This is a genomic window from Streptomyces sp. NPDC001002 (genome assembly GCF_053599215.1).
This window is the reverse complement of record NZ_JBSFLV010000075.1, coordinates 1-47,016: the sequence shown is the minus strand read 5'-3', so window position 1 is coordinate 47,016 and position 47,016 is coordinate 1. Positions and strand designations below refer to the sequence as shown.

The 47,016-nt window shown below is 71.1% G+C and carries 42 protein-coding genes and 1 pseudogene; 23 read left to right on the top strand and 20 right to left on the bottom strand.

All coding sequences use genetic code 11. The features are described from left to right. The 7 genes and pseudogenes from ACWDR3_RS29570 to ACWDR3_RS29540 form a co-directional block, all read right to left on the bottom strand. Nucleotides 1-367, bottom strand: a pseudogene (locus ACWDR3_RS29570) (ATP-binding protein); the annotation flags it as partial. 248 nt (nucleotides 368-615) lie between these two features. After that, complete coding sequence (locus ACWDR3_RS29565) at nucleotides 616-1,518, bottom strand: universal stress protein (protein WP_450355627.1); 903 nt, start codon at nucleotides 1,516-1,518, stop codon at nucleotides 616-618. Between the two features lie 131 nt (nucleotides 1,519-1,649). Further along, the gene (locus tag ACWDR3_RS29560; RefSeq protein WP_401723529.1) at nucleotides 1,650-1,892 is read right to left on the bottom strand and encodes a DUF397 domain-containing protein; all 243 of its coding nucleotides are present in this window, start codon (nucleotides 1,890-1,892) and stop codon (nucleotides 1,650-1,652) included. Between the two features lie 94 nt (nucleotides 1,893-1,986). Continuing rightward, a complete protein-coding gene (locus tag ACWDR3_RS29555) occupies nucleotides 1,987-3,153 on the bottom strand; it encodes a thiolase domain-containing protein (protein ID WP_401723526.1) in 1,167 nt (388 codons plus the stop codon). Then, nucleotides 3,150-4,199 carry a thiolase domain-containing protein gene (locus ACWDR3_RS29550; protein ID WP_450355626.1) on the bottom strand — a complete coding sequence of 350 codons (1,050 nt, stop codon included), beginning with the start codon at nucleotides 4,197-4,199 and terminating at the stop codon, nucleotides 3,150-3,152. Before ACWDR3_RS29550 ends, ACWDR3_RS29555 begins: the two co-directional genes overlap by 4 nt. Then, complete coding sequence (locus ACWDR3_RS29545) at nucleotides 4,196-5,137, bottom strand: Zn-ribbon domain-containing OB-fold protein (RefSeq protein ID WP_450355625.1); 942 nt, start codon at nucleotides 5,135-5,137, stop codon at nucleotides 4,196-4,198. Before ACWDR3_RS29545 ends, ACWDR3_RS29550 begins: the two co-directional genes overlap by 4 nt. Before the next feature lie 112 nt (nucleotides 5,138-5,249). Beyond that, complete coding sequence (locus tag ACWDR3_RS29540; protein WP_450355624.1) at nucleotides 5,250-6,050, bottom strand: crotonase/enoyl-CoA hydratase family protein; 801 nt, start codon at nucleotides 6,048-6,050, stop codon at nucleotides 5,250-5,252. A gap of 176 nt (nucleotides 6,051-6,226) precedes the next feature. Between ACWDR3_RS29540 and ACWDR3_RS29535 the strand changes: the two genes are divergently transcribed. Both ACWDR3_RS29535 and ACWDR3_RS29530 read left to right on the top strand, forming a co-directional pair. After that, nucleotides 6,227-7,840: an acyl-CoA synthetase gene (locus ACWDR3_RS29535; protein WP_450355623.1), complete on the top strand. Its 1,614-nt coding sequence runs from the start codon at nucleotides 6,227-6,229 to the stop codon at nucleotides 7,838-7,840. A gap of 206 nt (nucleotides 7,841-8,046) precedes the next feature. Next, the gene (locus tag ACWDR3_RS29530; RefSeq protein ID WP_450355622.1) at nucleotides 8,047-9,900 is read left to right on the top strand and encodes a sulfatase; all 1,854 of its coding nucleotides are present in this window, start codon (nucleotides 8,047-8,049) and stop codon (nucleotides 9,898-9,900) included. 3 nt (nucleotides 9,901-9,903) lie between these two features. Here the strand turns inward: ACWDR3_RS29530 and ACWDR3_RS29525 are convergent, their stop codons facing one another. Beyond that, nucleotides 9,904-10,740, bottom strand: coding sequence for an alpha/beta fold hydrolase (locus ACWDR3_RS29525; RefSeq protein ID WP_450355621.1), 837 nt, complete (start codon nucleotides 10,738-10,740; stop codon nucleotides 9,904-9,906). 193 nt (nucleotides 10,741-10,933) lie between these two features. Here ACWDR3_RS29525 and paaK point away from each other — a divergent pair, with 193 nt between their 5' ends. After that, a complete protein-coding gene (paaK, locus tag ACWDR3_RS29520) occupies nucleotides 10,934-12,238 on the top strand; it encodes a phenylacetate--CoA ligase PaaK (RefSeq protein ID WP_450355620.1) in 1,305 nt (434 codons plus the stop codon). A 6-nt stretch (nucleotides 12,239-12,244) separates the two neighbouring features. Here the strand turns inward: paaK and ACWDR3_RS29515 are convergent, their stop codons facing one another. Then, nucleotides 12,245-13,651 (bottom strand): metallophosphoesterase, encoded by a 1,407-nt coding sequence (locus ACWDR3_RS29515; protein WP_450355619.1) that lies wholly within the window; start codon nucleotides 13,649-13,651, stop codon nucleotides 12,245-12,247. Between the two features lie 150 nt (nucleotides 13,652-13,801). Beyond that, entirely contained in the window at nucleotides 13,802-15,304 is a 1,503-nt protein-coding gene (locus tag ACWDR3_RS29510) for an acyl-CoA synthetase (RefSeq protein WP_450355618.1), read from the bottom strand. A gap of 114 nt (nucleotides 15,305-15,418) precedes the next feature. Between ACWDR3_RS29510 and ACWDR3_RS29505 the strand changes: the two genes are divergently transcribed. Together ACWDR3_RS29505 and ACWDR3_RS29500 are read left to right on the top strand one after the other, a co-directional pair. Next, the gene (locus ACWDR3_RS29505; protein WP_450355617.1) at nucleotides 15,419-17,830 is read left to right on the top strand and encodes a penicillin acylase family protein; all 2,412 of its coding nucleotides are present in this window, start codon (nucleotides 15,419-15,421) and stop codon (nucleotides 17,828-17,830) included. A 23-nt stretch (nucleotides 17,831-17,853) separates the two neighbouring features. Beyond that, complete coding sequence (locus ACWDR3_RS29500) at nucleotides 17,854-18,390, top strand: DUF2867 domain-containing protein (RefSeq protein ID WP_450355616.1); 537 nt, start codon at nucleotides 17,854-17,856, stop codon at nucleotides 18,388-18,390. A gap of 24 nt (nucleotides 18,391-18,414) precedes the next feature. Here ACWDR3_RS29500 and ACWDR3_RS29495 read toward each other — a convergent pair whose 3' ends face one another. The 3 genes from ACWDR3_RS29495 to ACWDR3_RS29485 form a co-directional block, all read right to left on the bottom strand. Beyond that, nucleotides 18,415-19,965, bottom strand: coding sequence for an acyl-CoA synthetase (locus ACWDR3_RS29495; protein WP_450355615.1), 1,551 nt, complete (start codon nucleotides 19,963-19,965; stop codon nucleotides 18,415-18,417). After that, nucleotides 19,962-21,071: a nitronate monooxygenase gene (locus tag ACWDR3_RS29490; RefSeq protein ID WP_450355614.1), complete on the bottom strand. Its 1,110-nt coding sequence runs from the start codon at nucleotides 21,069-21,071 to the stop codon at nucleotides 19,962-19,964. The genes ACWDR3_RS29495 and ACWDR3_RS29490 overlap by 4 nt, the downstream gene beginning before the upstream one ends. A gap of 86 nt (nucleotides 21,072-21,157) precedes the next feature. Then, nucleotides 21,158-22,012, bottom strand: a complete 855-nt coding sequence (locus ACWDR3_RS29485) for a helix-turn-helix transcriptional regulator (RefSeq protein WP_450355613.1) — start codon at nucleotides 22,010-22,012, stop codon at nucleotides 21,158-21,160. 87 nt (nucleotides 22,013-22,099) lie between these two features. Here ACWDR3_RS29485 and ACWDR3_RS29480 point away from each other — a divergent pair, with 87 nt between their 5' ends. Continuing rightward, nucleotides 22,100-22,894 carry an SDR family NAD(P)-dependent oxidoreductase gene (locus tag ACWDR3_RS29480; protein WP_450355612.1) on the top strand — a complete coding sequence of 265 codons (795 nt, stop codon included), beginning with the start codon at nucleotides 22,100-22,102 and terminating at the stop codon, nucleotides 22,892-22,894. A gap of 163 nt (nucleotides 22,895-23,057) precedes the next feature. On the opposite strand, the gene ACWDR3_RS29475 is transcribed toward ACWDR3_RS29480, so the two are convergent. Next, entirely contained in the window at nucleotides 23,058-24,626 is a 1,569-nt protein-coding gene (locus ACWDR3_RS29475) for a phytoene desaturase family protein (protein ID WP_450355611.1), read from the bottom strand. A 222-nt stretch (nucleotides 24,627-24,848) separates the two neighbouring features. Further along, the gene (locus ACWDR3_RS29470; protein WP_450355610.1) at nucleotides 24,849-27,143 is read right to left on the bottom strand and encodes a tetratricopeptide repeat protein; all 2,295 of its coding nucleotides are present in this window, start codon (nucleotides 27,141-27,143) and stop codon (nucleotides 24,849-24,851) included. A 257-nt stretch (nucleotides 27,144-27,400) separates the two neighbouring features. Here ACWDR3_RS29470 and ACWDR3_RS29465 point away from each other — a divergent pair, with 257 nt between their 5' ends. Both ACWDR3_RS29465 and ACWDR3_RS29460 read left to right on the top strand, forming a co-directional pair. Continuing rightward, a complete protein-coding gene (locus ACWDR3_RS29465; protein WP_450355609.1) occupies nucleotides 27,401-28,555 on the top strand; it encodes a PucR family transcriptional regulator in 1,155 nt (384 codons plus the stop codon). A gap of 131 nt (nucleotides 28,556-28,686) precedes the next feature. Next, complete coding sequence (locus ACWDR3_RS29460; RefSeq protein ID WP_450355608.1) at nucleotides 28,687-29,508, top strand: class I SAM-dependent methyltransferase; 822 nt, start codon at nucleotides 28,687-28,689, stop codon at nucleotides 29,506-29,508. Between the two features lie 28 nt (nucleotides 29,509-29,536). Here the strand turns inward: ACWDR3_RS29460 and ACWDR3_RS29455 are convergent, their stop codons facing one another. Then, nucleotides 29,537-30,715: an acyl-CoA dehydrogenase family protein gene (locus ACWDR3_RS29455; RefSeq protein WP_450355607.1), complete on the bottom strand. Its 1,179-nt coding sequence runs from the start codon at nucleotides 30,713-30,715 to the stop codon at nucleotides 29,537-29,539. Nucleotides 30,716-30,846: 131 nt separating this feature from the next. Next, the gene (locus ACWDR3_RS29450) at nucleotides 30,847-31,221 is read right to left on the bottom strand and encodes a ferredoxin (RefSeq protein ID WP_450355606.1); all 375 of its coding nucleotides are present in this window, start codon (nucleotides 31,219-31,221) and stop codon (nucleotides 30,847-30,849) included. A 76-nt stretch (nucleotides 31,222-31,297) separates the two neighbouring features. On the opposite strand from ACWDR3_RS29450, the gene ACWDR3_RS29445 reads away from it, so the two are divergent. After that, nucleotides 31,298-31,609 carry a DUF6479 family protein gene (locus ACWDR3_RS29445; protein ID WP_450355605.1) on the top strand — a complete coding sequence of 104 codons (312 nt, stop codon included), beginning with the start codon at nucleotides 31,298-31,300 and terminating at the stop codon, nucleotides 31,607-31,609. A 101-nt stretch (nucleotides 31,610-31,710) separates the two neighbouring features. Here ACWDR3_RS29445 and ACWDR3_RS29440 read toward each other — a convergent pair whose 3' ends face one another. Continuing rightward, entirely contained in the window at nucleotides 31,711-32,298 is a 588-nt protein-coding gene (locus tag ACWDR3_RS29440; protein WP_450355604.1) for an Rv1733c family protein, read from the bottom strand. Between the two features lie 136 nt (nucleotides 32,299-32,434). Here ACWDR3_RS29440 and ACWDR3_RS29435 point away from each other — a divergent pair, with 136 nt between their 5' ends. The 11 genes from ACWDR3_RS29435 to ACWDR3_RS29385 all read left to right on the top strand — a co-directional run bounded on the left by ACWDR3_RS29435 (nucleotide 32,435) and on the right by ACWDR3_RS29385 (nucleotide 43,195). Further along, nucleotides 32,435-33,406 (top strand): YihY/virulence factor BrkB family protein, encoded by a 972-nt coding sequence (locus ACWDR3_RS29435; protein ID WP_450355603.1) that lies wholly within the window; start codon nucleotides 32,435-32,437, stop codon nucleotides 33,404-33,406. Between the two features lie 73 nt (nucleotides 33,407-33,479). Then, nucleotides 33,480-33,842, top strand: a complete 363-nt coding sequence (locus ACWDR3_RS29430; RefSeq protein WP_450355602.1) for an STAS domain-containing protein — start codon at nucleotides 33,480-33,482, stop codon at nucleotides 33,840-33,842. Nucleotides 33,843-33,913: 71 nt separating this feature from the next. Further along, nucleotides 33,914-34,765, top strand: coding sequence for an STAS domain-containing protein (locus ACWDR3_RS29425; protein WP_450355601.1), 852 nt, complete (start codon nucleotides 33,914-33,916; stop codon nucleotides 34,763-34,765). Next, nucleotides 34,762-35,133 carry an STAS domain-containing protein gene (locus tag ACWDR3_RS29420; RefSeq protein ID WP_124001251.1) on the top strand — a complete coding sequence of 124 codons (372 nt, stop codon included), beginning with the start codon at nucleotides 34,762-34,764 and terminating at the stop codon, nucleotides 35,131-35,133. Before ACWDR3_RS29425 ends, ACWDR3_RS29420 begins: the two co-directional genes overlap by 4 nt. A 29-nt stretch (nucleotides 35,134-35,162) precedes the next feature. Next, the gene (locus tag ACWDR3_RS29415) at nucleotides 35,163-35,552 is read left to right on the top strand and encodes an ATP-binding protein (RefSeq protein ID WP_450355629.1); all 390 of its coding nucleotides are present in this window, start codon (nucleotides 35,163-35,165) and stop codon (nucleotides 35,550-35,552) included. Continuing rightward, nucleotides 35,540-36,604, top strand: a complete 1,065-nt coding sequence (locus tag ACWDR3_RS29410) for an ATP-binding protein (RefSeq protein ID WP_450355600.1) — start codon at nucleotides 35,540-35,542, stop codon at nucleotides 36,602-36,604. Before ACWDR3_RS29415 ends, ACWDR3_RS29410 begins: the two co-directional genes overlap by 13 nt. A gap of 129 nt (nucleotides 36,605-36,733) precedes the next feature. Beyond that, nucleotides 36,734-38,113 (top strand): sensor histidine kinase, encoded by a 1,380-nt coding sequence (locus tag ACWDR3_RS29405; RefSeq protein ID WP_450355628.1) that lies wholly within the window; start codon nucleotides 36,734-36,736, stop codon nucleotides 38,111-38,113. After that, entirely contained in the window at nucleotides 38,103-39,707 is a 1,605-nt protein-coding gene (locus ACWDR3_RS29400) for a SpoIIE family protein phosphatase (RefSeq protein WP_450355599.1), read from the top strand. Before ACWDR3_RS29405 ends, ACWDR3_RS29400 begins: the two co-directional genes overlap by 11 nt. Before the next feature lie 167 nt (nucleotides 39,708-39,874). Beyond that, the gene (locus tag ACWDR3_RS29395) at nucleotides 39,875-41,095 is read left to right on the top strand and encodes a PP2C family protein-serine/threonine phosphatase (protein ID WP_450355598.1); all 1,221 of its coding nucleotides are present in this window, start codon (nucleotides 39,875-39,877) and stop codon (nucleotides 41,093-41,095) included. 31 nt (nucleotides 41,096-41,126) lie between these two features. Next, nucleotides 41,127-42,749, top strand: a complete 1,623-nt coding sequence (locus ACWDR3_RS29390) for a sensor histidine kinase (RefSeq protein ID WP_450355597.1) — start codon at nucleotides 41,127-41,129, stop codon at nucleotides 42,747-42,749. Continuing rightward, entirely contained in the window at nucleotides 42,746-43,195 is a 450-nt protein-coding gene (locus ACWDR3_RS29385; RefSeq protein ID WP_450355596.1) for a response regulator, read from the top strand. Before ACWDR3_RS29390 ends, ACWDR3_RS29385 begins: the two co-directional genes overlap by 4 nt. Before the next feature lie 71 nt (nucleotides 43,196-43,266). On the opposite strand, the gene ACWDR3_RS29380 is transcribed toward ACWDR3_RS29385, so the two are convergent. Continuing rightward, the gene (locus ACWDR3_RS29380; RefSeq protein ID WP_450355595.1) at nucleotides 43,267-43,659 is read right to left on the bottom strand and encodes a PRC-barrel domain containing protein; all 393 of its coding nucleotides are present in this window, start codon (nucleotides 43,657-43,659) and stop codon (nucleotides 43,267-43,269) included. 79 nt (nucleotides 43,660-43,738) lie between these two features. Further along, nucleotides 43,739-44,722: a proline iminopeptidase-family hydrolase gene (locus ACWDR3_RS29375; protein ID WP_450355594.1), complete on the bottom strand. Its 984-nt coding sequence runs from the start codon at nucleotides 44,720-44,722 to the stop codon at nucleotides 43,739-43,741. A 213-nt stretch (nucleotides 44,723-44,935) separates the two neighbouring features. On the opposite strand from ACWDR3_RS29375, the gene dhaK reads away from it, so the two are divergent. The 3 genes from dhaK to ACWDR3_RS29360 are packed head-to-tail and all read left to right on the top strand — an operon-like array spanning nucleotide 44,936 to nucleotide 46,977. Continuing rightward, nucleotides 44,936-45,928, top strand: a complete 993-nt coding sequence (gene dhaK / locus ACWDR3_RS29370; protein WP_450355593.1) for a dihydroxyacetone kinase subunit DhaK — start codon at nucleotides 44,936-44,938, stop codon at nucleotides 45,926-45,928. A gap of 46 nt (nucleotides 45,929-45,974) precedes the next feature. Beyond that, the gene (gene dhaL, locus ACWDR3_RS29365; protein WP_450355592.1) at nucleotides 45,975-46,574 is read left to right on the top strand and encodes a dihydroxyacetone kinase subunit DhaL; all 600 of its coding nucleotides are present in this window, start codon (nucleotides 45,975-45,977) and stop codon (nucleotides 46,572-46,574) included. Next, a complete protein-coding gene (locus ACWDR3_RS29360) occupies nucleotides 46,567-46,977 on the top strand; it encodes a PTS-dependent dihydroxyacetone kinase phosphotransferase subunit DhaM (RefSeq protein WP_450355591.1) in 411 nt (136 codons plus the stop codon). Before dhaL ends, ACWDR3_RS29360 begins: the two co-directional genes overlap by 8 nt. The last annotated feature ends 39 nt before the right edge of the window (nucleotides 46,978-47,016 follow it).

Here is a 47,016-nt window from a genome sequence, read left to right as displayed (position 1 = left end):
CGGGGCCGACGATGTCGTACCAACTGCCCATCGACGCGCGGAGATCGGCCTCCGCCGAGCCGGCGAACTGGGGTTGCAGCAGCTGGCGGGCGACGTGGAAGGCGACGCGCTGCTCCTGGTCGCCGCCGCGGGCGGACAGGACGGTGCAGCCGCGGGTGGCGGCCCGGCGGCGGACTTCGGCGAGCAGGGTGGTCTTGCCGATACCGGCCCGTCCGGCGACGGCGAGGAGGGCGCCGCGCGACCTGTCAGCGGGCTCGCCCCCGTCGGTGCGCAGGCCGGTGAGAGCTCCCAACGCCTCGTCGACAGCGGCGAGTTCACTCTCGCGCTCGAACAGAGTCCTGCCGCTCCGCGCACCGCGCTGCGCCATGGTCGCACCCCCTGCCACGGCGGTACGCCCACGCGGGGAGCGAGCGCGCACCGTGACCTACAGGCAGCTCAGGGTACGCCTCACGGGGTGTGTGCGGCTGATCTTCACGCAAGACGTTGCGGATGGTTCTCGGGTGCCGTTCGAGGTGACGAGACACGCGCCCGGAAGTGTGCGGGAGAGGGTCAAGTGCGTGTAACTGACAGCGAGTTGACGCAGCCGGCCGACGCCCCCTTCGCCACCCTCCCCCCTCACTCCTCCCCCGCCTCCGGCGGCACCACCGCCACCGGGCTCGCCGCGTGCAGCAGGACCGCCTGCGTGACCGAGCCCAGCATGCGGGCGGGGGCCAAGAGGCGCCGGCGGTGGCGGCCGACGACGACCAGGTCGGCGTCCTTGGAGGCCGCGACGAGGTGACCGGCCGCGTCACCCGGGGCCGCGAGGACGTCGACGCGGACGTCCGGGTGCCGGGTGCGGTGCGGGGCGAGGAAGCCCTCGGCGAGGGTCCGCGTCTCGTTCTCGATGGCGTCCTGGTCCATCGCGGGCGGCACGAGTTCGCCCGCCGTGGCCCAGGTCTGCACCGGCCAGGCGTAGGCGGCGATCACCTGGAGGCGGGCGCCGCGCAGCGCGGCCTCGGCGAAGGCGAAGGCGAGCGTCGCCTCGTCGGGACTGTCCACCTGGAGGCCCACCACCACCCGGGGACCGGGCTCGGTCGGCAGCTCGTCATGGACCTCGCGCCCGGGTCGCGGTACCACGACCACGGGGCAGTCGGCCTCGCGCGCGGCGGCCATGCCGTTGGAGCCGAGCAGCAGGCTGGCGAAGCCGCCACGGCCACGGGAGCCGAGCACCAACAGCTGGGCGGAGGTGCCGAGTTCGGGCAGGACGGCGGCCGAGACGCCCCCCAGTGCCACGTACTCCGTCTTCGGCAGGTCGGCCCGGTCGTCGAGGTGCCCGCGCACCTCGTCGAGCACCGGGTCGTCGTCCGCCTCGGGCAGCCCGGCGACCAGGACGCCGGGCGGGGTCCAGGCGGCGTACTGCCGCACATGCACCACGCGCAGCGCCGCTCCGCGTCCGCGGGCGGCGTCGGCGGCCCAGTCCAGGGCTCGCAGGCTGTCGTCCGAACCGTCGACCGCCGCGATGACCGGCAGTGCGTTCATGGGGTTCCTCACCTCCGGAGTACGACCTTCCGCTCTCGGGGGCCAGCCTCGCGCAGAGGCAGGCCCGGGAGAGCCCGGAAGATCGCGTGTCCGGAAAAACGGGCGGAACACCCCCGGATCGGCCCGTCGGCTCAGGTGAGGTCGAATTCACCTTCCCTCGCGCCCGACACGAAGGCGCCCCATTCCGCGGGGGTGAAGATCAAGGAAGGGCTCTCCGGGCGGCCGCTGTTGCGCATCGCGATGAATCCCTCGACAAAAGCGATCTGGACATCCCCCAGGCCACGGCTGCTCGAGTGCCAATCGGCCTCTGTGAGGTCCAGCTCCGGCTTGTCCCAGCCCACGAGTGGGTGTTGCTGGATGGTGCTCTCGGCCACGTCCGTGCTCCTCCCGATTGCGTCGTCCGCGGCCAGCCTAGCGATCGGTCACGACTGCCGACAGGCCACGTGAGGGGGACCTTTCGGGAGGGCTTCAGGAGGTGGGCGGCTCCGAGCCCACGAGCCACATCGCGAAGAACTGCGATCCGCCCCCGTAGGCGTGCCCCAGCGCCCGCCTGGCCCCCTCCACCTGGTGTTCCCCGGCGAGGCCGCGCACCTGGAGCGCCGCCTCCGCGAAGCGGATCATGCCGGAGGCGCCGATGGGATTGGTCGACAGGACACCGCCCGACATGTTGACGGGCAGATCACCGTCGAGCTCGGTCACCCCGGCCTCGGTGAGCTTCCACCCCTCGCCCTCGTCGGCGAAGCCCAGGTTCTCCAGCCACATCGGCTCGTACCAGGAGAACGGCACGTACATCTCCACGGCGTCGATGTCCCGGCGCGGATCGGAGATCCCGGCCTGCCGGTACACATCCGCCGCACAGTCCTTGCCGGCCTGCGGCGACACGGCGTCCTTGCCCGCGAACAAGGTGGGCTCGCTGCGCATGGCCCCGCCGAGCATCCAGGCGGCCGGCCTCGGCGCCCGAGCCGCCCCCGCCCGGTCGGTGAGGACCATCGCACACGCGCCGTCGGAGGACGGGCAGGTCTCGGAGTACCGGATCGGGTCCCACAGCATCGGGGAGGCCTGGACCTTCTCCAGCGTGATGTCGTGCTCGTGCAGATGCGCGTACGGGTTCTTCAGCGCGTTGCGCCGGTCCTTGTACGCCACCAGCGAGCCGACCGTGTCGGGCGCGCCGGTGCGCCGCATGTACGCGCGCACGTGCGGCGCGAAGAAGCCGCCGGCGCCGGCGAGCAGCGGTTGCTGGAAGGGGATGGGCAGGGACAGGCCCCACATGGCGTTGGACTCGGACTGCTTCTCGAAGGCGAGCGTGAGCACCGTGCCGTGCACGCGAGCCGCGACGAGATTGGCGGCGACCAGGGCCGTAGACCCGCCCACCGATCCGGCGGTGTGCACCCGCAGCATGGGCTTGCCCACCGCACCCAGCGCGTCGGCGAGGTACAGCTCGGGCATCATGACGCCCTCGAAGAAGTCGGGCGCCTTGCCGATGACGACGGCGTCGATGTCGGCCCAGGTCAACTCGGCGTCGTCCAGGGCGCGTCGGGCCGCCTCCCGGACGAGCCCGGCGATCGACACGTCCCGCCGGGCCGCCACGTGCTTGGTCTGGCCGACGCCTACGACGGCCACGGGCTCCTTGCTCATCGGGGATCCCCTTCGAGTACGGCGACCAGGTTCTGTTGCAGACAGGGCCCGGAGGTGGCGTGGGCGAGCGCCCGGTCGGACTCGCCCCGGTGGATACCGGCCGCGGCCTCACCGATGCGCAGCAGACCGGCGGCCATGATCGGGTTGGCGGCGAGCGCCCCGCCGGACGGGTTCACCCGCACGCTGTCGTCGAGGCGCAGCGCCTTGCGCAGGACGACCTCCTGCGAGGTGAACGGCGCGTGCAACTCGGCGGTGTCGACGGGCCGTTCGAAGACCCCGGCGCGCTCGGCGGCCAACCGCGTCGAAGGCGAGTCGGTCAGATCCCGCACGCCCAGCCCATGTGCCTCAATTCGGTGATCGATACCGCGGATCCAGGCGGGCCGCTCGCACAGTTCCCGGGCCCGCTCCCCCGCCGCGAGGATCACGGCGGCGGCCCCGTCCCCGATGGGCGGACAGTCGCCGGTACGGAGCGGACGTACGAGATAGTCGCCCTGCGGGACCGAACCCCGCAGCTGGGCATGGGAGTTGGCGGTGGCGTCCGCGCGGCTGCGGGCGGCGACGGCGGCGAGCGCGGGCTCGTCGGTGTCGCCCGCGTCGATGAGTGCCTGCGCCTGGAGGGCGGCGAGGGCCACGGAGTCGGGCCACAGGGGGGCGACGTAGTACGGGTCCAGCTGCCGGGTCAGGACATCGCGCACCGACCCGGGCGAGGACTTGCCGTAGGAATAGACGAGCGCGGTGTCGGCGTCCCCGGTGAGCAGCTTGGTCCATGCCTCGTACAGGGCCCACGCGCCGTCCATCTCGACGTGCGACTCGGAGATCGGTGGCCAGGCGCCAACGCCGTCGAGGGCGAGGGTGAAGGAGAAGGCGCGGCCGGCCAGGTAGTCGCTGGAGCCGGAGCAGGTGAAGCCGATGTCGGCGGTCTTGAGACCGGTCTGGTCGAGTACGGCGTGCAGCACCGGCATGAGCATCTCCACCTCGGAGAGCTCGTCGCTGGTGCGCCGGTGGTCGGTCTGGGCGAAGGCGACGACCGCGATGTCACGCGTCACAGCAGCTCCTTGTAGGTGTCGTACTCCGCGTCGGTCTCGCCGGTGGGCCGGTAGTGGTCGGGGAAACGGGAGCCGTCGGTCCACACCGGTTCGACGCGAAGTCCCATCCGCACCTGGTCGTACGCGATGCCACCGATCCGCGCGTGCAGCGCGAGGTCGGCGCCGTCGAGGGCGATGTGGGCGTAGACGTAAGGGACTTCGATGTCCAGGTTCTTCGCCTTGATGTTGACGATGCAGAAGGTCGTGACCGTGCCGCGGGGCCCCACCTCCACCTGCTCCGAGGTGGCGACCCCACAGGTGGGACAGGCGCCCCGCGGCGGGATGTACACCTTCCGGCAGGACGGGCACCGCTCCCCGACCATGCGCCGGTCGGACAGCGCGTGGATGTAGGCGGTCTGGGCGCGCCCCGGCGAGTAGGTGTAGTCGAGCCGCGCGGCCGCGATGATCCCGGTGATCGCGTCCGCGAACTCCCCGCTGTGGCCCGCCGGTTGCTCCGCTTCCCCGTCGTACGGCTCGAAGCAGGCGATGTCGGTGATGGCACCGGTGCGCTCCTCGGCCCAACGGACCCGGACCCGCATTCCGGTGCGCACGGCGTCGGCATCGGGTGCGTCGAGGGCGTGCAGCAGGGCGGTATCGGCACCGTCGAGACGGACCAGGACCCAGGCGAAGGGCGTGTCGAGCGGCTGCCCGCGCCGGGGTTCGTGATTCCAGGCCCAGGTGGTGACGGTGCCGGTGGATCCCACTTCGACGAGGTCCCGGATCTCGTCGGCGGTGACGGGGTCGTACTCGACGGGCGGGACGAGCGTGCGCCCGTCGACGGTCTTGACTCCGAAGACGACGCGCTCACGCAGACCGGTGAGGAAGGCGCTCTGGACGGGCCCGACGGAACGGGTGAAGGGAAACTCGACGGCGAGGGGAGCTTTGAGAACTTCGGGCATTGGAACTGCCTCCTAGGAAAGCCGACGTCGATTGGAACGCCCCTAGGGGCGCGGGGAACTGCGCGACCAGCCACGACGGCGCGCAACCATGCAAACGGCGCGTACCGACCACCTACGCACGCTTGTAGACCGGCGGACGCTTCTCCGCGAAAGCCCGCGCCCCCTCCTTCGCATCAGCCGTGTCGAACACCGGCCACCCCCGCTTGAGTTCGTCGGCAAGCCCATCCGTCTCGGTCATCTCAGCCGTCGCATACACCGACGCCTTCACGGCCTCCACAGCAAGCGGCCCGCACGAATTGATCTGCTCGGCAATCTCCAACGCCCGTTCAAGAGCAGTCCCGTCGGCCACGACATGCCCGACCAGCCCCACGGCGGCAGCCTCCCGCGCCGAGTACGCCCGCCCTGTAAGCAACATCTCCAACGCATGCGTACGAGGAATCTGCCGCTGCAGCCGAACAGTCGACCCACCGATCGGAAACAACCCGCGCTTGACCTCGAACAGCCCGAACGTCGCCGACTCCCCCGCGACACGAATGTCCGTGCCCTGAAGAATCTCGGTACCCCCCGCCACGCAGTACCCCTCGACCGCCGCGATCACAGGCTTACGCGGCCGGTGATGCCGCAGCATCGCCTTCCAGTGCAGGTCAGGATCCGCCTTGAGCCGGTCCCGATACTCCTCGCCCGCCATCCCCTTGCCGGCCAGCGCCTTGAGATCCATGCCGGCACAGAACGCACCGCCCGCACCGGTCAGCACGATCGACCGGACGGAGTCATCCGCGTCGGCTTCCAGCCAGCCGTCGTACAGCCCGACGAGCATGGACAGCGAGAGCGCGTTCTTGGCTTCGGGCCTGTTGAGCGTGAGCACCAGTGTGGCGCCTTCGCGCTGCACGGTGAGGTGTTCCGTCCCACCCATTGCCGTCTCCCCTCTCCAGGAACGAGAACAGGTTGCAGTAGGCAGGGAGGCACTTCAAGGGTTTTCTGACAGTCAGTCAGATTTCTTCGCGCGAACTCTTCCCAGTTGCCCTGCCCTTTGCTCTGATGACCGGCGAACCGACAGCTGTCAGGGCACGCCCGTGGTCAGGAGGAGCGGTGGAGTACAACCTTGCGGACCTGTTCGAGTCGGTCGTCGACGCGGTGCCGGACCGCGAGGCCCTCGTCTACATCGACCACCCGGGCACAGGAGCCGAACGCCGTTTGACGTACGCCGAGTTGGACGCGGCGGCCAACCGGATCGGCCACCATCTGATCGACAGCGGACTGCGTCCCGGCGAACACCTCGGGCTGCATCTCTACAACGGCATCGAGTACGTGCAGACCGTGCTGGGCTGCCTCAAGGCACGGGTCGTCCCCGTCAACGTCAACTACCGCTATGTCGAAGAGGAGTTGGTGTACCTCTACCGGGACGCCGACCTGGTGGCCCTGGTCTTCGACGCGGAGTTCACCGACCGGGTGGCCACCGCCCTGCCGCAGTGTCCGAAGCTCCGCCATCTCGTGCGGGTGGGCAGCGAGGGCGACGAGGTGCCCGGGGTGGCGTCCTTCGCCGAGGCCGAGGCAGAGGGGTCGCCCGAGCGGGGCTTCCCCGCACGGTCGGGGGACGACCAGTTCATCATCTACACCGGCGGCACCACCGGGATGCCCAAGGGCGTGATGTGGCGCCAGGAGGACCTGTTCTTCTCCGGGCTCGGCGGGGGCGCGCCAACGGGTGAGCCGGTCAAGACGCCGGAGGAGCTGGCCGAGCGGGTCGCGGCGGGCGGCTCGGGGATCACCTTCTTCCCCGCTCCCCCGCTGATGCACGGCACCTCCACCCTCACCACGTTCATCGGCTTCAACTTCGGCCAACGGGTCGTGATCCACCGCAAGTTCGTGCCCGAGGAGGTGCTGCGGACGATCGAGAAGGAGAAGGTCACCAGCATGTCCCTGGTGGGCGACGCGATGCTGCGGCCGCTGATCGACGCGCTCGCCGGGCCCATGAAGGGCACCGACTGCTCGGCGATGTTCAGCGTTTCCTCGTCCGGCGCGATCATGTCGGAGACCGTGCGCCGGCAGTTCCAGGAACTCCTCCCGAACACCATGCTGTTGAACAACTACGGGTCCTCCGAGTCCGGTTTCAACGGCACAGCGACGGCCGACTCGGGCGCCGGACAGAGCTTCCGCATCAAGGTCAACTCCCGTACGCAGGTGGTCGATCCGGCCACCTACGAACCGGCCGCACCGGGCGAGGTGGGCCGCGTGGCGCAGTGCGGCCATGTACCACTCGGCTACTACAACGACCCGGAGAAAACCGCCCAGACCTTCTTCGAGAAGGACGGTCAGCGTTGGGTGCTGCTCGGCGACATGGCCACCGTCGACGAGGAGGGCGTGGTCACCGTCCTCGGCCGTGGCTCGCAGTGCATCAACACCGGGGGCGAGAAGGTGTACCCGGAGGAGGTCGAACAGGCCCTCAAGTCCCATCCGGACGTGTACGACGCCCTGGTCGCCGGGGTGCCGGACGCGCGGTGGGGCAACCATGTGGCGGCCGTGGTGCAGTTGCGCGAGGGCGCGCCCCGGCCGTCGCTGGAGGACATCCAGTCGTACTGCCGTACCCATCTCGCCGGTTACAAGATCCCGCGCCAGCTGGTGCTCACGGAATCCATCCGGCGGTCGCCGAGCGGCAAGGCGGACTATCGGTGGGCCAAGGAAGTGGCGGTGGCGGCGGTTCCGTAGGGGCGGTGGATCGACCGGGGCGACGGATCGGTGGAGCCACGGTGACGCGAAGGCATCGAGGGCGGGTCGGACGGGCGTACTCTTTTGCGGGCGGTTGACCCGGAAGTGTGAACGTGGGGTTGCCCAGGGCCGTACGCGAAGTAGGCGGCCCTGGTCTGCGGGCCCGGTCGCCGTGCCATCACCGCCCTGCACGGAAGGACCTTCGGGTGTCGCACCTCACGCCCCCCAGCCAACTGCCTGACGCCGACGCGTCGGTGACCGATCCCGAGGGGGAGGAATCGCCCACGCCCGCAGAGGAATCCGGCGTGAGCCCCGCCGCGGAGGAGGAGTCGGCCGGGGGTACGGAGGACGGGACGTCGGCTGCCGAGGCTGTCGCCCCCGACCAGGCGTCCTCCGCCACCCGCCCCGGCTGGTTCGGCTGGCGCCACCGTTTCCCCCGTACCGCTCGTGGCGTACGCATCGGTACGAGCGTGCTGGCCGCCGCGCTGGTGCTCGAAGCGCTCGTGATGCCCAACCGTTTCGACCGGATGCCCCTTGAGGCGTTCTTCCGTCTCCCCGTCGAGCTGATCATCGTGGCGGCCGTGCTGCTCGTCCTGCCGGCGACGGCACGGCGGATCACGGCCGTCGTCCTGGGAGCGTTCCTCGGTCTTTCCACCGTCCTGAAGTGCCTCGACATGGGCTTCTACCAGACCCTGGCCCGGCCGTTCGACCTGGTCTTCGACTGGATTCTGCTGAACGACGCGGCGGATTTCGTCAAGGACTCGTTCGGTCGGTCGGGCGAGGTGCTGGCGGTGATCGGGGTGATCGTCCTGTTCATCGCCGTGCTCACGGTGAGCGCGCTCGCCCTGGCGCGGGTGGCGGACGTACTGGCCCGGCACCGCACCGTGGCCGTCCGCGGCACGCTGGTCCTCGGCGTCGCGTGGATCATCTGCTTCACCACGAGCGTGCAGCTCGGCGGGGTCGTGATGGCCACCCGGGGCTACACCCAGTACCTCGGCAACCGTGTGCAGTACGTCCGCGACGGCCTCGGTGACGCCGATGTCTTCAAGAAGCAGATCCCGGTCGACGCCTTCGCCAAGACCCCGCCCGACCAACTGCTCACCGGACTGCGCGGCAAGGACGTGCTGTTCACGTTCATCGAGAGCTACGGCCGGGTCGCGCTCACCGATCCGACGATGGCGCCGGAGATGGACGCGACGCTGAAGGCGGGCGACGACAGGCTCAAGTCGGCCGGTTTCGCCTCGCGCAGCGCCTGGCTCAGGTCGCCCGTGACGGGCGCCGGCAGCTGGCTCGCCCACTCGACGTTCCTGTCCGGCCTGTGGATCAAGAACCAGCAGCGGTACCGGACCCTGACCACGGGCGACCGCGCGACGCTCACCAGCTACTTCCAGAAGACCGGCGACTGGCGCACGGTCGGCATCGTCCCCGGTGTGCGCAAGGCCTGGCCCGAGGGCAAGTACTTCGGCCTCGACAACATCTACGACTCCACGCACCTCGGCTACAACGGCCCGTACTTCAGCTGGACGCCGGTCCCGGACCAGTTCAGCCTGGAGTCCTTCCAGAAGCTGGAGTACGGCAAGAAGAACCGCGACCCGATCATGGCGGAGATCATCCTGGCCTCCAGCCACAACCCCTGGTCGCCCATCGCCCACACGATCCCCTGGGAGGACCTCGGGGACGGCACGATCTTCAACCAGATCAAGAAGGAGGGCACCAACCCGACGCAGGTCTGGAAGAGCGCGAAGCGCGTGCGGACCGAGTACCGCAAGGCCATCCAGTACTCCGTGGACAGCCTCACCCAGTGGATGCAGCGCTACGGCAACAAGAACACGGTCCTCGTCTTCCTCGGCGACCACCAGCCCGTCCCGACTGTCACCGGCGGCTCCGCCAACAAGGACGTGCCGATCACCATCGTCGCCCACGACCCGAAGGTGCTGGACAAGATCGCCAGTTGGGGCTGGGCGGACGGGCTCAAGCCCGCCGACAACGGCCCGGTGGTGGGCATGGACAAGTTCCGCGACCGCTTCATGACGGCGTTCGGCAGCACCCCCACGAAGTGACACTCACCCCGCCAGAAACGCGGAGATACGGCGCCTGAACCACTCCGGATCGTCCAGCCACGGGTAGTGCCCTGCACCAGGCTGGACGGCGAGTTCCGCGTTCGGGAAGACATCGGCGGTCCTGCGCGCCAGTTCGGGCGTGGGGCCGCCGTCCAGTTCACCGGCGAGGACGAGGACCGGTCCGGTCAGCCGGGCGAGGGCGGCGCGGGTCGCGGGCGGGTCGTAGGCGCCCGCGGAGCCGAAGACCTCCCCCGCGTCGTCGTTGAACTCCTTGTCGGCGCCCGCCTCGTGGAGCTGAGCTGCCTCGTCCCAGCGCCCGTAGAAGAAGCCCGAGAAGGCGGGATCGAAGTCGCCCGTCCCCGCCAGCCAGGCCCGGAACGCGGGGAACGCCTCCGCGAACCACGGCTCACCGCTCCGCAGCCCGGCGGCGGCCAGCCGGTCCTCGGCCGTCGCCGGCATCCCCAGCGCCCACGGCGTCGCGGTCACCAGCACCAGCCGCGCGACCCGCTCCGAGTACCCCTCGGCGTACCGCATCGCCAGGCTGCCGCCCGCCGAGTGCGCGAGCAGGTCCACCCGCTCCAGGCCCAGGTGGCCGCGCAACGCCTCCACATCGGCCACGAGCCGGTCGCAGCGGTACGTCGTCGGATCGACCGGCGTGGCGGAGTCGCCGGTGCCACGCAGGTCAAGGAGCACCAGGCCGCGGTGTGCGTCGAGTCCGCCGAGCCCGCCGAGGTAGGCGGAGGCCCGCATGGGACCGCCCGGCAGGACGAGCAGTGGCTCGCCCTCGCCACGCAGGTGATACGCGAGCTCGGTCCCGTCGGGCGCGGTGAAGGTCGGCATGCCGCCGATCGTGCTGGCCGGTGCCGTCGTACCGCAATGGGTTTCTCCGGCCGGAGACAGCAACGGATTTCTGCCGTTGGACCCCTTGCCCGGACCGGAACGGGCTGGGTTACTGATCCCCGACCGATCGACCGAATGATCGGGTGTCCGTAATGATGTGATTCACCGATGCGACGGACGAGGGAGAAGCCCCATGGCGGATGCGACGGAGCTGCTGGACGCGGGGGAACGGCTCGACCCGGAGGCCCTGCGCGCCCTACAGCTGGAGCGCCTGCGCGCCTCCCTCCGGCACGCCTACGAGAACGTGCCCTTCTACCGGACGTCCTTCGACCAGGCGGGCGTGCGCCCCGACGACTGCCGTACGCTCGCCGATCTCGCCCGCTTCCCGTTCACCGCCAAGGCGGATCTGCGCGCGAACTACCCGTACGGGATGTTCGCCGTGCCCGAGGACCGCATCCGCCGTATCCACGCGTCCAGCGGCACCACCGGCCGTCCCACGGTGGTCGGTTACACCGAGAACGACCTTTCCCTGTGGGCCGACGTGGTGGCCCGCTCGATCCGCGCGGCGGGCGGACGGCCGGGCGACAAGGTCCATGTGGCGTACGGATACGGGCTGTTCACGGGCGGGCTCGGCGCACACTACGGGGCCGAGCGGCTCGGCTGTACGGTCATCCCCGCGTCCGGCGGTATGACGGCCCGTCAAGTCCAGCTGATCCAGGACCTCCGGCCGCAGATCATCATGGTGACACCGTCGTACATGCTGACGCTTCTCGACGAGTTCGAGCGGCAGGGCGTCGATCCGCGGGGCACCTCGCTGCGGGTCGGGATCTTCGGCGCCGAGCCGTGGACCGAGCAGATGCGGCTGGAGATCGAGGAGCGGTTCGCGATCGACGCTGTCGACATCTACGGGTTGTCCGAGGTGATCGGCCCTGGGGTGGCCCAGGAATGTGTGGAGACCAAGGACGGGCTGCACGTCTGGGAGGACCACTTCTATCCGGAGATCGTCGATCCGATCACCGGCGAGGTCCAACCGGACGGTGCGGAGGGAGAGTTGGTCTTCACCTCGCTCACCAAGGAGGCGATGCCGGTGATCCGTTACCGGACCCGGGACCTGACGCGGCTGCTGCCGGGCACGGCCCGGGTGTTCCGCCGGATGGAGAAGGTCACCGGGCGCAGCGACGACATGGTGATCCTGCGCGGGGTGAACCTCTTCCCCACGCAGATCGAGGAGATCGTGCTCCGCACGCCGGGCGTGGCACCGCACTTCCAGCTCCGGCTCACCCGCGAGGGACGGCTCGACGCCCTCACCGTGCGCGCGGAGGCCCGCCCCGGCGCGGGTCCCGAGATCCGGGACGCGGCCGTGCGGGCCATCACGACGGCGGTGAAGGACGGGATCGGGGTGTCGGTCGCGGTGGAGATCGTCGAGCCGGAGTCGCTGGAGCGGTCGGTGGGCAAGATCCGCCGGATCGTGGATCTGCGCCACCAGCCGTCGAGTTAGGTCGAGTCAGCAGGGGACGGGTACGAGGGGGCGGAGGCCGGACAGGTCGTGGGCGGTCACGCTGTTGCGGTCGGCGACCGCGCGGCCCAGCGCGTGGTGCGGCCACAGTCCGCCGGCCAGCCGACGGCTCAACTCGCCCCATTCCAGGGCCTCGGCGGCCCGGGCCTTGTAGAAGTTCAGGGCGTAGCCGCCGGTGTGGATGCGGAGCAGGCAGAACCCGCCCGGGTACTCCTTGACGGCGCTGACCTCCTGCTGGGTCACGTGCGGGGCGGACGTCAGCACGGTCCGCTTGTTGCGGTGGGTGTGGCCCGCGTGGTGGAGGAAGACGCCGGGGGCGGTGGTGTAGGCCTCGACGATCGCGCGGGCCTGCTTGCGGTTCATGCGCTGGCCGCCGGTCACCGGGAAGACGGAGTCCCGTACGGTCAGCGGGTGGTGGCCGAAGACCACGGTGGGCTGGTCCCCGTTCTCCCGCAACCGGCGTCGCAGCCAGGCGAGTTGCTCGGCACCGAGCCCGCCCGAGTCACCGCCGTTGCCCTGCTTCTCGTAGGTGTCGAGGCCGACGATCCGCAGCCCGCCGACCTCGTGGGAGAAGTAGCCGGGCCCCTCCTCCATGCCGACTCCACGCCGGAAGGTGGCTTCCAGGCGGCCGTGCCGGTCGTGGTTGCCCCGTACGACGAAGTAGTCCCGGCCGTGCTCGCCGAAGCGGTCCAGAATCCGGCCGGCCGCCGCGAGGTCGTGCGCCGCGCCGCCGGCCGAGATGTCACCGGCGGCCAGGAGGAGATCGGCGCCGCGTCTGCGGGCCTCGTCGACCAGGGCCGTACTCATGACCTCGGGGTAGGGAGTGCTGCCGAGCGGCTGGGTGATCCCGCGGATCAGGGGCATCCCCGCGACCAGGCCGGCCGTGGTCTCGCCGACGTGCAGGTCGTTGCAGAGGGCGATCGACATGACATGGCGACCGGACGGGGGCTGTGGGGTGGTGAAGGAGTACGGGCCGCCGTGCGAGCCGAGTCCGTGCAGCGAGGTGCCGACCGCGTTGCCGCGCACCAGGTGCAGGGGGGTGGGTGTGGCGGTCACGCCACGGGAGCGGGCCTGGTAGTAATACGTCTGCCCCGGCTCCAGGCCGGTCAGCTCGACGTGGTGGTGGGCCGTGGGCCGGTCCGAGCCGGCGACGCGGGTCAGCCGGCCCGGGTGGGTGCCGTACACGACCTCGCCCTCGGTGACGACGGGGAGCAGCCGGCCACGGCCGTCGGGGACACCCGTGTGCCAGGTGATGACGGCATGGTCCTCGGCCAGCGTGACGAGTTCGAGGTGGATGGCGGCGAGGTGGTGGGAGCGGCGGGGGCGGGGAATGTGCACGGCTGCCGCGATCGCCTTGAGCAGGGCGGGGGCGATCAGGGCGCCGGAGCGGAACACTTCGCAGGGACCGGGGAGAGCGGCGAGGGGGACGGGGAGACAGCAGCGCATACCTCAGTGTGCCCGTATGCGATGAACGAACGCTGTGGTAAGGGCGACGGTGCCAGGTATGACATACGGCACTTTGTGGCGTCAGGGCTGGTTGTGGCCTCACGGCTGGTCGGTGAACCGGTCCCGCAGCTCCCGCTTGAGGATCTTCCCGCTGGCGTTGCGAGGCAGTTCGGTCACGAACACCACCCGCTTCGGCGCCTTGAAGTGCGGAAGCTTCTCGCGCGCGTGCTCGATCAGTTCGGCCTCGGAGACCTCGCCGCGCGGGACGACGACGGCCGTGACGGCCTCGATCCACCGCTCGTCCGGCAGGCCGACGACCGCGACCTCGGCGACGGAGTCGTGCGTGTACAGGGCGTCCTCGACCTGGCGTGAAGCGACCAGCACGCCACCGGAGTTGATCACATCCTTCACGCGGTCGACGATCGTGTAGAAGCCGTGCGCGTCCCGCACCGCCAGGTCGCCGGAGCGGAACCAGCCGTCCCGGAAGGCCGCGGCCGTCTCCTCGGGCTTGTCCCAGTAGCCGTCGCACAACTGCGGGGAGCGGTAGACGATCTCGCCGGAGGTGCCGTCGGGGACGTCCTTGCCGTCCTCGTCGACCACGCGCGCGTCCACGAACAGGACGGGCCGGCCGCAGGAGTCCATGCGGCCCTTGTGCTCGCCGGGTGCCAGGACCATGGACAGCGGGCCGATCTCGCTCTGCCCGAAGCAGTTGTAGAAGCCGAGCTTCGGGAGCCGTTCGCGCAGTCGTTCCAGGACCGGCACCGGCATGATCGAGGCGCCGTAGTAGGCCTTGCGCAGTCCGGACAGGTCGCGGGTCTCGAAGTCGGGGCGGTTGGCCAGACCGATCCAGACGGTCGGCGGGGCGAACAGGCTGTCCACGCGGTCGGCCTCGATCAGGTCGAAGAGCCGGTCGCCGTCGGGGGCGTCAAGGATGACGTTGGTGGCGCCGACGGCCAGGTAGGGCAGCAGGAAGACGTGCATCTGCGCCGAGTGGTAGAGCGGCAGGGAGTGCGCGGGGCGGTCTCCGGCGCTGAGGTCGAGGGCGGTGATCGCGCTGAGGTACTCGTGGACCAGGGAGCGGTGGGTCATCATCGCGCCCTTGGGCAGGGCCGTGGTCCCCGAGGTGTAGAGCAGCTGCACCAGGTCCTCGGTGCGCGGCTCGGGACCGTCGTACGCGGGGGCGTTCGCCAGCCGCGCCAGCAGGGAGTCCTCGGCGTCGCGCAGGGGAAGCGTGCGGACGTCGTCGGGGAGCCGGCCGGTCAGATCGGGGTCGGCGAGGACCAACGAGCTGCCGGACTGGCCGACGAGATACGCGAGGTCGTCGCCGGTGAGGTTCTGGTTGACCGGCACGTGCACGAGGCCCGCGCGGGCGCAGGCCAGGAAGGCGATCACATAGGCGTCCGAGTTGTGGCCGTAGGCGCCGACCCGGTCGCCGGGCGCGAGGCCCTCGCCGAGCAGGAGGCTCGCCGCGCGGGAGACCGCGTCGTCGAGTTCCTCGTACGTCCATGTGCGGTCGCCGTACTCGATCGCGACCCTCGCCGGAGTGCGCCGGGCGCTGCGTCGCAGCACCCCGTCAACCGTGCTGCCCTGTCCCTGCGTCATGACTCATGATCCTCGGTCCGCCGCCGAGGCAGGTCAAGCACCAAGGGGGCCCGGACCATCCACCCGTCGTTACGCTCAACCACTCCTTCCCCCACAGACGTTGGGAGGCACGACTTGCGCACCCGCCTGAGACGACTCGCCGTCGCGGCCGTCGCTCTGCTCACCGCCTCGACCGCGCTGCCGGCCGCCGCGGCCGAGCGGCACAGTCACCAGGAACACCCCGCGAACGGCGGTCTGTCCGCCGTCATCCGCTACACCGAGTACGGCATCCCGCACATCCTCGCCGAGAACTACGCGGACCTCGGCTTCGGCACCGGCTGGGCGCAGGCCACCGACCAGGTCTGCACGCTCGCCGACGGCTTCGTGACCGTGCGCGGCGACCGCTCCCGCTTCTTCGGCGCGGACGCGAAGACCGACGAATCGCTGTCCAGCGCCGGGGACAACCTCTCCAGCGACCTGTACTTCCGGGGCGTCCAACAGGCAGGCACCGTCCGGAAGCTCCTCGCGCAGCCGGCCCCACTGGGCCCGAGCCGCGATGCCAAGGACCTGATGCGGGGCTTCGCCGCCGGGTACAACGCCTGGCTGAAGCAGAACCGGACGACCGACCCGAGCTGCAAGGGCGCCGCCTGGCTGCGGCCCATCACCACCGAGGACGTGGCCACGCGCTTCTACGCGCTCTCCGTGCTCGGCGGCCAGGGCAGCGCCGTGGACGCCATCACGGGCGCCGAGCCGCCCACCTCCGCCGCCAAGGGCACCGCGACCGCTCCGGACGCGCAGGCCCTGATCAAGGCCGTGCGCGAGCGGACCGCGGACGCGGACATGGGCTCGAACGCGGTCGCCTTCAACGGGGACACCACGGCGAACGGCCGCGGTCTGCTGCTGGGCAACCCGCACTACCCCTGGCACGGCGGACGCCGGTTCTGGCAGGTGCAGCAGACCATTCCGGGCGAGCTGGACGTGGCCGGCGGCTCGCTGCTCGGCCTGCCGACCGTCGCCATCGGCTACAACTCCAAGGTGGCGTGGAGCCACACGGTCTCCACCGGTGTCCCCTTCAACCTGACGCAGCTGACCCTCGACCCGGCCGACCCCACCGTGTACCTGGTGGACGGCAAGCCCGAGCGGATGACGAAGCGGACCGTGACCGTCGCGGTCAAGGGCGGTACGCCGGTCACCCGCACCCAGTGGTGGACCCGCTACGGCCCGGTCGTCGACTCCCCCGACGGCGAACTCCCGCTGCCGTGGACCACCACGTCCGCGTTCGCGATGAACGACCCGAACGCCGCCAACCTGCGGTTCGCCGACACCTCACTGGGCTTCGGCAAGGCGCAGGACACGGCGGGCATCCTCAAGTCGCTGGCCGCGCACCAGGGGCTGCCGTGGGTGAACACCATCGCCGCGGACTCCTCGGGCCACTCGCTCTTCAGCCAGTCGCAGGTGCTGCCCCGGATCACGAACGAACTGGCGGCCCGGTGCTCCACACCGTTCGGCAAGGCCGTCTATCCGGCGGCCGGGGTCGCGGTCCTCGACGGCTCGCGCGGCGACTGCGTGCTCGGCAACGACGCCGACGCCGTACAGGCCGGGACCTTCGGGCCCTCCCGCATGCCGACGCTGAAGGACGCCCCGTACGCGGAGAATTCCAACGACAGCGCCTGGCTGACCAACGCCGACCGGCCGATCACCGGTTACGAGCGGATCTTCGGCAGCATCGGCACCACGCGCTCGCCGCGCACCCGGGGCGCGATCGACGCCGTGTCGGCGATGGCCGCGCGCGGTGATCTGACCGTGCGGGATCTTCAGCGGCAGCAGTTCGCGAACCAGGTGACCATCGGCGAGCTGGCGGCCGGTGACACGGCACGCGCGTGTGCCGCACTGCCCGGCGGCGTCGCCGAGGACAAGGACGGCAAGACGGTCGACGTATCGGCGGCCTGCACGGTGCTCAAGGCGTGGGACCGCACCGCGAACACCGACAGCCGAGGTGCCCTGCTCTTCGACCGCTTCTGGCAGCGGCTGCTCGAACTCGTGCCGAAGAACCAGCAGTGGAAGGTGCCGTTCTCCGCGGCCGACCCGGTGCACACGCCGAACACGCTCGACACCGACTCCCCCGCCTTCGCCACGGCCCTCGCGGACGCGGTGACCGAACTGCGGGCGGCCGGCATCCCGCTGGACTCGACGCTCGGGGAGCACCAGTTCGTCGTGCGGAACGGCACACGCATCCCCGTCTCCGGCGCCACCGAGGACCTCGGGGTGTGGAACAAGGTCGAGCCGGTGTGGGACCCGGCGCACGGCGGGTACACGGAGGTGACCACGGGATCCAGCCACATCCAGGCGGTGGGCTGGAACGACAGCGGCTGCCCGGTGGCGCGCACACTGTTGACGTACTCCCAGTCCTCCAATCCGAAGTCACCGCACTACAGCGACCAGACCGGGCTGTTCTCCCAGGAGAAGTGGGTGACCGCCCGCTTCTGTGAGAAGGACATCCGGTCCTCGCCCGCGCTGCGGGTGGTGAAGGCGACCGAACGCCGTTGACGTCAACGGGGAGAGAAGCGGACATGGCTCGCACGCGAGTAGGGCGAGTAGGACGCGTACGACGAGTCCGGCGGCACGCGCCGCCGGTGCTCGACGCCGCGGTGACCGATCTCGGTCGCTACGACCATGTCGACGCCGTGTCCGTGGATCTCCCCGTCGGCATCGACGCCGTCGAGTTCACCCGGCTGGTCCTCACCGGCACCCCGAAGTGGGCGAACCGGCTGATGGGCGTCCGGGACAGGGTCGTGGCGCCCTTCGGCCTCAAGACCCGCGAGCGCGTCCGCGCGGCCGACGTCCGCATCGAACCCGGGCGCAGGATCGGCCCGTTCCGGCTGCTGACGGTGGCCGCGGACGAGGTGCTGTGCGGGGAGGACGACAAGCACCTCGCCTTCCGCGTGTCCTTCGCCCTCCGCCCGGTGTCCTACGGCACCGGGTCGGAGGGCGTCTGCACGACGGTCGTCCGGTTCGAACGCCCCGCCGGGCGCCTGTACTTCAGGGTCATCGCGCCCTTCCACCACCTGATCGTCCACGCCATGGTGGGCAGGGCCGGGCGGACGTGAGACCGGACGCCATTCGGATCGGGGTCACACCGGTCGCGTACGCCCCTCCCAGTACGGATCCCGCAACCGCCGCTTGTAGAGCTTGCCGTTGGGGTCGCGGGGCATCTCCGCGATGAAGTCGACGGTCTTCGGCCTTTTGTAGCCCGCGAGTTGCTCGGCGCAGTGGTCGAGGATCGAGGCGGCCAGTGCGGGTCCCGGTTCGTGGCCCGGGGCCGGTTCGACAACGGCCTTGACCTCTTCGCCCCAGTCGTCGTGCGGGATGCCGAAGACGGCCGCGTCGGCGACGGCGGGGTGGGCCAGCAGGGCGGACTCGATCTCGGCCGGGTAGATGTTGACGCCACCGGAGATGATCATGTCGATCTTGCGGTCGCGGAGGTACAGGTAGCCGTCCTCGTCGAGGTAGCCGAGGTCGCCGACGGTGAAGAAGTCGCCGATGCGGTTCTTCTTCGTCTTGGCCTCGTCCTTGTGGTAGGCGAAGCCGCCGGTGTTCATCTTCATGTAGACGGTGCCGAGTTCACCGGGCGGGAGCCGGTCGCCGTCGTCGTCGAAGACGGCGAGTTCGCTGATGGGCCAGGCCTTGCCGACGGTCCCGGGCTTCTTCAGCCAGTCCTCGGTCGTGGCGAAGGCCCCGCCGCCCTCGCTGGCCGCGTAGTACTCCTCCACGCAGTCGCCCCACCACTCGATCATGGCCCGTTTCACATGGTCGGGGCAGGGCGCGGCCCCATGGATGGCGTGCCGCATCGACGAGACGTCGTACGTCCGCCGGACCTCCTCCGGCAGTGCGAGCAGCCGGTGGAACTGGGTCGGGACCATGTGCGTGTGCGTGCACCGGTGGGCGTCGATGACGCGGAGCATCTCCTCGGGCGTCCACTTGTCCATCAGCACCAGCCGGTGCCCGATGTGCAGGGACGCGCCCGCGAATTGGAGCACGGCGGTGTGGTAGAGCGGCGAGCAGACGAGGTGGACGTTGTCGCCGAACGGCTTGATGCCGAAGATGCCGAGGAAGCCGCCGAGGTAGGCCTCCTCGGGCCGCTTGCCGGGCAGCGGACGGCGGATGCCGCGCGGGCGTCCGGTCGTGCCCGACGTGTAGTTCATGACCCAGCCGAGTTCGCGGTCCTCGGGCGCCGACTCGGGCTGTCCGTCGAGGAGTTCGGCGTATGGCCGGAAGCCTTCGACCGTGCCGAGGGCGTACCGGTGGCTCGCCGGGAGTCCGGCCTCCTCGGCCGCGTGGCGGGCCGGTTCGGCGAACCGCTCGTGGGCGACGAGCACCTTGGCGCCGGAGTCGGCGACGATCCAGGCGATCTCCGGGCCGACGAAGTGGTGGTTGATCGGGACGAGGTAGAACCCGGCCTGGCTGGCGGCGAGATAGGCGGTGAAGAACTCGACGCTGTTGGGCAGCACGACCGCGAAGGCGTCGCCGCGCCCCAGGCCCGCGGCGCGCAGGCCGTGGACGAGGCGGTTGGCGGCGGCGTGCAGCCGTCCGGCGGTCCACTCCTCGCCGTCGGGCGCGACGAGGACCGTGCGGTCGGGGGCCTCGGTGGCCTGGGCCCAGAAACCGGCGGGGGGTGTGCTCACTGGCCGCTCCTTCCGGCGATGCGGTTGATGCGGTCCACGGCCTGCTCGAAGCCGCGGGTGAGGTCGTCGAAGACGGCCTGGACGCTGCGTTGGCTGTTCATCCGGCCGACGATCTGGCCGACGGGCGTGCCGAGCAGCGGATCGACCTCGTACTTCTGGATCCGCGAGACGGCCTCGGCGACCAGCAGCCCCTGGAGGGGCATGGGGAGGGTGCCGGGTCCGGCCGGGTCGTCCCAGGCGTCGGTCCATTCGGTACGGAGCTGACGTGCGGGTTTCCCGGTCAGCGCGCGGGAGCGGACGGTGGCGCCCGCGTCGGCGGCCAGCAGCTTCTCGATCAGCTTGGGCGAGGGCAGTTCGGCCTCGGTGACCGTCAGCCAGACGGAGCCCAGCCACACCCCCTGCGCGCCCAGGGCGAGCGCGGCGGCCACCTGCTGTCCGCTGCCGATGCCGCCGGCGGCCAGTACGGGCAGTGGATCGACGGCGTCCACGACGTCCGGCGTGAGCACCATCGAGGCGATCTCGCCGGTGTGTCCGCCGGCCTCGTAGCCCTGCGCGACGACGATGTCGAGGCCGGCGTCCTTGTGCTTGACCGCGTGCCGGGCGCTGCCCGCGAGGGCGGCGACCAGGACGTCGTGCTCATGGGCGCGGGTGACCACGTCGGCGGGCGGGGAGCCGAGCGCGTTGGCGAGCAGGCGGATCGGGTAGTCGAAGGCGACGTCGAGCTGGTTGCGGGCGACCTGCTCCATCCACCCGGTGATGCGCCAGCCGGACGCCTCGCCCTCGGCGAGTTCGGGCACACCGTACTTGGCGAGGGTGTCGACGACGAACTGCCGGTGACCTTCCGGGATCATCGCCTCCACGTCGGCCACGCTGACGCCTTCGACCTTCTTCGCGGGCATGACGACGTCCAGTCCGTACGGCATCCCGTCGACGTGCGCCTCGATCCAGTCGAGGTCCCGCTTGAGCTCGTCGGGGGCGGTGTAGCGGACCGCTCCGAGCACACCGAATCCGCCGGCCCGGCTGATGGCCGCGGCGACGGCGGGGAACGGCGTGAAGCCGAAGACGGCGTGCTCGATTCCCAGTCTGTTGCTCAACTCGGTCTGCATGGGCGCAGAATGCCGCAGTCCTCCGGACGACGGAAGGCCTTTTCTGATGCTCCGTCAGATTTCTTGCCACGGGGCTTTCCGTGGCGTCAGCCGGATACGCCCATGCTCTGGGTACCGATGACCGACAGGAGCCGCAGTGCCTCGTCGGAGGGCGAACCGGGGGTGGCGGTGTAGATGACGACCCGCTGGTCGCGGTCGGTGATGTCCAGGGCGTCGCAGTTGACGGTGACCGGGCCGACGACGGGGTGGTCGAAGGATTTCCGGAGGGTCGGCCCACCGGCGGCCACCTCGTGGTCGGCCCAGAGCCGGGCGAACTCCGCGCTCCCGGCGAGGAGTTCGTCGACGAGCTCGGTCACCTCGGGGTCGTCGGGGTAGCGGGCCGCGGCGGCGCGCAGTTGCGGGACCGAGCTGCGGGCGAAGGCGTCGGAGTCCGAAACGCCGTACAGGCGGCGGCCGTTCGGATGCGGCCCGAGAAATACTCTGCGCACCAGATTGCGGTCGCGGCGCGGCAGGGCGGAGAAGTCCTCCATCAGGGCCGCCGCGAGGTCGTTCCAGGCGATGATCTCCAGGGTCGCCGAGGTGACGAAGGCGGCGGCGAGGGGCAACCGGTCCAGCAGGTCGAGGATGCTCTGGCGGACCTCGCGCGAGGGTCCCGGCGCGGGTGCGGGCGGTGCCCCGGCGAGGTGGTGCAGATGATCGCGTTCGGCGTCCGACAGGCGCAGGGCGCGGGCGAGCTGGGCCAGCACCTCGCGGGACGGATGCGGGCCGCGGGCCTGTTCGAGGCGTGTGTAGTACTCGGTCGAGATGTACGCCAAGTGCGCCACCTCCTCGCGACGCAGCCCCGGCGTACGCCGACGCGGGCCGCTGGGCAGGCCCACCTCGGCTGGGGTGATGCGTTCGCGCCTGCTGCGCAGGAACTCCGCCAGTCCTCGTCGGTTCACCTCTCCAGTGTGCGCGTGCGCCGAGGTGCCGAGCCAGGTACAGCCGGTGCCTGGATAGGCCCCGGGGCCGGACGCAGGCTCGACGGCATGGACAACACACCTCGCACGACACTCGACACCTCCACCGGCCTGCTCACCGACAAGGTCGCGTTCATCACCGGCGGCGGCCGCGGCATCGGCGCCGCCGCCGGACGTCTCTTCGCCCGCGAAGGCGCCCGGGTGGTCCTCGCGGCCCGTACGGAGGCGCAGCTCAAGGCGGTCACCGAGGAGATCGGGGCAGCCGGCGGCACTGCGGACTACGTACTGTGCGACCTGGCCGACGGGAACAGCGTCCGGGCCGCCGTCGACCGGACCGTCGAGCTGTACGGCCGACTCGACATCGCCTTCAACAATGGCGCCACGATCCAGCCGCCCGGCCCGATGGACGAACTGTCGGAGGCCGACTTCGACCGGGTCAGCGCCGTCAACCTCAAGGGCCCGTGGCTGGCCATGAAGGCCGAGATCGCCGCCATCCGCGCCACCGCCGGACGCGGCGCCATCGTCAACAACTCCAGCGTCGGCAGCCTCGCGGCCAACCCCGAGCTGCCGGTGTACGGCGCGGCCAAGCGGGCGGTCAACAGCCTCACCGCGTCGGCCGCCGCCACGTACGGCCGCGAGGGCATCCGCGTCAACGCGATCGCTCCCGGGCTGACCCTCACGGAGATGGTCGACGAGTGGGAGCGGGAGTCCCCCGGAGTGATCGACCGCATCTCCAGCGTCAGCCCACTGGGACGTGCCGCCGACCCGGACGAGATCGCACAGGCGGCGGCGTGGTTGCTGAGCGACCGCGCGTCGTATGTGACCGGGGTGATTCTGGCGGTGGACGGAGGCGTGCGGGCGTGATTCCGGAGGTGGGCGGAGGTCTACGGGCGTGATTCCGGGCGGGGTAACGGACGTCTACGAGCGTGGGGGTGGGGCTCGCCAGTGGTGTCCGAGGCGAGTGGTGTCCGAGGCGACTAGAGGCCCGCATGTCACCGCCCCGCGCCCCCCGCTTCCCCTCCCCCTCTCACTCCCCGCCGCGCTCCAGCACCGCCATCGCCGCGTTGTGCCCCGGCACCCCGCTCACCCCTCCCCCGCGGACCGCGCCCGCACCGCACAGCAGGACGTTCGGGTGCCGGGTCTCCACGCCCCAGCGGCCGGTGTCCTCCTGGGCGTAGGGCCAGGACAGTTCGCGGTGGAAGATGTTGCCGCCGGGCAGGCGCAGGTCGCGTTCCAGGTCGAGCGGGGTCTTCGCCTCGATGCAGGGGCGGCCGTCGGCGTCGGTGGCGAGGCAGTCGGCGAGCGGTTCGGCGAGGTGGGTGTCGAGCTGGGCGAGGGTCGACTTGAGGAGTTCGTCGCGTACGGCGTCGTTGTCCCGGTCGAAGAGCCGCGCGGGCGTGTGCAGGCCGAACAGGGTGAGGGTCTGGTAGCCCTGCTGGACGAGGTCGGGGCCGAGGATCGTCGGGTCGGTGAGCGAGTGGCAGTAGATCTCGGAGGGCGGGGCACTGGGCAGTTCGCCGGCGGCGGCCTGCGCGTGGGCGGTGGCGAGATCGGCGTACCCCTCGCCGATGTGGAAGGTGCCGGCGAACGCCTCGCGCGGGTCGACGGACCGGTCCTTCAGCATCGGCAGCCGCTTGAGCAGCATGTTCACCTTGAGCTGGGCGCCCTCGGCGGGGGCGGGCGGGGTGTCCTCGGTCAGCTCGGCGAGGGCCTGCGGGGAGGCGTTGACCAGGACGTGCCGCGCGGTGACCGCGCCCTCGCCGTCGGGGGTGCGGTACGCGACCTCGGCGGTTCGGCCGTCCGTGTCGATGCGTACCGCCTCGTGGCCGGTGGCGACGACGGCCCCGGCGTGGCGCGCGGCCGCGGCCAACGCGTCGGTCAGGGCGCCCATGCCGCCGACGGGGACGTCCCAGGCGCCGGTGCCGCCGCCGATGACGTGGTAGAGGAAGCAACGGTTCTGGGCGAGCGAGGGTTCGTGGGCGTCGGCGAAGGTGCCGATGAGGGCGTCGGTGAGGACGACTCCCCGCACGAGGTCGTCGCTGAAGCGGTCCTCGATGGCGACGCCGATGGGCTCCTCGAACAGCACTCGCCAGGCTTCGTCGTCATCGACGCGTCGGCGCAGCTCGTCCCGCGAGGGCAGGGGTTCGGTGAGGGTCGGGAAGACCCGCTCGGCGACGCGGCCGGTCATGCCGTAGAACCGCTGCCAGGCCTCGTACTCGCTCGCGGATCCGGTGAGCCGGGTGAACGCCTCCCGGGTGCGCCGCTCGCCGCCGCCGACGAGGAGTCCGGTGGGCCGTCCGTCGCGCTCGACGGGGGTGTACGAGGAGACGGTGCGGGTGCGGACCCGGAAGTCGAGGCCCAGGTCCCGCACGATCTTCTTCGGCAGCAGGCTGACGAGGTAGGAGTACCGCGACAGCCGCGCGTCGACCCCGGCGAACGGCCGCGTCGAGACGGCAGCGCCCCCCGTGCGGTCGAGCCGCTCCAGCACCAGCACCGACCGCCCGGCCCGAGCCAGATAGGCGGCGGCGACCAGCCCGTTGTGCCCTCCGCCGACGATGACGGCGTCGTACGTGCGGTGTCCCTCGAGTGCGGTCATGGTTCTTCGTAACACGCGATGATCCGAGGCGGCCAGAGCGGAACCGGCGGGAGCCGGGCGTCCCGGGGGCGGGCGGATGCGAGTCACGCGGGCGGCGCTCCCGGAGGCGCGCGGCCCACGACCGACCATCAGAGGCGGACCGACCAGGGGCCAACCAGCCGAGGCAACCGTCCGGAACCGACTCCGGACGCGGACCGCCCGCCGTCCCTCCGGAGGGTCCCGTCAGCGACCGCCCGTAGCCCGCTGCTGCCGCAGTACCGCCACCCTCCGGTACAGCTCCACCGCTTCCGCGCCGCGGCCGAGCTGTTCGAGGCAGTGGGCCTCGTCGTTGCGGCTGGCGAGGGTGTCGGGGTGGTCGGGGCCCAGGACGCGTTCGCGGGCGGTGGCGACGCGGCGGTACTCGGTGAGGGCGTCCGTCCAGCGGCCCAACCAGCCGAGACTGACGGCGACTTCGCGGCGGCTGACCAGGGTGTCGGGGTGCTCGGGGCCCAGGACGCGGTCGCGGATGGCGCAGACGTCGCGCGACTCGGCGAGGGCCTCCTCCCAGCGGCCCAGGCGCCCGAGGTTGACGCCGAGGCCGTGGCGGGCGCGCAGGGTCTCGGGGTGGGTGGGGCCCTGGACGCGGGTGCGGTCGTCGATCAGGTCGCGGTAGAGGGCGAGGGCGTCCGCGCTGCGGCCGAGCCGGCCCAGGCTGATGCCGACCTCGTAGCGCGCGGCGAGGGTGTCGGGGTGGTCGGGGCCGAGGGCCTGGGCACGGGCCTCGGCGACCTCGTGGTAGGTCTGGAGCGCTTCCGGCCAGCGGCCCAACTGGCCGAGCGCGTAGGCGACTTCGTAGCGGGTGACCAGGGTGTCCGGGTGTTCCGGACCCAGCACGCGGGCGCGCGCCGCCGCCACCTCGACCGCCATCCGGTACGAGTCCTCCAGGCGGCCCAGCCTGCTGAGGTTGAAGGCGAGGTTGTGGCGACAGCGCAGGGTGTCGGGGTGGTCGGGGCCCATCGCGTGCTCACGGGCGACGAGCACTGACGTGTACACCTGGTGCGCGTCGAAGTGCCGGCCCAACTGGCCCAGTACGTACGCCATTTCCTGCCGAGCGGCGAGCGTGTCGGGGTGGTCGGGACCCAGCGCGCGGGTGCGGGCGGCCGTCACCTGCTTGTACTCCTGCAGCGCGTCGGCGGCCCGGCCGGTCCGGCTGAGGGTGAAGGCGACCTCGTAGCGGCTGGCGAGGGTGTCAGGGTGGTCGGGGCCCAGGAGGTGGGCCCGCTCGGCGGCGACCGCGCGGTGCACCTCGCCCGCCTCCGTCCAGCGGCCGAGCCGCCCCAGGCTGAGCCCGGCGTTGTGCCGACCGGCCAGCGCGGTGATCGCCTCCTGGGACGGGGCCCGCGGCCGGTCCGGCACCGGCTCCTCGGGCCGGCCGCCCGCCGGACGCGGAATCCACTCGCCGGTCAGACCCGCACCGGCGTCCGGCGGAGTGGTCCGCAGTCCGGCGCCGGTGGCCTTGTGGCCGGTGGTCATGCCCCGGGTCCAGGACGGCAGCCGGGTCTCGCGGGACGCCTCCGGCAGCCGGGCCTCCCGCGAGGGTTCGGGCAGCCGGACGACGCCGGCGGACCCCTGCTGGGGCGGTTGGAACACCGGCTGCGGGGTCACCACGGTCGGCACGTACGTCGGTGTGGTCCGGCCCGCGCTGATTCTGCGGCTCAACTCCCGCGCGTCGTGCGGGCGTTGCTCGGGCCGCTTGGCCAGCAGGTCCAGGATGATCTTCTCGAAGTACTCGGGCAGTTCGGCCCGCCTGCCGCGCGGCGGCTGGGGCGCGGTGTCGCGATGGCCGATGAGGATCGCCCAGGCGTCGTCGAGGTCGAACGGCGGTGCCCCGGTGGTGATCTCGTACAGCACGCACCCCAGCGAGTACAGGTCGCTGCGCTGGTCGACCTCGGAGCCGCTGATCTGCTCCGGGGACATGTAGTGCGGGGTGCCCATCGCGATGCCGGTGCCGGTCAGCCGGGAGGTGAAGCCGATGTCGTGGCCGAGGCGGGCGATGCCGAAGTCGCAGATCTTCACCGTGCCGTCGGTCAGCCGCATGATGTTCGCGGGCTTCAAGTCGCGGTGCACGATGCCCTGTTGATGGGTGTAGGCGAGGGCGGCGGAGACCTGGTCGGCGATCTCCACGACGTCACCGACCGCGAGGGGATGGTTCTTGTTGTCCTCCAGGAGCTGGCTGAGGTTGCGGCCCTCCAGCAACTCCATGACCAGGTACAGGATGCCGTCGGACTCCCCGAAGTCATGGACGACGGTGATCCCGCGGTGCTGGAGCGCGGCGGCCACCCGCGCCTCCCGCCGGAAGCGCTCGCGCAGCACTCTGGTGAACGCCTGGTCGTGGTGCGGGCCGAGCGGCTTGAGGCACTTCACGGCGACCTGCCGTCCCAGCGACTCGTCCCGGGCACGCCACACCTCGCCCATGCCGCCGCGCCCGATCAGATCGAGCAGCCGGTACCGGCCCTGGATCAGCCTGCTGTCCCCCATCTCCCGCGATCGCCCCCGTAACTGGTTCGCCCGGCCCTCCCCTGGCTCGTCCAGTATGGCGAGGTGTCGTCCGAGTTTGTACGGCGCCGTGCGGGAGTGCGGGCGCAGCCGTGACACAACGCGGAGATTGTGTTCAGGCGCGAGTGACGGGCGTGCATGTGCGGGGTCGCAGGGGCATCGGGGTGCGCCAGTACGCGCCTGTCACTCCGGGTGAGCGCGCTTGACATGCGCTCATTGTCGATTCGACAGTGTCGGGCGTGACATCCTCTGCGGTCCGACCCGCCGGACATCCCCTTCGCGAGCTGTGCGAATCCCTGCTGTCGCGGCTGGAGGAACTCAGCGTCGGGGTCACCGACGACATCAGGCGCGAGATCCCCTCCTACGCGGCGATGCCGCTGGCCGAGCAGCGGGACACCGTGCGCAGCCGGCTCCGGGCCCTCCTGCGGGGTCTCGCCCTCGATGTGGAGCCGACGGCCGAGCAACTCCTGGAGATCCGGGCCGAGTCGCTCAGGCGGGCGTACTACGGCCTGCCCGTCCAGGACGCGCTCGCGACCTTTCACATCGGCGCCCGTCGGCTGTGGGACGAACTGCGGGCCACCGCGCGGGGAACGGCGGCCGAGGACACCGCGATCGAGCTGGTCGCGCCCCTGTGGCTGTGGGTCCAGTCGGCGAGCGGTGTCGTCGCGGACGCCTACGCGGACGAGGCCGGCGCGCGGTACGGGCGCGAGGCCGGTCTGCGGCAGCGCTTCCTCGAACTGCTCCGAGTCGGCGGGGCACCGCGCGAGCACACCGCCGAGATCGCCCGCGAGCTGGGATTCGACCCGGACGGCGGCTTCCGGGCCCTGTGCACACCGGCCGCTCCATGGGCCGCGGAGGGACACCTCGTCCTGCTGCAACGTGCGGCACGGCAGATGTCCGGCCGGATCTCCTGCGGTCTGAGCGGGCAGCTGATGGTCGCCGTCACCCAGGGGGTCGACCCGGCCGACCTGGTCACCCGCGTGATCAAACTGGCCGGCGACGACACACGCGTGGGCGTCGGCCTCGACCGGTCCGGGCTGGCCGGTGCGGAGATGAGCATCGCCGACGCCGAGCGCGCCCTCGTCGTCTCCGAACGCGGCGGCCAGGCCACCTCGTTCGAGGACGTCTGGCTGCGGGCGAGCCTGGTCGACAGCAGGGACCGGCTGCAGCCCCTGTTCGCCGATGTCCGCCGAACAGCAGGCGAGCAGCCTCAGTTGGCGCAGACCGTCCTCGCCTTCGCGGACGCCGGGTTGTCGCTGTCGCACGCCGCCGAGGCGCTCATGATCCACCCCAACACGGTGGCCTACCGGCTAGGGCAGTGGCACAAGCTCACGGGAACCGACCCGCGCACCTTCAGCGGCCTGGTCCGCTCGGTCGTCGGCATCACGGGCTGACGGCGACTGCGAGAGTCGGCGACTGTGAAATCCACAGGAATCCGTCCTCGTACTCCATGATCACGCCGAAGACCGCCGACCCCGCCGATTCCTACACTCCGTGACTGACGACGCGCAGTGGAGGATCGGAAATGGCAGATACGGACACGAGTTCCTACGTCATGGGAACCACTTCTGAAGAGTCGGACCGGCTCGGCGTACAGGCCTCGCTGTACGACAGGCACACCGAATATCTCCTGAGGGCGGCGGGCCTGCGGGAGGGCATGCGTGTCCTCGACGTCGGCTGCGGTACGGGCGAGGTGTCACTCGCCGCCGCGCGCGCAGTCGGTTCGACCGGTCGGGTGCTCGGCGTGGACATGGACCCGGGGGTCCTGGAGCGGGCGCGCGCGAATGCCGCCGCGGCTTCGTTCTCGAATGTCACCTTCGAGCAGGGCGTGCTTCCCGATCTCGAAGTCGCCGGATCCTTCGACGCTCTTGTGGGACGGCTCATCCTGATTCACCTCGACGATCCGGTGTCGACCGTGAAGGGACTGACGCGGTTCGTTCGTCGGGGCGGGGTCGTGACGTTCCAGGACTTCAACATCTCCAGGACTCGCGCCATCCCCGCGGTGCCGTTGGTGACGGAGACGGTGGAGTGGATCAGCGCGGCGCTCCGAGAAGGGGGCCGCAACCCCGAGATGGGTGAGCAACTGGCAGCAGTACTGCGGCTGTCGGGGCTCCCCGATCCGAGCGTGGCGGTCGCCGCGCCCGCCGGCGGTCCCAACTCGGCGGCGGTGACGCTGATCGCCGAGTCGGCACGCAGCCTGTTGCCGGTGATGGAGCGCGGTGGCATCGCCACGGCCCGGGAGGTGGGCATCGACACGCTGCGGGAGCGCATGGCGCGCGCCTGCCAGGAGGTGCAGGCGACGGTCTACGTCCCGGAACTCGTGGCCGCGTGGGCGAAGGTGCGTTAGCAGTCCGCGTACACGAGGGTGTCGACGGTCAACGCCGAACTCGCGGCATCCCCAACCCGATCCACGAGATGATCTCGCGCTGGATCTCGTTGTTGCCGCCGCCGAAGGTGAAGATGACGGCCGAGCGGTAGCCGCGCTCCAGTTCGCCGTGGAGCACGGCGCCCACCGAGCCCTCCTTCAACTCGCCCGCGGCACCCACGATTTCCATCAGCCAGGCGTACGCGTCCCGGCGGGCCTCGGAGCCGTAGACCTTCACCGCGGAGGCGTCCTGCGGGGTGAGCGTGCCGTGCTGGACGGCGCTCACCATCTGCCAGTTGAGGAGTTTCATCGCGTCGAGCCTGGTGTGCGTACGGGCGAGCAGGCGGCGTACCCAGGGCAGGTCGACGACGCGGCGGCCGTCGGCGAGCTTGGTCTCCGTCGCCCAGCGCTGCACGTCGTGCAGGGCGCGGATGGCCATGGTGCCGTGGGCGGCGAGGGTGACGCGCTCGTGGTTGAGCTGGTTGGTGATCAGCCGCCAGCCCTGGTTCTCGGCGCCGACTCGGCGGGAGACGGGAACGCGGACGTTCTCGTAGTAGCTGGCCGTGGTGTCGTGCGAGGCGAGGGTGGTGATGAGGGTGCAGGAGTAGCCGGGGTCGGTGGTCGGCACCAGGAGCATGGTGATGCCCTTGTGCGGCGGGGCTTCTGGGTCGGTGCGGGTGGCCAGCCACACCCAGTCGGCGGTGTCGCCGTTGGTGGTCCAGATCTTCTGGCCGTTGACGACGTACTCCTCGCCCTCGCGCACGGCCCGCGTCTTCAGGGCCGCGAGGTCGGTGCCCGCGTCGGGCTCGCTGTAGCCGATGGCGAAGTCGATCTCGCCGGCCAGGACCTTGGGCAGGAAGTACGCCTTCTGTTCCTCGGTGCCGAACTGCATGATGGTCGGTCCGACCGTGTTGAGCGCCATCAGCGGCAGCGGTACACCGGCCTGCGCGGCCTCGTCGAAGAAGATGAACTGCTCCATCGCCGTGAGCCCGCGCCCGCCGTACTCCTTGGGCCAGCCCACGCCCAGCCAGCCGTCCGTGCCGAGCCGTCGGATGGTCTCGCGGTAGAAGCGCTTCTGGGTGGCCGGGTCGCCGTACCGGGCGTAGGCGTTGTCCGGCACCAACTCCGCGAAATAGGCGCGCAGTTCGGTGCGCAGGCGGAGCTGCTCGGGGGTTTGGTCGAGATGCACGGCGCCTCCAGGCTCCCGGGACCGGTCCTGACGGCGCACACGGTAGAACGTGTTCCAGAAATTGGGAATGGCGGTGCCGCGGAAAAGGAAAGGAGCGGAGCGGAAATGAATCAGGACTGGAAAAGAACAGGTCAGTCCAGCAGGGCCATGAAGTCGGTGCACGCGTCCGCGCACTCCCGGCACATCTTCGCCGCGTCCTGCGCGCCCGGGTACCGGTCGAAGACGTGCGCGCTCTCCAGGCACACGCTGCGGCACCACTCGACCTGGACGCGGATGCCTGCCTCGTCGAGCCGGTTCTGCTCGGACAGCATCCGGCAGGTGGCGTCGCACACCTCCGCGCACATGATGCCTTTGCGCCGGACGAGTTCCTGCTCCTCGGTCCCGTCCGGATCCACCATGCTCGCGCGCAAGGCGCACGCCCGTGCGCACTCGGTGCATGCCAGCGCGCACGAGAAGCGGTCCTCCAGGAACCGGATGAGCTCCTTCTGGGATGTCGTCGTAGTCACACAGCGCGAGTTGCCGGTACCGATCGCGTCAAACCCGGATCGGGTTCATGCCGGGGGTCACGGGTACTCGCGTGCCATGGACAACGCATGGATGGACATCGCCGCGGGGGGCACCGCCCTCGGCATCGGGCTGGTCGCGGTCGGAGTGGTCGTCGTGGCCCTGTTGCTCGGCGCCTTCTGGGCCGGTGCCCGGGCCCGCCGCCGCCAGTCGCCCCCGCCGCGCCCGGACGAGCAGCCGCGGATGCCGGAGGGCGGCCCGGTCCGCGAGGAGCGGGAACACCGCGAGTCCGACGAGGTACCCCAGGACGGCCGGCGCCGGACCCCGCACGAGATGACCAGTTCCTCCACCCCGGTCGACCCGACACAGCAGGAACGGCGCGAGAACTAGGGCGACGACCGGCCAGGCGGTGGCGGACGGGGCGCGCGAGGCGCGCGGAGTCCCGCCGACGGTCCGGGGCGGGCCGTAGTACGCAGCGGCGCCGCCGCAGGTCAGCCGGTGGTGTGCCCCCAGTGCCGACTGACCCGCTCCCACTCCGCGCCCCACCGCTCGGTGGCACGGCGCTGCACCCGAAGCCGGACGAGGTGCCCTCCTACGAGGACCACGGACCCGGCGAGCAGTGCGGCGCCGGCGCCGGACAGGGCCGCGCGGGCGGAGGCCTCGCCGGCGTTCACGGGTGCGGGGACCAGGCGGCCGTGTCCGTCGGTCCAGGCCCGGACCGGGCTGCCGGGCTCGGTGCCGGGCCGCACCGGCGCCAGTCCCGTACGGACCACGCCTTTGGCGTCGGTCCAGCGCACCGAGCCCACCGCACGGTCGTGGCGGATACCGGTGACCACATCGCGTGTGCTGCCGGGGACGATCCTGACCAGTACGGCGGCGACCGGTGTGCGGGCCGCCCGGTCCCGGGCCAGGGCCCGCTCCGCGGCCTGCGTCCCGACGACTCCCGCCAGCACCGCGCTGACCGTCGCGAGCACGCAGGCGGCGAGCAGGATCCACGCCTCCACCACATCGCTGCGCCGGCGCAGCGGATTCCTCCGCCAGCGCCAGGCCAGGACCGTGCCGCGTCCGGCTTTCCGCATCGCTCTCACCCCTCACGGGCGCAATGAGGACGGATACACCTAAACGGTCTCACCGGACGGGCCCGGGTGGGAGGTCCTGGCACGTACCTCGCTCCCGGCGACGCATGGTCGGGCCGGGCGGGGATACCCCAGTGGTATGCCACCGACACCGGGACCGGACGAAGATGTGCAGGACCGCGCGCCTGATCGGCCCACGAAGCTGCCGAAACGGTCCTGGTGGGCGGTGCTGAGGGGCACGGTCAAGGAGTTCCAGGCCGACGAGCTCGCCGACCGGGCCGCGGCGCTGACGTACTACGGGGTGCTGGCGCTCTTCCCGGCGCTGCTGGTCCTGGTCTCGCTGCTCGGCATCGCCGGGAAGTCGGCGACCCAGAAGGTCATGGACAATCTCGCGAAGCTGGCGCCGGGCTCGGCCCGGGACATCATCGGCGACGCGGTGCGGGAGCTGCAGGCACCCGGCGGCATCGGCTCGATCATGGCCGTGGTCGGGATCGTGCTCGCGGTGTGGTCGGCCTCCGGCTACATCGCCGCGTTCATCCGCAGCGCCAACGTGGTGTACGACATGCCCGAGGGACGCCCCATCTGGAAGGTGCTGCCGATCCGGGTGGGCGTCACGGTGGTGCTGCTGGTGCTGAGCACGATCAGCGCGCTCATCGTGGTGTTCACCGGCGGCCTGGCCCGGCAGGCCGGCTCGTTGCTGGGCATCGGGGACACCGCGCTGCAGGTGTGGTCGATCGCGAAGTGGCCGGCGCTGGTCGTCCTGGTCACGATCGTCATCGCGATCCTCTACTGGGCGGCGCCCAACGTGAAGGGCCGCGGCTTCCGTTGGGTCACCCCGGGCAGTGTGCTGGCCCTGCTGGTCTGGCTGATCGCCTCGGCGGGCTTCGCCTTCTACGTGGCCCACTTCGCCTCGTACAACAAGACCTACGGCGCCCTCGCCGGCGTGATCGTCTTCCTGGTGTGGCTGTGGATCAGCAACATCGCGATCCTGCTCGGCCTGGAATTCGACGCCGAGTTGGCCCGCCAGCGAGCCGTCGCCGGCGGACTGCCGAAGGACGAGGAGCCCTACCTTCCGCCCCGCGACACACGAACTTGGAGCAAGGAGGCCTAGTCCGGCTCTTTCTGGGGACCCGGCGGGCCGGAGGTCCCACCATGAATCCCTTCCTGCCGGCGGGCCGGACATCGTGACAGACGAACACCCCACCCACCCGGGTCATTTGACGGTCAGTCAGTCCACGGTCGACGGCGTCCGCGTCGTCGCCCTGCGCGGCGAACTGGACCAGGCCACGCACGACTGCGTGGGAGAGGCGCTGAAGCCGCCGCCCGGTGACGCGTCGGCGCGGACGATCGCCGATCTCTCCGGTCTGACCTTCATGGACTCCAGCGGCATCAACCTGCTGATCGCCGCCCACCGCGCGGCCATGGAGGCTCAGGGCTGGCTGCGGGTGGCCGGAACGCAACCGCCCGTGCTGCGCGTGATGCAACTCGTCGGCATCGACACCCTCATTCCCTGCCGCCCGACGGTGCGCCAGGCACTGGAGGACTGATCTCCGCACGGGTGCCGTAGTCTGCACGCGTCAGTTCTGACACAAACATTCGAATATCGAGGAGCGCCCGAATGGTGAAGCGAGACAGCGCTGTGGACCTGGTGGGGCTCCTGTCGGTCGACGGGCGGGACCTGGCCGCGTCATGGGTCTCAGAGGTCTCGGGGTCGCTGGGCGGTCGCGTGAGTACGGCGGAGCTCGACCGCGAGCTGCGAGAGCTGTACGAGGCCCTGGTGGAGGCGTTGCGACAGGGCGCGGCGGATGTCCATTCCGAGCCGATGTCCGAGGTCCGCGCCCTGCTCAACGAGTTGTCGAGGAACCGGGCCCGGCAGGGATTCTCGCCGAGCGAGACAGCCGTCAGTGTCTTCGCCCTGAAGCGGGTGCTCGAACCCGTGCTGGAGAACGGCTCCGCCGAGGAGATCCGCGCCTATCTGCGGCTCGCCAGAATTCTGGACGGGCTGGGGCTGTTCACGATCGAGACCTACACGCAGACGCGGGACGAGCTGATCACCGCGCAGGCGGAGCAGCTCCTCGAACTGTCCACGCCGGTCGTGCGGTTGTGGGACGGGGTCATCGCCGTACCACTGGTCGGCACACTGGACTCGGCGCGGACCCAGGTGGTGATGGAGAAGCTGCTGCAGGCCCTGGTGGACACCGGCTCCGAGCAGGCGATCATCGACATCACGGGCGTTCCCGCGGTGGACACCCAGGTCGCCCAGCACCTGCTGAAGACCATCGTCGCCGCCAAGCTGATGGGCGCCGAGTGCACCGTGTCCGGCATCAGCCCGCAGATCGCGCAGACCATCGTCGCGCTGGGCATCGAGTTCGACGGCATCGTGACGAAGGCCAGTCTGGCGGACGCCCTGAAGCTCGCCCTGCGCCGGTCGGGCGTGGACATGGTCGCGCACACGGGCGCGCAGCGATGAGCGAGCGCATTCCGATCCTGCGGATCGGCGACACGCTGCTGGTGTCCGTGCAGTTCGACCTGGAGGACCAGACCGTCCTGAACCTCCAGGAGGATCTGGCCGAGCAGATCGTGGCCAAGTCGGCCCGCGGCGTCATCATCGACATCAGCGCACTGGAGATCGTCGACTCCTTCGTGGGGCGCATGCTCGCGACGGTGGCCGCCATCTCGCGTGTGCTGGACGCCAGGACCGTGGTCGTGGGCATGCGGCCCGCGGTGGCGATCACTCTGGTCGAGCTGGGACTCTCGCTCGGCGGTGTCAGCACCGCCCTCGACCTGGAGAAGGGGCTGGCCAAGCTGCGTCAGTCCCCCAGTTCGGCCTTGCAGTGACCGCGCCCTGGACGGCAGGCGAGGAGCCGCTGGTCCATCCGGTCGCACGCAGCGGTGATCTCGTCCATGTCCGCCAGGCCATCCGGGCGCTGGCCCAGCGGTGCGGTCTGTCCCTGGTCGACCAGACGAAGATGATCACCGCGGCCAGCGAGCTGGCCCGCAACACCCTGACCTACGGCGGTGGCGGCACGGTCAGCGCCGGCATGGTGAGCAGGGAGGGCAGACAGGGTGTGGCCGCCGTCTTCGAGGACTCCGGGCCGGGTATCGCCGACGTCGAGCAGGCGATGACGGACGGCTGGACCTCGGGCGGTGGCCTGGGCCTCGGTCTGAGCGGTGCCCGCCGGCTCGTCGACGACTTCCGGCTGGTGACCGCGCCCGGCGAGGGCACGGCCGTGACCATCATCAAGTGGGCGAGGTGAACACCACGACCCTCCTCGAGCGCGAGGACCTGGCGTGGTTCCGGGACGGACCGTCCCTGTCGGTGGCCGCCCGCGGCGCGGCCGCCACGCTGGCCCGGCGCGTCGGCTTCAGCGGCCACCGGGTGGCCGAGGTCGCCCTCGCCGTCACCGAGGCCGCCACGAACGTCCATCGGCATGCCGTGGACGGGGCCCTGCTGCTGCGCTCGGTGCGTTCCGGGGACGCGGCCGGGGTGGAGTTCCTCACCGTCGACTCCGGGCCCGGGATGACGGACGTGGCCGCCGCGCTCGCCGACGGGGCGTCCAGCGCGGGCACGTTGGGCATCGGCCTGGGCGCGGTCTCCCGTCTCGCGGACCACTTCGACCTGCACTCCGTGCCCGGCCGCGGCACGGTCATGACCGCCCGGTTCTGGCCGCGCACCGGGGACGGCCGGGCCTCCGTCGCCTCGGGCGAGTCCGCCACCGACGGGGTCACCAGGCCCATCAGCGGGGAGAGCGTGTGCGGGGACGCGTGGGCCGTCCGCAGAGTCGTCGGTGACGGCGACGCGGGCCCTTCCCCGCTCCTGGTCATGCTCTGCGACGGACTGGGCCACGGCCCGCTGGCGGCCCGCGCGAGCCAGGCGGCGGTGAAAGCGTTCCACGCCGCCCACGACCTCAGTCCGGCCGGTGTCCTGGACGCCGTGCACCGCGCGTTGCGGGGGCTGCGCGGCGGGGCGGTCGCCGTGGCCCGGATCGAGCCGGCCGCGGGGCGGCTGCTGTACTGCGGTGTCGGCAACGTCAGCGGGTTCCTCGTCGCCGACGGTGTGCGGCGTGCTCTGCTGTCGGCCCCTGGCATCGTCGGCATGCACATGCGCCGGTTGCGGACGTTCGAGGAACCGCTCCCCGACCACGGCGCCCTGGTCATGCACTCCGACGGGCTGACCGAACGCTGGGACCCGGCGGTGCTGCCGGGTCTGCTGGGGCACTCGCCGCTCGTCACGGCGGGACAGCTGCTGCGCGAGGCCGGTGTGCGCCGGGACGACGCCTCCGTGGTCGTGGTCAACGGCGCCTGGTGAGCGAAGCGATGAGTGGGACGGGTGAGGACAGGAGTGGGCGTGCCGACCGAGGCGATTGAGCCGGGCCCGCGTGGCGGCGCGCCCCGCCACGGCCACCCGTCGGCGTCGGCGTCGGCGTCGGTCGAGCGGGTGGCGTCCTTCGGCCTGTCGACGTCCCAGGACGTGTTCGGACTCCGGCGCAGCGCTCAACAGGCCGCGGCGGCGGTGGCGTTGGAGCGCCAGGACCAGGTGCGGCTGGCCACCGCGCTGAGCGAACTGGGCCGCGACCGCCTCGGGTGCCGCGGGATCGAGGTCACCTTCGGCCTGGACCGGGCGGCGCAGCCGATGGCCCTGGTCATCACCTTCGTCTGGAGCGGTGGGCCGCCGCCGACGCGGGACACGCTCGACCTGGTGGCGAAGCTCGTACGCGTCGACCACGAGGCAGGCCCGTCCCTCAGCCGTGTCGTCATCACCCAGCCGCTGCCCATGGACGGGCCCTCCGCGGCGGAGCTGCACACGCGTCTGGCGAAGGTGCTCGCGGGCGGCGGGCGGTCCACCGAGGCGGACGATCTGCGCGCCCAGACCCGCGACCTGGTCGCCACGCTGGAGGAGACCCGCGCCCAGGGCGAGGAACTCCGCCGGATGAACGAGGAGTTGGAGGAGACCAACCGCGGAGTGCTCGCGCTGTACTCGGAGTTGACCCAGGAGCTGGAGACCACCAACAGCGGTGTGCTGGCCCTGCACTCGGAACTGGAGGACAAGCGGCAGCAGTTGCTGGAGGCGAGCGAGGCCAAGACCCGCTTCTGGACCAACATCAGCCACGAACTCCGTACCCCGGTCAACTCCGTGGTCGCGCTCTCCACCCTGCTGCGGGCGCCCAGTTCACCGCCCCTCACCGAGGATCAGCGGGAACAGGTCGACCTCATCGCGTCCTGCGGCCACACGCTGCTGTCGCTCGTGAACGACCTGCTGGACGTGGCCAAGGCCGAGGCCGGTCATCTCGACATCCATCCGCGGCCGGTGGATCTGCGGCTGCTCCTGGCCCACCTCGGCGGCCTCCTGCTCAGCGGCCACGACCAGGACCGGGTCGCCCTGGTCACCCCCGGCCTCGACCGGCAGCCGCCCCTGGTGACCGACGAGACGCTGCTGGTCCGCATTCTGCGCAACCTCCTGTCCAACGCCCTGAAGTTCACCGAGCGCGGAGAGGTGCGCCTGGACGTCGCCGTCGACCCCGAACCCGCGCCCCACGCCGTCCTGTTCACCGTCACGGACACCGGGATCGGTATCCCCGCCGACGAACTCGACCGGGTCTTCGAGGCGTTCTACCAGGTCCGCGGCCCGCACCAGAGCGGGCGGCCCGGCACCGGGCTCGGCCTGTCCTACGCCCGCACGCTCACCGAACTGCTCGGTGGCTCCCTCACTCTCACCAGCACCGTGGGCGTCGGCACCCGGGCGCGGCTGCGCCTGCCGGACCTCGGCCACGTACGCGTCGAAGAACCGGAAACCGAAGGGTCGGACCATGCCCGATAGAGTCCAGGATCCTTCACCGGCCACCGTCCTGGTCATCGACGACAACGAGACGAATCGCTACGTCCTCACCAGCTGGCTGCGGCGCGCGGGGCACACCGTGATCGGCGCCGCCACCGGCGAGCAGGGGCTCGCGCATCTCGACCTGCCCGAGGGCGCGCCGGTGGACTTGGCGATCATCGACGTCCGGCTGCCCGACATGAGCGGCTTCGAGGTCAGCGAACGTCTCAAGAACAGTCCGCGGACGGCCCACCTCCCGGTCATCCAGATCTCCGCCGCGGCCGTCAGTCCTGACGATCACGCCGAGGGACTGCGGCGGGGCGCCGACGCCTACCTCGACCAGCCCATCGACCCCGGCGAGTTGCTCGCCACCGTCACCGCGACCCTGCGATACGCCAGGGCCCGCCAACGCGCCGAACGGCTGGCGCAGCGCCTCATCGCGCTCAACACGGCGACGCTGGACGTCTACAGCGCGGTCGGCTTCCACTCCTTCGCGTCGGCGGCGACCGGTGGCGCGGCCGGTGTCCTGGGCGGTCCGGCCAGCGCGGTGTTCCTCTCGCCGCAGGCGCAGGCCGTGCACAGCATGATCGACGACCCGCTCACACCCGTACGCATCCATCCCGCGCAGCCGGGCCTGCTGGACCAGTTGGCGGCGCTCGGGCTGAACCAGGACACCGGGGTCCGGGTCGTCCGGGTCCCGCACGGGCAGTGGCGGGCCCTGCTGCCGGCCGACCATCTCCAGGGGGAGGTCGCCCTCGCGGTCGCCCGCACCAAGCGGGGCCGGCCGCCCGTGTGTCTGGCGGTCCCCGCGACCGCCCTGGGGAGCGCCGACGACGAGCAGCTCTTCCAGCAGGTGGCGAACGCGAGCGCCCTGGCCCTGGAGGCGCTGCGGACGTACAACGAGGAGCACGCGCTGGGTCTTGCCCTGCAACGCTCCTTCCTGCCCAAGGAGTTGCCCACGGCCCCCGGCATCGACCTGGCCTTCCGTTACGTCCCCGCCTCCGAACACGCGGAGATCGGCGGGGACTTCTACGAAGCGGTGCAGACCGTCAACGGGCTGCTGCTGGCCATCGGGGACGTCGTCGGGCACTCGGTGACCGCCGCGACCGTCATGGGCGAGGTACGCCACGCACTGCGCGCGTACGCCATCGAGGGCCACCCTCCCCACCACGTCCTGCAACGCCTGGAGACCCTGCTCGGCCAGTCCCAGCCCGGCATCACCGTCACCCTCTGCCTGGTCCTGGTCACGCCTGACGACCATCGGCTGCACATCGCCAACGCCGGGCACATCCCGCCCCTGGTGATCGACCCGCGGGACGGGCCCCGGTTCCACCACACGCACGGTCCCCTCCTCGGCCTGGGCCTGACCCATCCGCCGCCCACCGTCCTGGACGCCCCGCCCGGCACCCGGCTGCTCATGGTGACCGACGGCCTAGTCGAGGTGCGCACGGCCCATCTCGACACCACACTCACCGAGTTCCGCGAGGCGGTGGCCGAAGGACCTGACGATCTGGAGGATTTGTGCGATCTCCTCCTGGCACGTTTCGGACACAACAAGGACGACGACATCGCCCTGATCGCGGCCCTTTTCAGCTGAGCGTTCACGCGGAAAGATCCGGCCCAGGTTTGGATCCGGGCGAACTTGTACATCCGGTGAAGGAACTGAAAGGGTCGGCCGCTCGGTGTGGTTATCCTCTCCGCTGTCGTCGTCAGGCGACCGCACCCGGATCCGCGGCGCATGTGGGCAGGAAGGTCGGAACAATGATGTCGACGTCCGCTGGGGACGCCGAACCACCGTCGCGTGCGCGGGAGGACGGCGCCGCGGAGTGGGAATGGCCGGAGCCGTCCGTCCTGTTGATCGAGGACGATCCCGGTGACGCCCTGCTGGTCGAGGAACTCGTCGCCGACAGCGCGCTGAAGATGCGGCTGCGGTGGGTGCGGTCGATGGCGGAGGCGGCCGACGTCCTGGCCGCCGGGGTGCCCGACTGCGTCCTGCTCGATCTGCATCTGTCGGACGCCCAGGGCCTGGAGGCGGTCTCCCGGGTCAAGGCGTACGCCGATCAGGTCGCCATCGTGGTGCTCACCGGGCTCGCCGAGGAGTTGACCGGCCTCGCCGCGGTCGCCGGCGGCGCACAGGACTACCTGGTCAAGGGGCGCGTCGAACCCGAGCTGTTCGGGCGGGCGGTGCGCTACGCGATCCAGCGCAAGCAGGCCGAGCAGTCCGCGGTGGCGCTGCAGGCCAGCCGGATGCAGGCACAGGAGAACGCCCGCCTCGAACGGGGGCTGCTGCCCCGCCCGTTGCTGCACTGCGACGACGTCGACGTCGTGGCCCGCTACCTTCCCGGGCGGGCCCAGGCGCTCCTGGGCGGCGACTTCTACGACATAGTGCAGACCGCCGACGGCACGGTGCACGCGGTGGTCGGGGACGTCTCCGGGCACGGACCGGACGAGGCGGCCCTGGGCGTCGCCCTGCGGATCGCCTGGCGCACCCTGGTGCTCTGCGGTGTCACCGGATCCGAGCAGATCGGCCGGCTGGAGGAGATCCTGCTCGCTGAGCGTGCCCGGGACGAGGTCTTCGCGACGCTCGTCAGCCTGTCCGCCGTACCGGGCCAGAAGCGGGCCCGGGTGGTGCGGGCCGGCCACCACGGATTGTTGCTGCGCACCGACCATGGTGTGGAGTGGGTGGAGCCGCCCGGCGGTCCGGCGCTGGGGGTGGTACCCGGAGGAGCTTCGTGGCCGATGACGGAGGTGGACGTGCCGGCGGGCGCGGGGGTCGTGCTGTTCACCGACGGCCTGTTCGAGGGACACGTCGGCCGTGGCGCCGAGCGGCTGGGCGAGGCGGGACTGCTGGCCCTCGCCCGGGAGGAGGCCGCGCTGGCGCCGGAGCCGTTCGCCGACCGGCTGATCGAGCGGGTCGGCGGCCTGGCCGAGTCACAGGGCGGCCTGGCCGACGACGTGGCCCTGGTGCACCTGTGCTGGAACTGAGCGAGTGGGGCGAGCGGTGCGGGACCGAGGCATGACGGACGGGGCGAGCCGGGCCTGGATCGGGCGCCGGCTCACCGTGCAGAGCTGGTTCTACCTGGTCCTGGCGCTCATGATGCTGGTGGTCGTGATCGGCACCGCGGTGGGCGCGAGCCTGCTGGACCGGACGGCGCGGGTGACCGACCAGCTGCTGGAGCACGTCCAGCCGGCCCAGACGGAGGCGTACCGGCTCCAGGCGACCCTGGTGAACCAGGAGACCGGCGTGCGGGGGTACGCGATCGCCGCCGACCGGCAGTTCCTGGAGCCGTACACCCAGGGCAAGCGGGACGAGGCCCGGGTGGCCGCTCGCCTCCGCTCCCTGATCGCCGACCGGCCCGCGCTCCTCGCCGACCTCGACGCGGTCCAGCGGGGCGCCGCCAACTGGCGTGACACCTATGCCGAACCGCTCGCCGCCTCCGTCATCCCGGGCCGGCCGCGGACCATCGACCAGAGCACCGCCGACCGCGGCAAGGAGAAGTTCGACGACCTGCGCGCCCTGTGGACGAAACAGGACCGGGACCTGACGGAGGCGGTCCGCGACGGCCGGCAGAAGCTGGCGCACGAGCGCAATGTTCGCAACGCGATCCTCACCGGCATGGTGGTCCTCTTCGTACTGACCGGGCTCACGCTCGCGTTCCTCGTGCGACTGCTCGTCACCCGCCCGCTGGAGGCGCTGCGCGAGGCGTCCCGGCAGGTGGCCGACGGGGACTTCGACCACGTCATCAGGGGCGGCGGTCCCTCGGACCTGGCCGCGGTGGCCAAGGACGTCGAGGGCATGCGGCAGCAGATCGTCGCCGAACTGGCGGCCTCCCGCAGCCAACGGGACATCCTGACCCGGCAGGCCGCCGACCTGGACGCCCAGGCCGTCGAACTGCGGCGCTCCAACGCCGAGTTGGAGCAGTTCGCGTATGTCGCCTCGCACGACCTCCAGGAGCCGCTGCGCAAGGTCGCCTCGTTCTGCCAGCTGCTGGAGAAGCGGTACGGCGATCAGCTCGACGAACGGGGCCTGCAGTACATCGACTTCGCGGTCGACGGCGCCAAACGCATGCAGGTCCTCATCAACGACCTGCTCACCTTCTCCCGGGTCGGCCGCGTCAACGACGCCCAGGTGCCCGTCGATCTCGGCCAGACCCTCGACAAGGCGCTGTCGAACCTGACGGCGGCCGTCGAGGAGTCCGGCGCCCGCGTCGACCGTCCTGGCGCCCTGCCCGAGATCGTCGGCGACCCCATGCTGCTGGCCATGCTGTGGCAGAACCTCATCGGCAACGCCCTCAAGTTCCGCCACCCGGACCGCCCGCCGCACGTGACGATCACCTGTGCCGTGGACCCCGACCGGCCGGACACCTGGCTCGTGTACGTCACCGACAACGGCATCGGCATCCCCGCGGAGTTCGCCGAGAAGGTCTTCGTCATCTTCCAGCGGCTGCACAGCCGTGACGCGTACGGCGGCACCGGCATCGGACTCGCCCTGTGCAAGAAGATCGTGGAGTACCACGGCGGCACGATCTGGCTCGACACCGGCCGCACCGAGGGCACCCGCTTCTGCTTCACCCTCCCGTTCGCCGCCGTCCCGGCGACGGCCTCCGACCCCAGCACCGAGAAGAAGGCCCTGACATGACCACTCCGCCCGCCTCCTCCATCGACGTCCTGCTCGTGGAGGACGACCCCGGCGACGAGTTGATGACCCGCGAGGCCTTCGAGGACAACAAGATAGGCAACACCCTGCACGTCGTACGGGACGGCGAGGAGGCCCTCGACTTCCTCTACCGGCGCGGCGACCACCCGAACGCGGTCCGCCCCGGCCTCATCCTGCTCGACCTCAACCTGCCCAAGTACGACGGCCGTCAGGTCCTGGAGAAGATCAAGTCGGACCCGGAGCTGGCCCACATCCCCGTGGTCATCCTCACCACCTCGGCGGCCGAGGAGGACATCCTGCGCAGCTACAAGCTGCACGCCAACGCCTACGTCACCAAGCCGGTCGACCTGGACCAGTTCATCGCCGCCGTCCGCCAGATCGACGACTTCTTCGTCCAGGTCGTCCGGCTGCCGCGCAGCGGCGCCTGAGCCCGCACAGGGCAGCGGGCACGCGAAAGCCCCAGGACTCCTTGGAAGTCCCGGGGCCGAGGTGCGACGGATCAGACCATGGGGCTGCGCGGGGTGCCCAGGTCGGGGCCGCCGCGCGGGGTGTTCGTGCCGTAGTAGGTGCCCAGTTCATCGTGGTAGCCCGGGTCGCCCAGGTGCTTCTCGCGGTCGAACTCCGGGGCATCCTTGATCTGTTGCTTGGTGCGGTCGACGAACACCTTCTCGTCGTCCGAGTCGATCCTGATGACCGTGCTCGCCGGGAGCAGGACTTCCTTGCCGAAGATCCACACACCGGTGTCCACCACCAGATAGGCGTCGCCGACCTCGTCGGAATGCTTGTCGACCTTGCCGATACCGCCGTCGGTGGCTTCTACCTTGTAACCGGTGAGGTCGACACTCGCCAGACGGTCGGCGGTCGACCGGTAATCCCAAACATTCTCATTCACGTGAAAACAACTCCTCCGGAAAATGCGGCCTCAGCGACCGGCATCCACCGAGTGCCCAACACTCAGGGCTTCACGCGGATCAGCGAACTCTGTCCCACTTCGCCAGGAACGACGAGAGCGTCCGCATGTACGCCTCCCGGTCCTCCCACATCGCCATGTGGGCGCTGTTGGGGAACTCGACCCGCTCGGTGGAGGGGAGACGCTGTTCCAGGGTGTCCGTGGAGTCAACCGCGAACTCGTCGTAGCGGCCGCGGGTGAGCAGGACGGGATACCTGATCCGGCGCAGCTGGGCGGTGCGGTCCCAGGTGGAGAGATTGCCGGTCATCACGAACTCGTTGGGGCCGTTCATGGTGGCGTACACCTGGTTGCCGTCGACGTTCGCGGCGCTGCGCAGCAGGGCCTCGGGGTACGGGTCGAGGCGGCAGAAGAAGTTGGCGTAGAAGACGTTCACCGCGTCGAGGTACTCGGGCGCGGTGTAGTCGCCCCTCGCCTCGTACTCGTCCAGGACGCTCTGTACATCGGCGGGCAGGAGCGTGCGCAGCTGCCGGGTGCCCGCGACGAACTGGGGCGCGCTGGACGAGGTGCTGGCCAGCACGACGGCGCCCACCTCGCGGGGCCGGCGGAGCAGGTACTCGATGGCGAGCCAGCCGCCCCACGAGTGCCCGTACAGGTGGAAGTGGCGCAGGCCCAGCGCGCTCCGGACCGCCTCCAGCTCGGCGACGAACCGGTCGATCCGCCAGAGCGCGGGGTTGTCGGGCTTGTCCGAGTGACCGCAGCCGAGCTGGTCGTAGAAGACGACCGGCCGGTCGGTGGCGAGGTCGCCGAGGGACTCCAGGTAGTCGTGGCCCGCACCCGGTCCGCCGTGCAGCACCAGCAGCGCGGGGCGCCGGCCACTGCCGACCACGTTCACCCAGACCCGGCCGCCCGGGACGTCGACGTACCGCACACCCGGCCGGAGACCGGATCCGCCGCCCGCACCGGGCTTCGCCCGCGCGGCCACGGGCACGAAGCCACCGGCCGCCAGGGCGCTGGACGACTTGAGAACGTTACGACGGTTGATCATCGTGAGGACTCTCTGCTCTCCTGTTGACGCGCGACGGTCACGGGCGCCCCCGAGTGCCCGATCAACCCTCTGCCGCCCGGACATGATCGTGCATCGGCCAGTTGACCTACTTCCGACCGCTGCCCACCCCCTGGTCCGTCACCCGATCTCGCCTACTCTGACCAGTGAGGAACAGGCCGGACGCCCGACAGCCGTGCACACCAGGAGGTACCGATGAAGATGTTGATCAACGTCCCGGAAACCGTGGTGGCGGACGCGTTGCGAGGCATGGCCGCGGCGCACCCCGAGCTCACCGTCGACGTGGAGAACCGCGTGATCGTACGGCGGGACGCCCCCGTGGCCGGAAAGGTCGCCCTGATCTCCGGCGGCGGCTCGGGGCACGAGCCGCTGCACGGCGGATTCGTGGGTCCCGGCATGCTCTCCGCCGCCTGTCCCGGCGAGGTCTTCACCTCCCCGGTGCCGGACCAGATGGTGCGCGCGGCGGCGGCCGTGGACAGCGGGGCCGGCGTGCTGTTCATCGTGAAGAACTACACGGGTGACGTGCTCAACTTCGACATGGCGGCGGAGCTCGCCGAGGACGAGGGCATCCAGGTCGCCAAGGTGCTGGTCAACGACGACGTGGCCGTGACCGACAGTCTCTACACGGCGGGCCGGCGCGGTACCGGCGCGACGCTGTTCGTCGAGAAGATCGCCGGTGCCGCCGCCGACGAGGGCCAGCCGCTGGAGCGGGTGGCGTCGATCGCCCGACAGGTCAACGAGAACTCCCGCAGCTTCGGCGTCGCGCTCAGCGCCGGCACCACGCCCGCCAAGGGCACCCCCACCTTCGATCTGCCCGCCGGCGAGCTGGAGTTGGGCGTCGGCATCCACGGCGAGCCCGGCCGGGAGCGGCGGCCGATGATGACCTCGGGCGAGATCGCCGACTTCGCGCTGAACGCGATCCTGGAGGACCTGCCCCCGCGCAACCCGGTCCTCGTCCTGGTCAACGGCATGGGCGGCACCCCGCTCCTTGAGCTGTACGGCTTCAACGCCGAGGTCCAGCGCGTGCTCGCCGCCCGCGGTGTCGCGGTCGCCCGCACGCTCGTCGGCAACTACGTCACCTCGCTGGACATGGCCGGCGCGTCGGTCACCCTGTGCCAGATCGACGAGGAGACGCTGCGGCTGTGGGACGCGCCGGTGAAGACGCCGGGGCTGCGCTGGGGCGTGTGACACGGGGACCGGCGACCGCAACTCACCTACCACGCAAGGAGATCCCGTGCTCGACGCCGACTTCTTCCGCCGTTGGATGACGGCGACCGCCGCTTCCGTCGACCGCGAGGCGGAGCGGCTCACCTCCCTCGACTCCCCGATCGGGGACGCGGACCACGGCAGCAATCTGCAGCGCGGGTTCCGGGCCGTGGCCGCGACGCTGGAGAAGGAGGCGCCGGACACGCCCGGGGCGGTCCTGACGCTTGCCGGACGGACGCTGATCTCGACGGTCGGCGGCGCGTCGGGGCCCCTGTACGGGACGCTGCTGCGCCGTACCGGCAAGGCGCTCGGGGAGGCCGGCGAGGTGAGCGAGGCGGAGTTCGCCCAGGCGCTGCGGGCCGGGGTGGACGCGGTCATGGCGCTCGGCGGTGCCGCGCCGGGCGACAAGACCATGATCGACGCCCTCGTACCGGCCGTGGACGCGCTCCCGGACGGTTTCGGCGCGGCCCGGTCGGCCGCCGAGGAGGGCGCGCTGGCGACCACGCCCTTGCAGGCGCACAAGGGCCGCGCGAGCTACCTCGGCGAGCGCAGCATCGGGCACCAGGATCCCGGGGCCACCTCGGCGTCCCTGCTGATCGCGGCCCTGGCGGAGGCGGACGGTGAGTGACGGCGAGCTGGTCGGGATCGTGCTGGTGTCGCACAGCGCGGAGGTCGCCGCGTCGGTGGCCGAACTGGCGAAGGGCCTCGCGGGCGGCGGCACCGAGGTGCCGGTGGCCGCGGCGGGCGGCACCGAGGGCGGCGGCCTCGGCACCAGCTCAGAGCTGATCGCCGCCGCTGCCGCGTCCGTGGACCGGGGTGCCGGGGTCGCGATCCTCACCGACCTCGGCAGCGCGGTCCTCACCGTGAAGGCCCTGCTCGCCGAGGGCGACGAACTCCCGCCCGGCACACACCTGGTGGACGCCCCGTTCGTGGAGGGCGCGGTGGCCGCGGTCGTCACGGCCTCGACAGGCGCCGATCTGGCCGCGGTCGAGGCGGCGGCCGGGGAGGCGTACACCTACCGCAAGGCATGAGGACGCGGGCGCCGGCGGACCCAAAAGAGTCCGCCGACG

What these genes read in the sequence shown, in the direction of transcription:
- ACWDR3_RS29480 (WP_450355612.1), top strand. Translation starts at nt 22,100, where the DNA reads ATGGACAACACACCTCGCACGACACTCGACACCTCCACCGGCCTGCTC.
- ACWDR3_RS29470 (WP_450355610.1), bottom strand. Translation starts at nt 27,143, where the DNA reads ATGGGGGACAGCAGGCTGATCCAGGGCCGGTACCGGCTGCTCGATCTG.
- ACWDR3_RS29400 (WP_450355599.1), top strand. Translation starts at nt 38,103, where the DNA reads ATGCCCGATAGAGTCCAGGATCCTTCACCGGCCACCGTCCTGGTCATC.
- ACWDR3_RS29425 (WP_450355601.1), top strand. Translation starts at nt 33,914, where the DNA reads ATGGTGAAGCGAGACAGCGCTGTGGACCTGGTGGGGCTCCTGTCGGTC.
- ACWDR3_RS29395 (WP_450355598.1), top strand. Translation starts at nt 39,875, where the DNA reads ATGTCGACGTCCGCTGGGGACGCCGAACCACCGTCGCGTGCGCGGGAG.
- ACWDR3_RS29460 (WP_450355608.1), top strand. Translation starts at nt 28,687, where the DNA reads ATGGCAGATACGGACACGAGTTCCTACGTCATGGGAACCACTTCTGAA.
- ACWDR3_RS29440 (WP_450355604.1), bottom strand. Translation starts at nt 32,298, where the DNA reads ATGCGGAAAGCCGGACGCGGCACGGTCCTGGCCTGGCGCTGGCGGAGG.
- ACWDR3_RS29490 (WP_450355614.1), bottom strand. Translation starts at nt 21,071, where the DNA reads ATGCAGACCGAGTTGAGCAACAGACTGGGAATCGAGCACGCCGTCTTC.
- ACWDR3_RS29500 (WP_450355616.1), top strand. Translation starts at nt 17,854, where the DNA reads ATGGCTCGCACGCGAGTAGGGCGAGTAGGACGCGTACGACGAGTCCGG.
- dhaK (WP_450355593.1), top strand. Translation starts at nt 44,936, where the DNA reads ATGAAGATGTTGATCAACGTCCCGGAAACCGTGGTGGCGGACGCGTTG.
- ACWDR3_RS29375 (WP_450355594.1), bottom strand. Translation starts at nt 44,722, where the DNA reads ATGATCAACCGTCGTAACGTTCTCAAGTCGTCCAGCGCCCTGGCGGCC.
- ACWDR3_RS29385 (WP_450355596.1), top strand. Translation starts at nt 42,746, where the DNA reads ATGACCACTCCGCCCGCCTCCTCCATCGACGTCCTGCTCGTGGAGGAC.
- ACWDR3_RS29390 (WP_450355597.1), top strand. Translation starts at nt 41,127, where the DNA reads ATGACGGACGGGGCGAGCCGGGCCTGGATCGGGCGCCGGCTCACCGTG.
- ACWDR3_RS29545 (WP_450355625.1), bottom strand. Translation starts at nt 5,137, where the DNA reads ATGCCCGAAGTTCTCAAAGCTCCCCTCGCCGTCGAGTTTCCCTTCACC.
- ACWDR3_RS29445 (WP_450355605.1), top strand. Translation starts at nt 31,298, where the DNA reads ATGGACAACGCATGGATGGACATCGCCGCGGGGGGCACCGCCCTCGGC.
- ACWDR3_RS29420 (WP_124001251.1), top strand. Translation starts at nt 34,762, where the DNA reads ATGAGCGAGCGCATTCCGATCCTGCGGATCGGCGACACGCTGCTGGTG.
- ACWDR3_RS29555 (WP_401723526.1), bottom strand. Translation starts at nt 3,153, where the DNA reads ATGAGCAAGGAGCCCGTGGCCGTCGTAGGCGTCGGCCAGACCAAGCAC.
- ACWDR3_RS29565 (WP_450355627.1), bottom strand. Translation starts at nt 1,518, where the DNA reads ATGAACGCACTGCCGGTCATCGCGGCGGTCGACGGTTCGGACGACAGC.
- ACWDR3_RS29525 (WP_450355621.1), bottom strand. Translation starts at nt 10,740, where the DNA reads ATGCCGACCTTCACCGCGCCCGACGGGACCGAGCTCGCGTATCACCTG.
- ACWDR3_RS29435 (WP_450355603.1), top strand. Translation starts at nt 32,435, where the DNA reads ATGCCACCGACACCGGGACCGGACGAAGATGTGCAGGACCGCGCGCCT.
- ACWDR3_RS29510 (WP_450355618.1), bottom strand. Translation starts at nt 15,304, where the DNA reads ATGACGCAGGGACAGGGCAGCACGGTTGACGGGGTGCTGCGACGCAGC.
- paaK (WP_450355620.1), top strand. Translation starts at nt 10,934, where the DNA reads ATGGCGGATGCGACGGAGCTGCTGGACGCGGGGGAACGGCTCGACCCG.
- ACWDR3_RS29475 (WP_450355611.1), bottom strand. Translation starts at nt 24,626, where the DNA reads ATGACCGCACTCGAGGGACACCGCACGTACGACGCCGTCATCGTCGGC.
- ACWDR3_RS29540 (WP_450355624.1), bottom strand. Translation starts at nt 6,050, where the DNA reads ATGGGTGGGACGGAACACCTCACCGTGCAGCGCGAAGGCGCCACACTG.